A 57671-nucleotide genomic window follows, 5' to 3' on the forward strand; every position below is an offset into this window, starting at 1 on the left:
ATAATGAAGGAGCTGATCTTTTGTTATGGGCAGTATCTGATTGTCTTGCCGAGCTATTAGATCAATATAAAGAATCGTTAACAATTGAATATGTTGATCCTTTGATGCAACTAATTAAAAGGTTTGAAGAGCAAAATACTATAATACCCAAAATGCTTAATAATGCTTTAAGCAATATATTATTAATCCTTGAAGATGGATGTAAATCTGAAGAATCAGAACTAATAGAAAATATAATTAATAGTTTAATACTCTTGATATGTTAGGAGGACATGCATAGTAATCTTCCAAAAATCTCAATAGTTTTACCAGTTTATAATAGAAAGAAGCTATTACCTTTTGCTATTGAGAGTTGCCTTAATCAAAGCTTTAAAGACTTTGAGCTTATTATTATTGATGATTGCTCAAAAGATAATAGCGTTATAGTAGCTAGGACATATGCAGAGCAGGATTCACGTATTAAGGTAATAGTAAATGAGACCAATAAAAGATTACCGGCAAGTCTTAATATTGCTTTTAAAGAGGCCCAGGGGGAGTATTTTACTTGGACTTCAGATGATAATCTTTTCCATGAAAATGCTTTAGAAAAAATGGTTAAGATACTTGATAATTCACCTGAGATAGGGCTTGTATATACTGATTATACTTTGATCGATGACCACGGTAAAGTAGGAATAAGACTTTATCAAGAACCTCCTGAGTTTTTACCGATTAGAGATTGCGTTGGTGCATGTTTCTTATATAGAGCCGATTTAGCAAGGCAAGTAGGTGGATATAATGAAAATATGCAGTTAGTGGATGATTATGAATATTGGCTAAGGTTTGGGCTTGTTACGAAATTTGCTCATATACCGGAATCTTTATATTTCTACCGAGTACATGATCAAAGCTTAACAATAGAGCGTAAAGTAGAAGCAAAACAGGCAAAAAGAGTTTTAAAAGAATTATTTAAAGATCAATATATTATTCCTGCTGAGATTAAACCTATAAATGATTTATATAATTGGTTTATTGAAGATAGAAATTTAAGCTCTTATTTTAGGTTATTTAAAATAATTATTTGTAGTCCGATAATTACTATTTCGTATATTATTAAAAATCTAAGAAGAATAAGGTGATATTTTAATGCTTTAGTGTCATTCCCGCGAAGGCGGGAATCTAGAAAAAATAACTTTAATATTTATACAAAATACATATTTTTGACAAAATAAACATATAAAAACAAGTTTTTATATGTTTTACTGGATTCTCGCTTTTGTGGGAATGACATAGTAGAGCCATAGTACAACATCCTTAAAACAAATGCAAAATCAAGATTTCATACATACATTAAATTCAGAGCAGCAAAAAGCAGTTCTTCACACTGAAGGACCGCTTTTATTGCTTGCAGGTGCAGGGACAGGTAAAACAAAGGTACTTACCTCAAGAATAGCTAATATTATTCACCAAAATTTAGCCTCACCTCAAAATATTCTAGCCGTTACTTTTACTAATAAAGCTGCTAAAGAAATGGCTGAAAGAGTTAATAGTCTAATTAATTGCTATGGTCTTAATATAGGCACTTTCCACTCAATGGCAGCTAGGATATTACGTGACCAGATTGAGCATTTAAATCTTGGTTTAAATAATAGATTTACTATTATTAGTCATGATGATCAATTAAAACTAGTGAAAGATATAGTAAAGCTAAAAGATATTGATACTAAAAAATATGCTCCTAAATTAATACATATCATAATTTCTAGATGGAAAGATCAAGGATTATTACCAACTAAACTATCAGTATCAGATACTAATTTACCGCTGCAGAGGGTTGCAAAACTTGTATACGAAGAATATCAGAAAAATTTACTTATTTCTAATGTTTTAGATTTTGGAGATTTGCTACTTTATAATAATGAGCTTTTTATTAAAAACCCTGAAATACTAAGATATTACCAAGAAAAATATCGATATATTTTAATCGATGAATATCAAGACACTAACGTTGTCCAGTATTTATGGGCAAGAATACTCGCAAGTTTATATAAAAATATTTGCTGTGTAGGGGATGATGATCAATCTATTTATGGTTGGCGAGGAGCAGAAGTCGGGAATATATTACGTTTTGAAAAAGATTTTGCAGGTGCAACAATTATTAAATTAGAGCAGAATTATAGATCAACTTTGCCAATACTTGCTGCTGCTTCCAATGTTATCAATAATAATAAAAACCGTCACGGTAAAACGTTATGGACGGATAGGGAAAGCGGTGAAAAGATAAAAATTATCTCTTGTTGGAGTGATAAAGAAGAAGCAAGATATATAGCCGGTGAAATAGATAAGTTAGTGCGAGAAGATCGGTATAATGCCGGCAATATTGCAATATTAGTACGAGCCGGATTTCAAACAAGAAGTTTTGAGGAAGCGTTTATAAATAGTGCTATGCCTTATAAAATTATAGGCGGTTTGCGGTTCTATGAACGTATGGAAATAAGAGACGTGCTTGCTTATATCCGTATATCTTTGAATCAAAATGACAATCTAGCACTTGAGCGTATTATAAATGTGCCGAAAAGGGCAATAGGTGCAGCTAGCTTAAATAAAATTAGAGTCTATGCACTTGAGCGAAATATTTCTAATTTCGCAGCCATTAAAGAAATGCTAGAAATAGGTGAGATTAAAGCAAAATCATATGAAACTCTAAAAGATTTGGTTACTAAAATCGATAATTGGTACGAAAGATTTAGTATAGATGCTCCAATAAACGTAGTTAAAACAATACTTGATGATTCCGGTTATCTTGAAATGCTTCAAGAAGAAAAAACCGAAGAAGCCTTAGGTAGAATCGAAAATATTAACGAAATGCTTAGAGCTATTGCTGAATTTAACGATGTTCATGATTTTATCGAACATTCAAGTTTAGTTATGGAAAATGAAGTGCTTGAAACCAATTACGGTGGCTCTGTTACTATAATGACCCTGCACGCAGCTAAAGGGCTTGAGTTTGACGTGGTATTTTTACCGGGCTGGGAAGAGGGTGTATTTCCGTCTCAAAGATCTCTAGACGAAGACGGCGAAAAAGGCTTAGAAGAAGAACGCCGCATTGCTTATGTCGGCATTACGAGAGCCAAAAAAGACCTCTACATTACTCATGCTGAAAGCAGAAAAATATTTTATGAAATAGTCCGTTCTTACCCTTCAAGATTCATAACCGAAATCCCTGATGAAATTACGATCAGGACCTCTTCTATGAAAAAATACAATTCTTTTTATAAGTTTTAATTAATTTTCATTCATAAATTTTAAATTGGTTTGCATTCTTTAATTTAATTAATAATAATTAATAGAGGAAGTGATATGGCTAAAGATGCTAATAAACCTGAAGGAAATCGTCAGGCTTTATTAATACGAAACTCGCGTTACAGAAGAATTATATAATAAATTTTTAGACAATATAAGAAGTAGTATTGATAGTAAATTTAATACTCAAATTAAATTTTTTAAAGATACTGCTGCTCCTCTTAACTATGTTGCCGCTACTAGACAAAATATTTTTACTGCAATAGAATCGCAGTTTGCTCCTTTTAGTACTAATTATTTACCAAATGATGTAGTTCAATCTTTAACTGACACTATATATAACACTCATGATGAAGTAACTAAATTAATTTCGTCGGAAGAGGAAAAAGGAAAATATAGTGTTGCAAATGCTAAAAATGCAGCTGCTTGAAAAGGTTTTGCCATAGATTTAAGTAAGTCTCAAGTAGAGCAGATGAACGACGAAAAACGTAATGGTTTAAGCGAAGATGAAGTGATGGATATTAAAAAACCATTAAAAAAAGTTATGTTAGAATTAGCTAACCAAACAATATCTAAAGAACAATATAGAGAGAAATTAATAGATAAAACATTAGATAACCTTAAAGAAAATGTTTCAGAAACAACATTAGGTAACTACAGAAAATTTCTTACTAAAAATACTACTCCTAAACTTGATAAACAAGAGCAAATTAATGATCCAAAACAAGTAGCAACATTAACACAAGCAGCATTAAAAATAGCTGAATTTTTTAAAATTACTTTTCAAACAAATGAAAAAGAAGCAAAAGCTTTATCGTCTATTAATGAGTTAGGAGTAAATGAGCCTATAATATAATTAAAACTTTATATTACCAGCGATAAGTAAACTACCGCCTGAAAAAATGATAGAGCAAGGTAAAGAAATTATCAAGAATTTTGCCCCATTACTTGAGAGCAGCAATCCTGCACTTGTTAACGGTACTAAAAGAGTATTAGCAGAGTTAAATCCTGGATATTTACGGAACATGGATGGGGAGAAAGTATAGCATTAGAATTACAAAGAGTAACCAAACCTAAGCTATGGCAAAGAATAGTAGCAGTTTTTACCGGTACGGATTATGCTCAAAAAAGTATAGATAAAGCATTTGCTAACTTTGAAAAAAGTAATAGTCTACATATAGAAACGAAAAATTTGTCGGAAGAACTACAAAGAGAAAAACAATCACCAAATATTGTAAAGCAAAATAAAACAATATCCCAAGGCTATATAAGTCTTCTATATCACAACCCCTATATCTCATGTTGAAAACCTTAATAAAAGTAGAGAGAGTGGGCAACAGTCAGGGCGTAGTAAGTAGTGATTTATATGATAATATAGTTGCGAATTTTTAAAAAGTTTGATAATTTTAGTTCATTATATCAAATAACTTAATAATGAGTATTATATGGTAAAGATTATAACTAATATAGATAATACTATTAAAAAAAACGATGAAGTGACTGAGATATTGGCTGCAGTAAAAGCTAAAATAGTGGATATAAAAAACGTAGATAGTAGATTAGATACTTTGAATAAAAATATTGTTACTCCCGATCCTATTCAACAATATTTACAATCTGAAGAATATATCACTAGTACGCTTGAAGTACTTGCCAGTAAAATTATTAGTGAAGTTGTAGAAAATAAAGATATACAAAAATTAGTAGATAACTTGCATATCAATTTAGGACAAGATACAAAACTAATACCTAGTGCAGCAGATAAGCTAAAGTTTGATGTCGCAAGGGCTGAAGCAGCACTTAAGGGTTTTGTACTTCCTCTAAATAAAGGAGGACCTTTTGATGAATTATCATTGATGGGTATAGAAGATGAAGAAGAAATCTTTGCCAATCCTATAAGAGCAACTAAAGAAGCATTAATAGCCGTAAGCGGAAAGTCTATACCTAAAGAGCAATATGCACAGGCTGTAAAAGATCAAGCTATAGAAATCTTAAAACAAGATCCTAAAAACACTCCAGACAAACTTGAGAAATATGAAAAATTTATTATTCAAGGAGATAAAAACCAGAAATTTAATGAAGATAGTAAGCAGTTTATCCCAAGAGTAAATCAATTATCTCAAGTGGAATTTAAGGCATTACAAAAGGCAGCCACTTATACGGTGCAGCAGATTAGTAATAGATTAGAACAAAATCATAAAATTAGTAAGCAATTAGAACAAACTATTATAATTACTAACTCATCAGGCATAAAGAATCCTGAAATAATAAGGGAATTAAATAAATTAGATTCTACTTATCTAACGGAAAATAGTACTAAAATAGCCACTGAATTAAAAGATATTAATGATAGAGGTACTTCTTTATGGGAAAAATTTAAGCAGATATTTACAGGTAGAAACTATTTGGAAGAAAGATTAGGAAAAGTTGTAGATAAATATATTACTCTGAGTGATAGATATGTAGTGAAGACAATTAATGATAAAATCTTTTCAAACGCTTTAACAAATCCTGAAATTACTGCAGGTCTAACAAAATTTTTAAATGAAAATAAAGATAAATTAGCAACTAATCCTGAATTTAAAAATTTAATTCCTGTTACGGGTGAGCCTATTATAGTTCAACCGCAACAAGTTAATAATTTTAATTTAGCGGAACTCAGAAAAATCAATCCAATAGCATTTGATAAAACCATATTTGAAGATTCAATAAAACTAAGAAGTTCTAATATAAAACCTCCGCAAATCACTCCTAATACTTCTACTAAAAATCAAGAAGCAGTAAGAAGAAAGGGTTAAATTTTAATATAACTTCATCATTGTGAGGAGACTTTGTTACATTGCTTCTATTTCATTCCCGCGAAAGCGGGAATCTAGATTTTTTATTGTTACCCCGTGGCGTGACCACGGGGTCTTGTATCACCAGCTGAGTCCTAAGATACCGTGATCAAGTCGCGGTATGACATTAAAGGTTACTAGATTGCTGCTTTCGCAGAAATGACATCAGAACATAAAGATTTAGGTGAGATGCTTAAATACTCCTCTTTCCATAATTCATTATAAAGAATAGGATCGATATTACCGCCTGAGATTAGTACTAGTAATTTTTGAGGTTTGGATTGTGTTTTTAAAAAATTTACCACTGAAACCATATTTATACTACTTGACGGCTCGCATATTACTTTAAGTAAATGAGTAAGCCACGCCGTCCAGTAACATATTTCATATTCTTCTGCTAAATAAAAATCATCAAGTTTTTTCAGATATTCAAATGTACGAGCTGATACACTCAAGGTTTTAAGACCGTCCGCAATAGTATTCGGAGCATAGTTAAATTTATATGTTTTATTATCTTTAACAGATAAATAAGCATCATTGGCATTTACAGGTTCTGAACCTATTAACAAGCTTGTTGGTGATATTAATTCCTTGGCAAGATATGCGCCGGAAATTAAACCACCGCCGCCGCAAGAGGCAAAAATAGCATCAGGACTAAAACCTAGCTGCTGTAATGCTTCATAGCATAACGTGCCTGCTCCTGCTATTGTAAAATCACTATCGGAAGGATGCATATAGTAAAATCCTTGCCTTTTATCTTCTTTTGCTTTTTCTTCCGCTTCTTGTCGAGTATATGTATATATAACTTCACCGCCGTAATAAAGAGCTGCTTGCTGTTTTACTTTTGAAGTATTTAACGGTAAATAAATCCTTGTTTTAATACCGAATAATTTACTCGCATAAGCAAGACCGATTCCATGGTTACCCGTACTATAACCGACTATTTTATCAGGTAATTTTCCTTGCTCTTTTAATTCTAGTAAATGATTTAACACGCCTCTAACTTTAAATGCACCGGTTTTTTGTAATGATTCAACCTTAAAAAAAATCTCATGACCGAGCATCTCATTTAAGATTTCAGAGTGAACGATCGGAGTTAAATGTAGATATTGTTTTATTCTATTATGTGCGGCTGCTACATTTTGAGGAGGTTGTAATAATAAATTCATAAATATAATTAATAATGGTAGCTTGAAATCAGGTTGATACTATATTATATAGTTAATAATTAGAAATTTTAAAAGGTTTTAATTGATGAATAAAAAATCCCTTCCGTTAATGGCACTGAGAGATATAGTAGTATTCCCGGGAGTAATTGCTCCTATTTTTGTGGGTAGGCAAAAATCGCTGCAAGCACTCTCTCATACTACCATTTCCGAAGAAGATAATAGTAAATATATTTTAGTAACTTTACAGAAAAAATTTGATCAAGAAAACCCTAGTACACACGAACTTTATAACACAGCTATACTTGCCAAGATTATCCAAATAGTGAAGCTGCCTAATAATACGGCAAAAATCTTAATAGAAGCAGTAGCAAGAGTAAAGCTAAGCAATATCAAAGGCGAGGAAGCTTTTGAAGCAAATTACGAAATTATTCCGGATGAAGAAATATTGGACGTTAATAACATGCGTTCACTCGTTGATAATGCAGTACAACTATTTAGTAAATATGCGATTAATGATAAGAAAGTTAATGCAGAAATTATTGAAACTATCAATAAAGCAATAAGTAATAGCACTAATTTCATAAATATTATAAATATATTAGCCTCACATTTGATAACTTCACTTGAGGCAAAACAGCATTTATTAGAAGAAACTAGTCCTTTTAAGCGTATCACTACGGTTATTAGTACGCTTACTTCCAATATAATAAATTCAGAAACCGAGCAGGCATTGCAGCAAAGAGTAAGAAAGCAAATCGAAAAAACGCAGCGTGATTATTATCTGCACGAACAAATGAAAGCTATTCAAAAAGAGCTTGATGAAGATAAATCAGAACTTGCCGATATTGAGAAAAAAATTAAAAGTTTAAAATTATCAAAAGAAGCAAAAGAAAAAGCTGAGGCTGAACTTAAGAAACTCCGTACCATGAATCAAATGTCAGCGGAGTCGGGAGTAACGCGTAACTATCTTGAGACATTGCTTAGCCTGCCTTGGGGTAAGTATGATAATAGCAAAATAGATATTAACCAAGCAGAGCAAATTTTAAATCGTGACCATTTTGGACTCGAAAAAGTTAAAGAACGAATTATAGAATATTTAGCGGTATTACAGCGTTCAAGTAAAATTAGAGGACCTATATTATGTTTAATAGGTCCGCCAGGGGTCGGTAAAACTTCACTTGTAAAATCTATTGCCGAAGGAATGGGCAGAAAATATACTAAACTTGCGCTCGGTGGTGTTAGAGACGAAGCAGAAATCAGAGGGCATAGAAAAACTTACCTTGGATCAATGCCCGGTAAAATTTTAGGTCAACTTAAGAAAGTTAAGACTAGTAATCCTGTAATGCTGCTTGATGAAATCGATAAAATGAGTTCTGATTTTAGAGGTGATCCGGCATCCGCTTTGCTTGAGGTATTAGACCCTGAGCAGAATAGTCACTTTGTTGATCATTATCTAGAAGTAGAATATGATCTATCAAATGTAATATTTATTGCTACTGCTAACTCTCATGATGTACCTAGAGCTTTAAGTGATAGAATGGAAAAAATATATATTTCCGGTTATGTAGAGGAAGCAAAGCTCCAAATTGCCAGAAATTATTTAGTTCCAAAACAATTTAAAATGCATAAAATCAAAAAAGATGAAATTACTATATCCGAGACGGCAATTTTGGATTTAATTAGATATTATACCAAGGAATCAGGTGTAAGAGCTTTAGAGCGTGAAATAGGGGCATTAACTAGAAAAGCATTAAAGCAGATTTTAGCAGATAAAAGTGTTAAGCATATCGCCATAGATAGTAATAATCTTGAAGAATTTTTAGGAGTTAAGAAATATAATTTCGGGCTTGCCGAGAAAGAAGATCAAATAGGAAGTACCACGGGACTGGCTTACACTGAAGTAGGCGGAGAGCTTTTAACTATAGAGGCTTTAGCATTTCCAGGGAAAGGTGAAATAAAGACCACCGGGAAACTCGGTGATGTTATGAAAGAATCGGCAATGGCTGCCTATAGTTGTTTTAGAAGCAGAGCAACAAATTTTGGATTAAGGTACGACAATTATAAAGATTTTGATATTCACATTCACGTACCGGCCGGGGCTATCCCAAAAGATGGACCGTCTGCTGGCTGTGCTTTGTTTACGACTATTGTTTCGTTGATGACTAAAATACCCGTACATCGTACTGTAGCAATGACCGGTGAAATTACTTTAAGAGGCAATGTTTTACCTATAGGTGGTCTTAAAGAGAAGTTACTTGCTGCAAGTAGGGGAGGTATTAAAACCGTGTTGATTCCTGAAGAGAATGTCAAAGATTTGAAAGATATGCCGCCGAATATAAAAGAAAGCCTAGAAATTATATCTGTATCAAATATTGATCAAGTACTTAAGCATGCTTTGGTAGAAACACCGATAAATAAATAGAGATTTGTTAAAAAATAACATATATTATATTAAATTAATGCAAGCTATAGTAAAGTAATTCTTTTTGACTTTTCAATCAAAATGCGATTTTTCTTGCTTAATTCCTGACTATCTTGAACTCGCCTATTATTTATAGGCTTTCTTCCTTACGCTTGTCACTAAATTGGGCTGAATTGACTATATTGTTGCGTGGATCAATTTCACCTCTGTCATCACAGGATCCAGTTAAAAATACTAATAATTTTAGTATTTTTTATTGTTTTTATGGACCCCATGGGGGTGACACAGTAATGCTGCTACTACTGCGGCAGCTACTCAAAGCGGCTTATCCGAGGTAGTAAAATCCATGCCTACAATAAAAGACAAAACAGCTTAGTTTATCTTTCTGCTTTCCAACTGTCATTGAAAAATTCCTTTAACTTAATTCTACAATATTAAAAGCTACTAATATTAATTTACAAAGTAATACGCCCGTACTTAATTTAGATGACGATATAACAGCGGTTACGGTAATATTTGAAGGACCAAATTCAGAATTAGATTTAGTGAATACTATATATAATAATTTAAACAAATCTGACAATGATGAATATGGAATAGTGAGAATAGGAGCAATCACAAAATACCTAACTATAGCAAATAACGGTGGACCTTATTTATTATAGGGCATAATAATACCCATCGCCTTAAGAATTTCATAGTAGACGGAGCAGGTGATGTCGTAGTCGATAATACGGTATTTACGAAGTTACTTAGTATGAATAAGTACGGAGTAGGTAACATTTAACCAAGCTTTAGACCTAGGAGTGGGTGGTAACATATTATTTAGAGCAGATGGTGAGTTAATAGCAAATAGTGTGACTGGTTCAGTTACGACCTCTGCAAATAACCAAGGAACACTGACAATACAAAGCGGTAATGTTAACGGTACGATTGGAGCTAACGGCAGCAGCTTAAAACTCGTAAATATCGGAGCAAACCCTATTACGTTCTCAGCTAATGTATTTGCTCCCGTAGCTTTAAATAAGAATGGCTCTATCTTAGCTTTAGCAGATGGGGTTACGCTAACCGGAGCAGTGACAACTACTGCCGGAGATGGAAGCGGTAAGTTAATATTTGCAGGTGATGGAACGGTAACAGGTATCGTAGGCGCAAATGGAGCAGTACTTAGCACCGGCGGTGTAGGCGGTACATTGAATTTTATAGGTGACGGTAATGTAACTCAAAATATAGGTACGGATGCTGCAAATAGCCCTGCTAATATAAATATCCCTAACTTTACTTAATTCAGTAATATCCATTGCGGCAATTAATTTTTGTGCTTCTGCGGTATTTTCTTGCTGTATAGTTCTTATTAATTCTTGATTTGAGGGTTGAAACCATCTAAACATAATTACATTCTTATTAAATTCTATAAATTTTAATATTTTGTTCAAAATGAGCTTATAGATAGAATCATAATAAGAAGTTTTAAGAATACAATAGAAATTTAACTAAAAGTGCGAATAAATGAGTTGAGGTTGCTTTAAGGAATATACAAAGTTAGTTTTTTATAATATTTAAAATTCGGAATTTAAAATAGTTTAATATAACAATTAAAACAAAAGGCGAATAAAAGGAGCATATGGATTTTTTAGAAAACGACGGGAAATCCCGAAACCCTGAAAGGGCTTGGCGAGAGTGACGGGACTCGAACCCGCGACCTTCTGCGTGACAGGCAGATGCTCTAACCAACTGAGCTACACCCCCTTATATACTCTTCTGCTTTTAAGAATTGCTCTTTCATTTTATTAAGGATTCGCATCCTCATCTATTAAGTATAGGCTGCGGGTGCTCACCTCTCAAAATAAAATTCAATTCTTGAAATCATTTGAGTATACATAAAAGATAACAATGTATATAACAATTCTTCTATTTCTGCAAGAGTAAAATATCGTATTTTATCAAAAAATATACAGAACCTAACGTTTAGATTTTATAGCTTATTCCTAATATTATAATTACTAGATATCTCTATTAATTCAAATTAGTCACTACTAGTTGAAGCCTTGAAAATTATTATACTTTTTAAGGACTTTGTTAAAAAAGAAAAACCTATTGGTTACATTTATATTAACCAAATCTTACTTTATTAATAATTATTAGAGGTTTTATATGACTAAACCATATGTCATTAAATTAACTACTCCTTTTGAGTGTGTTAAACTTTATAATCCTATACCGATATTGCTCTTAGAAGTGCTATTATTATGCAGGCAATAATGATGCAACTAATACTTCTACCAAGAAAGAGGCAACAAAAGCAGAATATAACGCTAAAAAATGGCTTTTTGAAAATAATGAAAATTTTAATGCTACCTGCTTAGAAATCGGCATTGAGCCTAATTATGTAAGAAAGACTGCTGAAAAACTAATTGAATCGCAACAAAATAAGGATAAGCGTCCTAAACTCTACGGCTAAAGTTTAAATAAATTAATTTGTAATAAAACTTGAAATCACTCTAAATATAAATTAATTGTATAGGTGTTACTTAGTAACGCCTATATATTAATTATTTCAGATTATAAAGGTTATTTATGATTATTTCAGTTTCAGGTCAACATATTTCTATCGGTAATAATTTACAAGAATATTCAAAAGAGAGGGCTACGCAAGTCGTTAAAAAATATTTTACCGATATAATAAATATAGATATACATTTTTCAAAAGAGGGAATTAACTTTAAATGTGATATTATAGTAAAATATGGCTCAGGTAAACATAATATAGTTAAAAGTAATGATAGTTGTAGCGATATATATGTAGCTTTTGATAAAGCTATGTCAAAACTAGAAAAACAGCTTAGAAAATATAAATCAAAATTCAAAAATCATCATGCGGGTAAAGTAAAAATATCAGAAATTGCTTACGAAGGTACCAAATATATTATTAATCCGCAATCTGATAGTGAAACCTCTAACGCCGAAGATAATGATAATCCGGCAATTATAGCTGAAAAGCCTGTAGAAATATTAAAATTATCAGTAAAAGAAGCGGTAATGAAAATGGATTTAGAAGATTTACCCGCAGTAGTATTTAAAAATATAAATAATGATCGTATCAATATAGTTTATTATCGTAAAGACGGTAATATTTCTTGGGTAGATTATAATTAATGCTCATTATCCCTTACAAAGGAGTTACGCCAAGAATCGATAAAAGTGCATATATTGCCGAAAGCAGCTCTTTAATAGGAGATGTTGAAATAGGTAGTAATTCAAACATTTGGTTTAATACGGTTCTTAGAGGCGACGTTGAATCAATAAAAATAGGAAATAATACTAACGTACAAGACGGTAGTGTAATTCATACTTCAAGATTTAACGGACCGGTAGAAATAGGCGATAATATAACTATCGGTCATCTCTCTCTTATTCAGCCTGTACAATACATAATAATGCTTTTATCGGTATGAGTGCTACGATAATGGAGTATGCAGTAATAGAAGAATATGCTTTTATTGCTGCAGGAAGTCTTATCCCGCCAAAGAAGATAATTAAATCTCAAGAATTATGAATGGGATACCCTGCAAAATTTGTTAGATATTTAACCGATCAAGATTTAGAATATATGCAAGATAATGTAAGAAATTATGTAGAACTTGCAAGTGTTTCAAATTAAACTTCGTCTATCTACTTTTCACTTATCAAGAGTATATAAGGAATCCTTAAATGCTTTAACCGTATTTTTAAGTAAAAACGCAATAGTCATAGGTCCGATGCCGCCTGGGACGGGAGTAATATATTTTACTTTAGACTGAACATTTTCAAAATCAACATCACCGATAATTTTATTGCCGCTAATTCTATTAATGCCTACATCAATTACTATAGATTTAGGATTAAAATATTCTGCAGTTAATTTTAAAGGTGAGCCTATTGCAGCAACGACAATATCGGTTTTAGAAGTAATAGAGCTTAAATTGTGTGTCTTAGAATGACAAATAGTAACGCTGCAATTTTCTTTTAACAGTAAAGCACTTAAAGGTTTTCCTACTATATTTGAGCGTCCAATAATTACAACGTTTTTACCGATTAAATTAGGTTCGTATTTTTTTATAACTGCAAGACAACCAAGAGCAGTGCAGGGAATAAAGTTTTGACTAATCCCGCTATGTAAGTAACCGACATTTAAAGGGTGGAAACCATCGATATCTTTAGAAGGTGATACTGCCGATAAAATTTTATTTTTATCTATGGAGCTTGGCAAAGGAAGCTGAACTATAATTCCTGAAATCTCGTTATCAAGGTTTAACTCATTGATTTTTGATATTAAATCATTAGTATGAATAGTAGTAGATAGATTTACTAATAAAGTATAAATTCCTATTTTATGTGCATTTTTTATTTTGTTTCTTACATAAATAATGCTTGCCGGATTATCGCCTACTAGGACTATAGCAAGCTTCGGTGAAGCGTTGGTTTGGCTTGTAAGTTCTTGAATTTCTAGCTTTAAGTCTGCTAGTATCTCATTGGCTAATGCTTTACCGTCAATTATATTATTCACTCTTATTTTTGTCTCCGTTCAGTTTTAACGTCATTGCTAGGAAATTACGTAAGTAATTGACGAAGCAATCTCAGGAGTTTGTTATTGTTTCGTGAGATTGTCACGCTCTCTACGGTTGCTCGCAATGACGATCTCTTGATTTAGTAACGCTCTTACTTCTTTTCCCCGTATTTGGTAGTAGAATACTCAAAATGTAGAGCCTTGCCGTCAAATACTCTACTATAAGCATGATGAAGACTGCTTGTCGCTTCAGCAAAACCCGTAAGAATCAGCTTAAGCTTACCGCCATAATGAGCAATATCGCCAATGGCGTAAATACCTTCTATATTAGTTTGATAATAGGAAGAGTCTACTTCAATATGGTGAAGCTTAACATTTAAACCCCAATTTGCTAAGCTACCTAAATCTTGTTTTAAACCAAAAAAAGGTAGTAATATATTGGCATCCAATTTGCGAGTATTATTGTGTAAATCTTTAACTATAACCGATTGAAGTTCAGCATTATTACCATCTAAAGCATTTAATTGATAACCGGTTACTAACTCGATTTTCTCGGTTTCTGCAATATGCCTTAATTGCCTTACGCTTTCAGGAGCTGCCGTAAATTTCTCCCGCCTATGTACTAAATATATTTTATTTGCAATATCTGAAAGAAAAATAGCCCAGTCAACAGCCGAATCCCCGCCGCCTGCTATAACTATATTTTTACCCGCAAATTTGCTTTTATCATTGATGAAATAAAAAACCGACTTGCTTTCAAAATCTTCAATATTCGCAAGGGGCGGTTTGTTTGGACCGAATGAACCTGCTCCTGCTGCAATAATAATAACTTTGCTTTTAATAAGAGTGTTTTTTGAGGTTTTAATTTCAAAAAAATCATCTTGTTTATTTAGCTCTATAGCTTGCTGATTTAAATGATATATAGGGTTAAAAGGAGCTGCTTGAAGTTCTAACTGTTTTATTAGCTCTTCTGCTGCAATTTTAGGATATGCTGGTATATCGTAAATAGGCTTTTCAGGATATAGGGTAATACACTGACCGCCGATAACTTCTTGTGCATCAATAACATGACATTTCATGCCAAGCATTCCTGCTTGAAAAACTGCAAATAATCCAACCGGACCGGCGCCTATTATTACAACATCAGTATTATACATATATTATACATACTTTTTATATTTAAATTTTAAAAAGTATTTTATTGGATATTGAGGAAATAATCAATGGTTATGTGAGTATATTTACAGAAATCCAACACTTTCGGAGGGGGATTTTTAAAAATTGTCGGATATTATACTAGACGAGATGCATTTAAAGGTTGTGCTGCATTCCACTTTATCTTCTACTGGTTCTAATATATCCGCTTTTTATCTCGGCTTTGTTTTTTTAGCATACCGAATAATGAGATTTTTTTAGTATTTATAGGTAATATTTGTGCTACTTCCTTATCTCTTTTGGTAATTATAATAGATTCTTTATCTGTTTGTAATTTTTCTATTATTGCAAGGCAATGAGATTTAAATTGACTGATTGCTATTTTAATAGTCATTTAAAAAATAAAAGTATTATTATACTAATAATAGTCAAATAAAGTGGTCAATTATATTTCTATTTATAGTTAATTTGGGTTATATTCATTATATTTTAATGTAAAAAATAACCAAAACAAATTCTGTGGGAAAAATATCATTAATTCATATTTAAATATAACCATTTCTTAAACTAGCCTTGTAAAATCGTTAAACTTTGCAAAAGATTAATAATAGAAATTAATTATTTTTATTATAAATTATGAAAATTAAGATTCTACGAAATATTATCGGTTTTATTATCTTAACTATAAGTACGGGCAATAGTTTTGCTTCCTCCGCTAATGCTTTTTTCCTTGTTAGTGCGACGGTTTTACTGTCTTGTATAGCTACGGCTACTCCTTTAGCTTTCGGTACGTATGTTCCAACTGCCGATGCTCTGCAAACAAATACAATTATAATAAAGTGTACTTAAATGCCGGTACCGCGCCTGCTGCTACAACTAGTACCCGTAAAATGACTGGTCTTGTTAACACTACTAGTTATTTACCTTATAATCTTTACTCCAATGCAGGGAGAGAACGCAGAATTGGGGAAATCAATCAAGTGACTGGCGTAATTGGAACAGGACTAGATCAAACACTCACAATATACGGCAAAATACCTCAAGGAGCAAATGTTCCTTCCGATACTTATAATGATATAATTACAGTAACCGTGGCATATTGATATTATGAAAAAATATTTTTTAAGATTTCTACCTATCCTATCTATATTCTTGACTTTTAATTCTTTTGCCAGTGCCACTATCGTACTTGTCAATATAGAGATAAACAAAGGTAATAAAATAGCAACTATGACGGTGCAAAATAATGATTATGCACCTAAAAAGTTTCAATTAATTCTTGTAAAGCGTACATATAAAGATGGTATAGAAGAATATAAAGAAACTAAAGATTTAGTGGCAACTCCGGTAACATTTACCTTACATGACGGTCAAATACAATTGATACGGGTAGCTTTACAAAACACGCAGAATTATTCTACTAAAGCAAAAGACTATAGAATTTTTATAAAAGAATTACCTCGTAGAGTGAAGTTAGAGAATAGTGTTACCTCTACCGTAGATCTTGTTGTTCAGCATAGTATACCTATAACAATATCAGGTTAAAAATCTTTAAAACTAAATAAATTAAAGCAATGTGCTTTTTAAATACCATAATATCGGTTTTTATATGTATTATTTTTTTATACCGGTGAGTTTTGCAGATGGAGTTATCTCTGAATCTCTTGGCGATACTTCGCCTTGAATCGCAGCGGATACAAACGTACATGAGGATAAGGAGTTAGGGTTATTGCCCCAATGACCTCTAGTAGTAGAATTTGAGAATAGCGCTAATAAAATTGCGGGTGAGAGTGAATTGATTGTTTCGTTAAAAGTTAATTATACCGAAACCGATATATTGCCGACTATAGTGCAAAACGCTCAAGGTCATTATTTAATTCCTCTTGAAGATATAGAACATTTTGATGTTCAAGAAGATTATCTTAAGCAGGGTTTAGTGAATTATCATGATACTGCATATATTAATTTAGATTTGCTTGAGGGTACTAAATATTAAATATGATTTAAACTTTGAGAATTTAGATTTAAATATTACTTTTCCAACGGAAAAAATGCAACCTCAATCATTTGATGCTTCAGGTGGGTCCTATGAAGAAAAGAACGTCGATACTCAACTTATTAGTGGGGTATATTTAAACTATGATGTGATTCTTAGTCCAAATGATGATATTAATTATTTAGCCGGAGTAGAGGAACTCAATTATTTCAATGAAAACGGTGTATATAGATTACAATGTACAAGTTAACCGTAACGGTAAAAATAATGATATTGGAGTTTATCTGCAGAAACATGATACCGAAATAATGAAATAGTTTAGTATCAAAAGAGGAATTTTCTCTATTGATAAAAGCTATTATGCGACAAGACCGATTAACGGAGGTCTTGCTTTGATTAAAGTAAATAGTTTAAAGAATGTCGGAGTTTATAATAATAATCTATTAGCAGGTGATACCGATGATAAAGGTAAAATGCTTGTACCTTAACTTAACACCGTATGTTCCTTCCGAAATAAGACTAGACGATGCAAATCTACCTCTTAATACAGAGTTTGAAGAAATTGCTTTGCAAGTGGCTCCAAAAACAAAATCAGCGGTATTATTAGACTTTAATATTAAAATAATTAAAAGCATTGAAATGACAGTATTTGATAGTACAGTGAGTATTGAAGGTTTAGATGAAACAATATGATTAATGGGGTACGTAAGCTGAATTATAATTTGTATAAAGATGCCGGTTTTACTCAAATCCTCGGTAACGGTACTAGTAGTACTGTAACATTTACCGATAGCTATACACTAGGTCTTGAACCGGTCACAAAAAACCATACCGTATATGCACGCCTGCCGTCACAACCTCTTGTTGCTGCCGGCACGTTTCAAGACACTATTACCGTAACCCAGCCATAGCTATATAATAAAAAATCTTTAAAATCAAAATTCTTCAGCCTAGGCTCTAACTTTGTTGTTTGCATGGATTGACTCCTAGGGTGCTAGACATTACTGTCCGGTATTATGAAGCTGTATTTTTATTATAATATCGAAAACAATTTAAGTTTTATATTACTATAACTACATTTAGTATTGTGTAGTTACTTAAAATATTTTTAACTTAAATAAAGGTCGAATTTATGAAAAATGAAGAACAACACAATCAACCAACTCCAAAACATGGTCGAATAATATTCCCGCTTTACACAATGGGAAAAGTTTGTGTAGATAAGAAGCTAATAGATGAAGAGTGGAAACTGAACGAATTTGAAACAGGGAAAGGGAGTGATGAGCGTTTTGGAAATGATGTCGCAGGGGAACCGCTACCACTAGATGGGCATATTCTTAATTGTGGGCGTACAGATGATACAGATTGGGTAAATGCTACTAATGAAGAAATAAGAGCGGAATTAAAAGATCCAACGTTTTACTGGATAAACTGTGCTATACCATTAGAGGGTGAGAAAAAACTTACAATAGAATGGGATTATACTGCGTCACATAAAACTCGCGGTTATTTATATAGTGCAAATGACAAAGGCAGAGTTTACCTTTGAAAATAGACTGAAACACGATGATTTAGAAGAAATTTATAGTGAACTTTCTTATAAATTTCCTTACTGGGATCATACATTAGCTCCTTCTAAAATGATTGAAGTAACTTTTCCAGATAGAGAGCCAGGATATTATGTTGTAGAAGTTGATTGGATAGTAGCCGACACACCACGTTTGTTGCATCGTTTATTGTTGAATATAAGGATGAGGTTACACCGATAGGTCTTAATACGAATGATGGAGAATGTCTTTAACGTTATTCCCGCATAGATAAGGTCTTGTTGCATGGATCGGTTTTCTTTCTGTTACGCTGTGACTTGATCGTGAGATGACAAAGATGGAATCGATCCTTAAACTTATGTCTACGCGAAAATGCAACCGGGAACCACGCAACGTTGTCTTACTTCCGCAAGATAAGACTGCTTGTGCATTAAGAAAGCATAATTTTTGTAAAAACTATTCTATATAACGCGAGTTTCGTATTAATAAAGGCGTTGTATAGCTGATAATCACTAGGTTACGAGTGTATTAATAATACTGTTTTTGTTATAAAATTAGTGAGAAAACACACGTTTTGAATTAAGGTTTGAATTAAGGTAGTGTCTTTACAGTATTAGAAAAAAGTTTATAGGTTATTGAAAAATAATATAAAGAGCAATAACCTATGATATGAGCATAGATTTTATAGAAATATTTTGCTAAAAACAGATTCTATCAATGATCTTTTAAGCAATAATATTTTATCCAACATAGACATAAGCTTATTTTTCATATTTTTCTTTACTCTAGTTACTATAAAAACTCCTTGCTCTAAAAGTTGTTGAAATAATTTTTGTGAAATATAATCACGATCTCCAAATATTTTACCAAAAAGATTTTTTATCATCAATTCTAGCTGTTTTCTATCATCCTTATTACCAGGACTAAAAGATGCTTTAACTTATACCACCAGCTCTATTAATTATTAAATGTAGTTTGAGTCCATAGAACCAACCTTTTGTTGTTGCACCACGTGCTGCTATACCAGCAAACACTTTATGCATTGAAATACGATATTTCTTGCATACCTCTATACTACTTGAATCTACAAATAGATAGTCCGTCACACTGATCCAAAATAGAATTTAATATTAATACTAATAGTGGTAAATGTGGACCTATTATTTTTATAAATTGGCTATAAGCTTACTAACTGAAAATCTCTTTGATGATGAATCCATATCTGTTTCAGATAATAGTTTTTAAAACAATCATAAGATGACTGTCAGTAACCTATTATAATCGTTATTACCTCACTTCTATGCAGTCTACTTTTTGGACCAGATTTGTTGTTATTTTGAGTAATTGAATTTGTATGCTTATCTAATTCTTGCAAATCGACGTAGCAAAATATTTCTATAAAATCTATGCTCATATCATAGGTTATTGCTCTTTATATTATTTTTCAATAACCTATAAACTTTTTTCTAATACTGTAAAGACACTACCTTAATTCAAACCTTAATTCAAAACGTGTGTTTTCTCACTAATTTTATAACAAAAACAGTATTATTAATACACTCGTAACCTAGTGATTATCAGCTATACAACGCCTTTATTAATACGAAACTCACGTTATATAGTAATCAAGAGTGATTTGTGTCAAGTCAAAAATCTAAAAAAAAATAAATATTTATATTGAATAAATTATTATTCTCGTGTCTACTTAGGTGAAGATTCTATACACTGAATATGGTGTCATTTTTTCAAAATAAGTATTATAAATAACGCCTACAACCCCATTAGTACCTATAATGAGCACGCTTAAAAAAAATAAATTTCAAATAACTATAAACAACAACCATAACAATTTACTTACTCCTTTCGGTAAAGCTATTCTGCGAGATCGATATCTTATGAAAGGTGAGGATTTTCAAGATTTATTTGCAAGAGTTTCTAGTTATTATGCCGAAAATAAACAGCATGCTCAGAAGTTATATGAATATATGAGTAAAATGTGGTTTATGCCAGCAACACCAATCTTAAGTAACGGCGGAACGGATAGGGGGCTTCCTATTTCATGCTTTTTGAATGAGACCGATGATAGCTTAGACGATATAGTAAATTTATGGACAGAAAATGTTTGGCTTGCTGCACGCGGTGGCGGGATTGGCAGTTATTGGGGTAATGTTCGTGCTATTAATGAAGGGATTCGTGATAAAGGTCATTCATCCGGTATTATACCGTTTATTAAAGTAATGGATTCTATGACTCTTGCTATTTCGCAAGGTTCTATTAGACGAGGTTCATCGGCTGTATATTTGCCTATTAATCACCCTGAAATTGAAGAATTTATCGATATAAGACGTCCGACAGGTGGGGATGTTAACCGTAAAGCTCTTAATATTCATCACGGTATAGCTATAACCGATAAATTTATGAAAGCAGTTGAAAACAATACGGATTTTGACCTTGTTAGTCCTGCTACCAAAAAAGTCGTAAATAAAGTTAGAGCAAGAGATTTATGGGTTAAGTTACTAACTACTAGAATAGAAACAGGTGAGCCTTACTTGTTATTTATCGATAGTGTTAATAAATCTATCCCTGAGCATCATAAAAAATTAGGGCTTCAAGTTAAAATGTCTAATCTTTGTAGCGAAATTACATTGCCGACGGGAATTGACCATCTAGGACAGTCAAGAACTGCTGTTTGCTGCCTTTCCTCTTTAAATTTAGAGTATTACGAAGAGTGGAAAGATGATAAAGAATTTATCCATTCTATTATGTTGTTCCTTGATAATGTTTTAGAAGACTTTATTAATAAAGCACCGGATACTATGGCAAGAGCTAAATATTCGGCTTTACGTGAGCGAAGCGTTGGACTTGGCGTAATGGGCTTCCACTCATTTTTGCAAATGAAAAAAGTACCGATAGAATCGGTTATGGCAAAAGTTTGGAATAAAAAAATATTTGAATATATATCTGCTGAAGCTGATAAAGCCTCAATAGAAATCGGTAAAGAAAAAGGAGCATGTCCTGATGCTCTAGATGCAGGAAGTAATGAACGATTTAGCAATAAAACCGCAATAGCACCTACCGCCTCAATTTCGGTAATAGCAGGTAATGCCTCACCCGGAATAGAGCCATTTGCTGCTAATAGCTTTGTACAAAAGACTTTAACCGGTTCTTTTAACGTGCGTAACAAACATTTAGAAAAGTTATTAGAGGAAAAAGGATTTAATAATGATCAAGTTTGGTCTTCGATTGCAACACATGAAGGATCAGTACAACATTTAACATTTTTATCCGAAGAAGAAAAACAGGTTTTCAAAACCGCTTACGAAATTGATCAGAATTGGCTAATTGAACTGGCAAGCGATCGTATTCCTTACATTACGCAAGCACAATCTTTAAACATCTTTTTACCGGGGAATGTTAGTAAGAAATATTTAAATAATATTCATTTTAAAGCCTGGAAAAAAGGAGTAAAAAGTTTATATTACTGTAGATCGACATCAATACAACGAGCCGATAAGGTCTCGCATGACGTATTAAAGGCCGATTTTAAAGATTTAGAGGAACAAAACGATAAGTTAGCAGAAGTCGGTAACTACGAAGAATGCTTAGCTTGTCAGTAAGTATAATATAACTATGCAAAGATATTTAGATCCAACAAATGATGTAGCATTTAAAAAATTGTTTACGGATAAAACAAGGTTACTAAGCTTTCTCAATAATATTATGAGGTTACCTGAAGAGTTGGATTATCGACCTTGAATATATTTCAAACGAACAAGTACCGGATTTAGGGCAGAATAAAAGGAGTATAGTAGACATAAAAGTTAGAGATAACTCCGGCAATATTTATATTGTTGAGATGCAAAACGGCTATGCCGATGCTTTTTTAGCAAGAGTACAATTTTACAGTTGTATAGCATTTTCTTTGCAATTAAAAAGAGGAAAAGAATATGCTGATCTAGCTCCTGTAGTAATGGTAGTGATTACTTCTGGAATTCAGGCATTGTCCTAGGGAAAAGAATGTATTAGCTATCCATCAAACTATTAATGTCGGCAACGGTCAGCATCAACTTAAATGCTTGTCTTACGTATTTGTTGAATTAGACAAATTTACCAAAGAAGCAGATGAGTTGGAACTCTTAGAAGATGATTGATTATATATGATGGCTAAATTCGATAGAGCAAAAGAACCTCCGCAACATACAAAAGATGAAATAGTATTATCAGTCTATAAAACTATTGAATAATTTAACTGGAGCGAAGCAGAATATAATAATTATATTAAAGCGATGCTTGCTGCTCAAACGGAAGAGTTAAATCAAAAAAGTAAATATAATGAGGGGAAAGCTGAGGGTATTGAAGTTGGAGAAACTAGAAGTAAATACAGAAATAGCAAAAGAAATGTTATCGGATAATGAACCGATAGAGAAAATAATTAAATATACTAAGCTTTCAAAAGAAGAAATAGAAAAATTATGTCACTACTTGATGCAAGTCCAATTTATAAACCGTTTTCATATCCATGGGCATATGAAGCTTGGCACACTCAACAAAAAATTCATTGGCTGCCGGAAGAAGTACCACTTGCCGACGATGTTAAAGATTGGAAATATAACTTAACTCCAGGGGAAAAACATCTATTAACACAAATATTTCGTTTTTTTACACAGGCAGATATTGAAGTGAATAATTGCTATATGAAGCATTATTCACGAGTATTTAAACCGACTGAAATATTAATGATGTTATCGGCATTTTCTAATATGGAAACGGTACATATTGCAGCATATTCACATTTACTTGATACGGTAGGTATGCCGGAAGTAGAATATTCAGCATTTCTTAAATATAAGGAAATGAAAGACAAGTATGATTATATGCAGCAATTTGGAGTGGATGCTAAAGAAGATATAGCAACTACACTCGCAGTATTTGGAGCTTTTACTGAAGGATTACAGCTATTTGCTTCTTTTGCGATCATGCTTAATTTCCCTCGTTTTAATAAAATGAAAGGTATGGGACAGATTATTGCTTGGTCAGTGCGTGATGAAACACTTCATACTAACTCAATTATTACTCTGTTTAAGACTTTTGTAAGAGAAAACCCTGAAGTTTGGACGGAAACTTTACGTAAACGTATTTATGAAGCTTGTACGACTATTGTGCATTTTGAAGATGCCTTTATTGAACTTGCTTTTGAAGTTGGCGGTATTGAGGGATTAACGGCATATGAAGTAAGACAATATATTCGTTATATTGCCGATCGTCGTTTAATGCAGCTAGGACTCAAAGATGTATATTTGGTAAATCATAACCCCCTTCCTTGGCTTGATGAAATGCTAAACGGAGTCGAACATACGAACTTTTTTGAAAATAGAGCAACTGAATATTCAAAAGCAGCGACTACCGGTTCATGGGAAGAAGTATTCACTGAGATGGACACCAAACTTGAAAAATTGGTAGCCATGTCTTTGTAAGTCCTCGGATGCTGAACATGTTGTGTCGAAGTATACATATTTACAACAACAATAACAAAAAATTAAAAATACCTGATCTGTATTTTTAAAAATTTCGAGTAATTTTATGGCTGTTATAAATAATAAAAACTATCAAAAAGTTATAGAAAAAGTTTTATCTTCTTCTAAAGCTAATAAAGTACTAAAGAGTGCAATTAAGGACTTATCATCTTCAAAGAGTATAAGCTTAAGAACGATGTTACTCGGAGCAAGATTTATTTTAACTAATCCTGTAAATACTTATAATCTTGTTAAGCTTGCTAACTCTTCTAAGATATATCTTGATCCGGAATTTCAAAAATCACTTCTTAAAAAATCTCCAATATGGGAATTTTTAAAAAAACATTCGGATGATTTGCCTAAAATAGGTCAAATCTTGGCAAATGCGGGCTTTAGAGAATTTCAAGATAAGAGTGCTTTAGATAAAAAGGGACTCGCAATACTAAAAGAATGTTTTAAAAATGAACAAGTACTTAAAACACTTCAAGAAATTGCAGTTGAAGTAAAGCAAGAGCTACCAGACTGGAATAAAGTGACTTCTAGAACTTTAGATATGCTGGTTACCGATAAAAACTTCCAAAAATTCTTTAACGAAAAGAGTGAAGATATTACGAAATACATACGTACAGGAGCAACTGAAATACTTCCAAGCGATTATATAAAAACTTTTGATGATATATTACAAAAACCCGAAAAGAAAAATTTATTAAAAATATTTAATGAACATCCTGATTTTAAGCAAGAACTGGCTAAAAATATAAACAATCCTAATACTCTAAAAAGATTTAATAAGTTATCTCCTGAAAAACAAATAATTATTGAAAATTTCTTAGAAGAAGCAAAAGAACAAGCTAAACCTTTCTTAAAAGAACATTTTGAAACCTACAAAATTGATCTTAAAATTTTAGATATTATTCCTACTTTATTAAATAAAATGCCTGAGACAAAAGAGATTTTTGATACTCTTAATGCTCCAAATCAAGGTGTAATGATATCTCTTGAGAAATCCTTAGAAATGGTAGCTGGTGATGATAAATTAAAAAGTTTTTTTGCTAATAATAAAACAATCTTACCAAATATTGCTTTAGGTATTATTGAAAATACTCCTAGCGTACAAAGCATAACAAAAGAATATAATTTTGATAAACAAATGCTTAGTATTGTAGGCGAAGTTATGTCAAAACCGGAAATTGCTCATGAGATTATTGCAGACTTAAATAAAGGTGATTATATGAGTTTAACCGGTAATATAATCTCCACCCTTAGTGATCCTTCATTTAAATTAAAAGATATATTAGTAGAGCAAAGTAAAGAAGGTCTATTTGATAATTTAATTACAGGAGTTTTAGAACAAGATGCAAAAAATAGCCAAACTATAAAACAACAACTTATAAATTATGGTCTGGAAGCGAGTGATGTTACAAAGCTAACGAGCATAATGCCTATATTACTTGATAAATCTGAATCATTTAAAAAGGTTTTTCGAGATTTTATTAAAGGTGATTATACGGGAATGGTAAAAGAGTTAATAGCTTTAACTAAAGACAATCCTGAAATTAAAAAATATTTAAACAATAATAGAGAAATATTTGCAAGTATTTTAGATAAAACTTTAGTAGACATACCAGGTATAAATAACCTTGATAAGCAAGAATTATATAATGTACTTCCATCAATGTTAAACCATCCTAATGAATTAGTTAAAGTTATAGAAGAGGTTGAAAAAAGTAATTATCGTGGGGCTGCTAGTGCTATATATAATCTAGCTCAAAAAACAAATTATTTGGAAGGGCAATTGCCGAATATTATAAAAGCAGGTTTTAGCTATGCTACTGCAAAAGTAAAAGACGTATTTAGTCCATCACAAGATTTTAAAGATAAAACTATAGATGAAATTACTCTTAGAAATAATTTACATAAAATACAAAATGGAAAATTCAGCTTAGAGGGAGCTATATTAGTAGGTAATTTATCTAATATCGACTTCTCAGGCGTATCATTAAAAAATGCAGATTTAACTAAAGTAACTTCTTTCAAAGATTGTAATTTTAAAAATATTAATTTAGCAGAGGCTAAATTACCTGATAATTTAATGCTACTTACTGATACTTACAATCTTGATAAGGCTATCCCTCCTTTAGTACCTAAACTAATTAAAGAACAACAAGCAAAGTTAATTGATAAGGCAATTGATAAAGTATTTTTACAAATACAAGCTGAAGGAAAAAGAAATGTACTTAGTAAACAAAAAATTGCTCAACAAGTAAAAAGATTATATGAAGAAAATCAAACGATTAAAGACTATATTATAGAAAAACTAAATTCACTACCTATGAATATGGTTACTAACCTAGCTACTCCTAAAACAAATCAATATAAACATATTACAAATCATGTAAATTCTCCATTACAAATATTGAACCCTTTATATGAAAATATTGCAAATAAACAAAATATTAAGAGTAATTTATTGGCAAATATTTTAAGCGAAAAAATATCACAAAAACTTTTTGATAAAGGTGATAATAGAGGTGAAGATTTTTACATGATAAATCAGATGTTAAAACCTATCGTTTCTGAATATTCTAAAGAAAATCCGGATAATATAAATAATTTTTTAGAGCCACAAAATCTAGAAAAGTTAGCAAGTAATATTTCCTCTACTTTAAATTCTAAATCTAAATATACTGGGGTAGGCACTATTACCGGTGGAATTTATTTACCAAAAGAAATCTTCAATGAACAGTTAAAAGATAACTTTAAAAATGAGTTTGAAAATATTAATAAATTAAATATTTTAAAAGAAGCAAAAAATATAGTTTCAAATTTAGATAGTAAGGTGCGTATAGTAGATAATCACGATAAATCACATACTTACGCATCATTACCTACAAAAAGTAAAAAAATACACAACAGATAACCCCATAAATCTTAGATCAAATTAATTTAATTACCATATTATGTAATATAAATTAAAATATTTAAGTAGTGCTTAATTTATTTCTTTGAATCAATTTTAAGATAATTTAATGTTTATAATTAAATATATTTCATTATTTTTATGGCAGTGACAAATCCCATTAAAGATATTAAATTAAAGAATTTTAATAAAACTGTTAAAAGGACATTATCTTCTCCTGATGCAGACAAGGCATTGACAAGCTTTATTTATGACCTTGCATCTCCAAAGAAAAAAATATTACCAGTTTAGTATAGGAGCATTATTAAAAGGTGCGAAGTTTGCCTTGACTAATTCCATAAATAGTTATAATCTTGTTAAACTTGCAAGCTTCTCTGATATATATCTTGATTCAAAGTTTCAAAAAGCTGTTCTTGAAAAATCCGAAATATAGGATTTTCTAAAAAAGCATGCCGATGATTTACCAAAAATAGGACAAATCTTAGCAAAAGCAGGTTTTAGAGAATTTCAAGAAGGTAGTTTTCTAGATCACAAGGGTCTTACAACATTAAAAGAATGTTTTAAAAATGATGCTGTACTTAAAAGCCTTCAAGAAATTGCACTTGAGATAAAGCAAGAAGTACCGGACTATAATATAAAGTAACTTCTAAAAAATTAGAAATGTTATCCACGGATAAAAATTGCTTAAAATTTTTTAATGAAAAAGGTAACGATATTGCGAATTACATAACTGAAATACTTCCAAGCGACTATATAAAAGCTTTTGATGATATATTACAAAAACCTCAAAGTAATTACACATATGCAAAAGTTATAAAAATATTTAATGAACATCCTAAGTTTAAACCAAGAGCTGGCTAAAAATATAAACAATCCTAATACTCTAAAAAGATTTAATAAGTTATCTCCTGAAAAACAAATAATTATTGAAAATTTCTTAGAAGAAGCAAAAGAACAAGCTAAACCTTTCTTAAAAGAACATTTTGAAACCTACAAAATTGATCTTAAAATTTTAGATATTATTCCTACTTTATTAAATAAAATGCCTGAGACAAAAGAGATTTTTGATACTCTGAATGCAAATCAAGGAGTAATGGTGGCTCTTGAGAAATCTTTAGAAATGGTAGCGGGTGACGATAAATTAAAAAGTTTTTTTGCTGATAATAAAACAGTCTTACCAGATATTGCCTCAGCTATTATTGAAAATACTCCGAATATACAAAGCATGACGAAAGAATATAATTTCGATAAACAAATGCTTAGTATATAGTAGGTGAAATTATGTCAAAACCGGCAATTGCACATGCTATTATTACAGATATAAATAAAGGTGATGATATGGCCGTAACAAGCCGTGTAATTACTGCTTTTAATGAACCTTCATTTAAGTTAAAAATATATTAGTAGAGCAAAGTAAAGAGGGGTTATTCGATAATTTAATTAAAGGCATTTTAGAGCAAGATGAAAAAAATAGCCACACTATAAAACAGCAGCTTGAAAATTATGGACTAGAAACAAAAGATACTACAAAACTTACGAATGTAATGCCTATATTACTTGATAATCCTGAATCATTAAAAAAGGTTTTTGATGGATTTGTTAAAGGTGATTATACGGGAATAGCTAAAGACTTGGTAATGTTAACTAAAGATAATCCCGAGATCAAAAAATATTTAAACGATAATAAGGAAATATTTACAGGTATTTTAGATAAAACTTTAAAAAATGTACCAGGTATAAATAAGCTCGATAAGAAAGAATTATATAGTATACTCACACCTATGCTCAATCAACCGGATAAGCTGATTCAAAGCTTAGAAAATATTGAAAATAAAAAATATATTAATGTTGCTACTAGTATAGATAGTTTAGTTTGGAAAGAAGGGCAAGCACTGAATATTATTAAACAAATACTGTTAAAGCGGGAGTTGGTTATTTTAATCAAAAATCTGATAAGAAACCAGAATTAGAAAATAAAGTTCCAGCTGATGTATTAAAAGAAGCACAAAGTATCGTCTCAAATTTAAATAGTAAGATTAATATTGTAGTTGTAGGGTCTAAGACAAATACACTTTCCATTACTCCTATTTCCAATAATAAAAAGAAAGAAGAAATACGTAGATAAGCTATATAGTTTTAAAAGGTTTTTTTAAAGTTTGAGTAAATTCTTCTTGGTTAGCATATTCCAATGTGATTTTATCTTGTATCTGATTTTTAAACCAAGTAACTTGTCTTTTAGCATACTGACGGGTGCGTATTTGAGCTGCATTTAAAGCCTCATCTAAAGTGAGATTGCCGTTTAAATAAGCTAAAATTTCTTTTATCCCTACAGCTTTCCAATTCATATAATCTTTAGGAGCAAATTGCTTTTTTATTAAAGCTATTTCGTCAATTGCCCCTTCTTTAAATATCTTATCTAAACGCTCATCACATGTTTTATATAAAAATTTTCGCTCAGGATTTAAGAAAATAATTTTGAAATTAAAATCAGGTAAGATTGGTTCTTTTGGCAAAGTTTGAAAAGAAAAAATAGATGTACTGGTTTGCATGAATACTTCATAAGCTCTAATTAAACGCTGAGTATCATTTTGGTTTATTTTAGAAGCAGCAAGCGGGTCAAGCTTCTCTAATTTACCCCATAATTCTATATTGCCTATTTTAGCATGTAAGTTTCTTACCTGTTCTCGTAAATCTTCTGATATATCAGGAATATTATTATAGCCAAAAACTAAAGAATTGATATATAAACCTGTTCCACCTATTAATATAGGTAGCTTACCCCTGTCGGTTATTTCTTTTATTTTTTCTGTCGCAAGTTTTAGATATTTTATTACCGAGAAATCTTCTGTCATTGATAAGAAGTTATATAAGTGATACAAGATTTCAGTTTTGTAGCTTTTCGGAGGGGAGGCGGTAATAATAGGAATTTCCTTATAAACCTGCATTGAGTCGATATTAATGATTTCGCCGTTATAAGCTTTAGCCAGTTCATGACCTAAATAAGACTTCCCGCTAGCAGTCGGCCCGCATAATATAATTATACTCTTCTGCTTTGAAGAATTGTTTCTGCAAAACTTCGGATCACCTATTAAATATAGGCTGTGCGTACTCGCTCCTCGTTTTACATTCCCATTCTCCAAATCATTTGAGTATATTTCTTTCTTTGTCACTGGTTTAACTAATAAATACGAACTTGTATCGTCATTTCGAGCCAGCATTTATGCTGGCGTGGCAATCTCAGGAGTTTTTTTATATTATCTTATGAGATTGCCACGTCGTTGCTAACGCAACTCCTCGCAATGACGGAAAAACCTATCCATGTAACAATGCCTCGCAGGAATGTGACCTCATACCCTTAAACGGTTTCATCAGTATTAATAGTATTTCCTAAAGTCTCAGTATTAGCATTACTATCTGCCGGTCCACTAAATGTTATTGTACCAAGTTTGTTGTCATAACTAATAGTTGGACCACTAAATAAGCCTGCATCACTGTAGTCAATGGTCAGACTATTTAAACCGTTAGATGCGGCTATGTCACTGTTAAGTTTAAAAATGCGAGGATTATCAGTAGGCTCAAGGTCTTTATGTTTTATTACTAATGGTGCCTCAATGTTAATATTTAATGTATTTGCACCTATTGGCGTTATTGTAACTAATTTAGTATCAACAAATGAGTGATTGATATCTGAGATTTTTAACATATTATTTTTCTTTATATTAATTTAATGTAAGAAAAATATATAAAATAATATTTTAGAAAGCAATAATGTTTTAATAATTAATTAATAACCCATATTTTTCAAGATATTTATTAATTATAGTGATTATTTCCTCTAAACCATTCTTACTATCTGATTCAGCCCTTGCAACTATAATAGATTCGGTATTAGAGCTACGCAAGAGCCACCAACCATTTACAGTATTTACCCGTACACCGTCTATATCATTAAACTCTATTTTCTCTTCTAATGATTTTTCTTTAATCTCTTTAATAATTTGTGATTTTAACTCTGAAGGAACAAAAATTTTAATTTCCGGTGTACTATAGCTTTTCGGTACATCTTCTATTATCTCATCTAGAGTTTTACTTGATCTACTAAGTAAATCTAAAAATCTAAGACCTGCATAAATTGCATCGTCAAAACCAAAATATTTATCGGCAAAGAATATATGCCCGCTCATTTCGCCAGCGAGTAAAGCCTTTGTCTCAAGCATTTTGCTTTTAATAAAAGGATGACCTGTTCGCCATATTATAGGATGTCCTCCATATGATTTTATTTTAGCGACTATAAATTGGCTGACTTTTACATCAACTATTATAGTTGCGTTTGGATTTTCCTTTAAAATATCCTCAGCAAAAATGCATAAAATTTGATCACCAAATAATATTTTACCGCTTGAGCTTATAATGCCGATTCTATCACCGTCACCGTCAAAAGCTATACCAAGGTCACAATTTTGTTCTTTAACCACTTTTATTAGCTCCTGCAAATTAGCAGGATTTGTAGGATCAGGATGATGGCTTGGAAAATTCCCGTCAATCTTACTATGTATGATTATATTCTTGTTTGAGAGATGCTTTTTAAGTTCTTCAACAATATCGCCGGTTGCTCCATTGCCGCAATCCCAAGCTACTTTTAATTTTGGATTAATGTTTATTCCATCTAAAATACGTTTTAGGTATTTAGATTGTATATTATGGATTCCTGCTTTCGCAGGAATGACATAAGGGGATGGTGGTGTGGTATTGGAGTAGTTATCCAAAATCTTAGTCAATAACTCCTGTATCTGATCACCGAAAAAAGGTTTACCGTTTTGTAGTATTTTAAAGCCGTTATCGTCACGAGGATTGTGTGACCCCGTGACCATAATACTACCGGCGGGCGTAAAGTGTTTATCGGCAAAATATAAAACCGGCGTTGGAACTACGCCAATATTTATGATTTCAGCCCCTACATTAGTTAATCCTAGTTCTAAAGCTTTACAAAGGGTAGGGGAGCTAAGCCGACCGTCTAAACCGACACAGATTTTATCGTTATCTTTCGTTATAGTCATCTCGGCAAAACCAAAGCCGATTTTATAAGCTACTTCTTCCGTTAAATCTTTAAGGCTATTGCCTCTTATATCATAAGCCCTAAAAATTTCTTTGTTAATTTGCATAGAAAACTGTTTTGAATATTATTACATGGCTCTTATGTCATTCCTGCAAAAGAGCCTTGTTGCATGGCTCGGAAAACCTACTCGATGTCATTCCCACGTAGGCGGGAATGACATAAAACAATCCATGCAACAACATCTGCAAGTCGCTCGCAATGACGAATTTGCATAGTCTAGAAACTAAAGCTCTCACCTAAATACACTTCCTTAACTTTCTTGCTATTTGCTATTTCCTTAGCGCTTCCTTCTAATAATACTTTACCTTCAAAAATAACATAAGCACGGTCGACTATATCTAGAGTGTCACGTACGTTATGGTCGGTAATTAATATACCTATATTAAATTCACGTAAATAAGTAATTAGATTTTTGATATCGGAAATAGCAAGCGGGTCAATACCGGCAAGCGGTTCATCAAGCATGATAAATTTAGGCTCTATTGCAAGTGCACGTGCAATCTCAAGCCTACGCCTTTCACCACCTGATAAGCTAGCAGCGGATAAATCTTTTAAATGCACTATTGCAAACTTCTCTAACAAATTATGGGTTTTTTGTTCAATTACTTCTTTATCATTTTCAGATATCTCAACTACAGCCTTAATATTATCTTCAACCGACAATCCCCGAAATATCGAAGGTTCTTGAAGAAGATAGCCGATTCCAAGCCTTGCTCGTAAATAAATAGGCAAGTTGGTAATATTTATATCATTTAAAAGTAATTGCCCTGAGCCCGGTTTCATTAAACCGATAATAATGTTAAAGCAAGTTGTTTTACCGGCTCCATTCGGACCGAATAAACCAACTATCTCTCCTTGTTTTATATTCAGAGATATATCAGTTAATATATTCCTTTTTTTGTAGGATTTTGATATATTTTTAACGTGTAAGCTGTCCATCTTTTTTATTTGTTAAGATTTTGTTGCGTGGATTAATTTTCAACGTCATTGCGAGAAAATTACGTAAGTAATTGATGAAGCAATCCAGTTAAAAATACTAATCTTTAGCATTTTTTTTAATTATTTTCTGGATTGTCACACTTCTTGCAACCGCTTGCAATGACGTACCAACGATAAATAGCTCTATTTCTTAATAATATCTACATAGTAGATTAGTTTATTAGTTTTTAAAACATTATCGTCACGCTGTAATATTACATTACCAAGTAGAATAAGTTGTTTATTATCAAAAAAATATTTAGCACTATCTGCAAGTAATAATTCATTATTTATTTTTCTTTCTACAGTCAATTTAGTAGGGACAACTATATGATCAATAGTTTGCTTTTCATCTATTGTTTTATAAAAAATATATAATTCTTTCGTTCTAAGTATCGCATTATCGAAGTACACAATAACATTTTCAAGATATGCTGCTTTTTGTTTGGTTCTATCAATAATTAAACTATCAGATGTGATATGTAAATTTGAAATATTTTTATCATTAGCATATATTATGGTACTAATTATAAGAAGTAAAACAAGTTTAATAATAGACATCTTTCCAAACTTCGCTTCTAGAGGTAATTTAGACGTCGAATCGGTGCTCGTATCCTCACGTACTTCTTTGTACGCTGCAGTGCTGCGTTCCATGCCTCCTTTAACTTCCTCTCTATAAGCTGGTTTGGAAAGATGTCTATTCGGATAAATCGATGATTGTAGAGACATTGCCTTTAAAAATTATAATATTATTTTCATCTTTCGTATTAAAACTATCCGAAGTAATTGAAGAGTTTTTGTAAAGTAACTTAGCAGGGGAATGACCGGTTATATTCTTATTTACTAAATCAATCCTTGCATCGTTAGTGTTAAATATGATCTCATCAAAAAAAAGTTTTACATCGTTTTTTAAATCTAATATGTTTGATTCTTCATCTAAAAAGCCTTCTTTCGCATTGATAATAAGAGTTTGGTCTTGATTCACGTTATAAATAGCATTTATTATATCTAGTTTATATTTGTTATCCGACTCTTTTATAGCTCGTTCAGTTTTAATCTTATACGCATTTAATTTTTTATTTACTCCTTCAAAAATTGAATCTTTCAATATAATATTATACTTTAAATCAAAATTTTTATTATCTTTTAAACTTTTTTTTGTAACATTAATATCGTTTTCTTCATTAATATAACCGCTTTTAATTAATATATATCCTATATACAAAATTCCAACTGTTATTAAAAGATATACAGATTTCCAAATTTTTTTTCGCCGTTTATAAGAAGAGGGCATAGATTTTAGCTAACCCCTATGCATAGTAAATCATGAATATGAATAATGCCTATAATAATATTATTATCATCAACAATCGGTATATTAGTGATATTCTTGGCTTTCATTAAATTTAAAGCCTCTTTTGCAAATATTTCCGATGAGATATGAATAGGGTTTTTGGTCATAATGCTTGATGCTGTTTTTAAGTGGATTTGATCGTTAATATGACGACGTAAATCCCCATCGGTTATAATTCCCACCAAATTTTGGTTTTTATCTGTTACAAGCGTACAACCTAAACGTTTTTTATTCATAATAATTATAGTTTCGGCAAAGGAAGTATCTTCATATACTAAAGGTATTTCATCACCGCTACGCATTAGGTTTTTAATTTTTGTTAAATTAGCACCGATTGTACCTCCCGGATGATAAATTTTAAAATCATCTTTAGTAAAGCCTCGTTTTTCATGTATAACAGTTATTAAAGCATCACCGAGTGATAGCATGATTAAAGATGATATAGTAGGAGCTCCAATTACAGAAGCTTCCGGGTATTCAGGTACTATTAATAAAAAATCGCTTCTTTTAGCTAAAGTAGAATTTTTATTCATTGTCATTGCAGCAATTTTTATGGAAGAGTTCTTGCAATATTCAGTTATATTAAATAGTTCTTTAGTTTCACCGGAATTAGATAACATAATTACTAGATCATTTCTCGTCACCATACCTAAATCGCCGTGACTTGCTTCTGCCGGATGTAAATAAAAAGCAGGCATACCGGTTGAAGAAAAGCTAGCAGCTATTTTTCTTGCAATATAACCGCTTTTGCCTATGCCGGTTAGGATTATCCGTCCTTTGAAAGATAGTAAAAATTCTATAATTCTGTTAAAGTCTTCAGGGATATTTGCGGATAATTTTTCTAAAGCACTTGCTTCACTAGAAATAACCCTCTTTGCGATGATTTGGTAATTATTTGTGTCGGTCATTTATTTACTCGTTGTCATACCGTGGCTTATCCACGGTATCCAGTAAATTATTAGTATTATGAGCTATTTTTGTGGATACCCGAACCGTCATTGCAAGCAGCCGTAGGCTGCACGGCAATCTCATGAAATAATAACAAACCCCTGAGATTGCTTCGTCAATTACTTCGTAATTTCCTCGCAATGACGATTAAGCTTCATATCAATTAAAATACTTACGTTCTGTAATTACTTCAGCAGTTTCAGCATTATTATCTTCATTCCAAGCTCGTTTTTTACTAGAATCATGTCGCTGCTCAGGTTCTGAATTGTCCTTAGCATTATTAACATTAGTTTTTGGCTTTGTATTATTTGAAGATTTATCTTTATCGGCATTTTTAATAGTTAATTTTGCTTTGCCTTTATTATCAAAGCCTATTAGCTTAACTTTTACTATATCGCCTTGTTTTAAAACACTGCTAACCGTTTCTATTCTTTCTTCTGAAATTTCACTAATATGAACAAAGCCGTCTTTATTACCTAAATAATTAATAAAAGCACCGGAATCTAAGACTTTCATTACCGTACCGTTAAATATTTCACCGATTTCAGGTTCAGCGGCAATAGCTTTAATTTTCTCTAAGGCAACTTTTAGCTTATCTTTATCTGAAGCATAAACAGACACCGTACCGTCATCGCTTATATCTATTTTAGCACCGCTAATTTCACAAATTTCCTTTATTACTTTACCGCCCGGTCCTATAATATCTCTAATTTTATCCTTATCTATTTTTATAGTAGTAGTAGAAGGCGCATTTTTACTTAGTTCGTTATTTGGTTTACTGATAACTTTATTCATTTGCTCCAGTATATGCAAACGACCGAGTCGTGCTTGCTCTAAAGCTACTTTCATTATTTTAAAATCTACTCCGGATATTTTGATATCCATTTGTAATGCAGTAATCCCTTCGCTAGTTCCTGCAACCTTAAAGTCCATATCACCAAAATAATCTTCATCGCCAAGAATATCCGATAATACGGCAAATTTTTTGCCTTCCTTAACAAGTCCCATAGCAATACCCGCAACCGGTGCTTTTATCGGTACGCCGGCATACATTAAAGCAAGAGAACTACCGCAAACAGTTGCCATTGAAGAAGAACCGTTAGACTCCGTAGTTTCGGCAACTACTCTAATAGAATAAGGAAATTGTACTTTATTAGGTAATATTGGATTAATAGCACGCCATGCGAGTTTACCGTGTCCGACTTCACGACGACTAGGTACTTTCATCGGCATTGCTTCATTTACAGAGTAGGGCGGAAAGATATAATTGAGCATAAAACGCTCTTTATACTCACCCTCTAAACTGTCAACTATCTGCTCATCTAAACTAGTACCGAATGTAGTACTAACTAAGCTTTGCGTTTCACCTCTAGTAAATAAAGCTGAACCATGTGCGGAAGGTAGTAAACCTATTTCACAAGCAATTTGTCTTATATCCGTGGTACTTCTTCCATCGATACGTCTATTTTTTTCTAAAATCTCGTTACGTAATATATCTGATTCAATAGCTTTTAAAGCTGATTCGATTTGATAATTACTATATTTTTTATTTTCTATGTCGCTTACAAAATGTGTAAGAACTTTTTCAGGTATTAAATCTAAATGAGTGCTACGTTCTTGTTTAGATTTAATTGCAAAAGCTTGTTCAATTTCTTTTACAAATAACTTCTCAATTTCTTTCTTTAATGAAGCAGGATATAAATCTTGCATTTCAAGTTTTGGTTTTTTAGCTTCTTCTGCTAGTTCTTTAATTATCTTTATTACCGGCTGAAAGCTTTCAAATCCAAATTTTACGGCTTCTAACATTTGTTCTTCAGAAAGTAAATGAGCTTCCGATTCAACCATCATTACTGAATCTGATGTTCCTGCAACTACTAAATCAAGCTGACTTGTTTTTAATAATTCAAGTGTCGGATTTAAAACAAATTCACCATTGATTAAACCTACTTTACTTGCTGCAACTATTTCTAGATAAGGAGCAGGGGATAGGCTAAGTGCAGCCGATGCACCGATAATTGCAAGTATATCTACCGGAGTTTCAGGATCATATGAAAGAACACTGCAAGTTACATGCGTTTCATTCACAAAAGCTGGATGAAATAATGGTCTAATCGGTCTATCTATTAAACGAGATACTAAAACTTCTCTATCTGATGCTTTTCCCTCACGTTTAAAAAATCCCCCTGGTATCTTACCGGCAGCATATGCCATTTCTCTATAATTAATTGTTAAAGGAAAAAAACCTATACCCTCTTTTGCTTTGTTAGCTACTACTACCGTACATAACAAAACGGAATTACCCATTTTTACCGTAACTGCCCCGTCAGCTTGCCTTGCTATTTTACCTGTACTAAGCTCAAGAACTTTCCCGTTCCATGTAACACTCTTAGTTATTTCGTTAAACATCTATTTATCTCATTTCATAATTTATATTATATTGTATTCTACCACGTCATTGTGAGGAAAATTACGAAGTAATCTCAGGATATTTGACGAGATTACCACGCAGCCTACGGCTGCTCGCAATGACGATCATCCAACTACTTAATCTTTCTAATTCCTAGCTTACTTATTAAATCTAAATATTTGCTAACATTATTCTTTTTAATATAGTTAAGTAATCTGCGGCGACGCCCGACTAAAATTAATAATCCGCGTCTTGAAGTATGATCTTTATGGTTAGATTTAAAATGCTCGGTTAAATTATTGATTCTTTCAGTTAAAATAGCACATTGCACTGCACTTGAACCGGTATCATTTTCCGTTATAGCATATTCTTTAATTAATTGTTGTTTACGTTCTGTAGTAATCGACATCGATAATTTCTCCTTAAATATATAGACTTCCAGTTTTAAAAGAAGTCTTGTGTTAAATTAAATACTCGTAAAGAATTAAAGCAACTCTTGTTTAAGCTACCTATTGCAAGCAAAGTGTCTTTATAGCGAACCCATAAAAGATCAACAGACATCTTGCCAAACTCTACTTCTAGAGGTAATTTGTAAGTCAATCCGGTACTCGAATCCTCATGTACTAAAGTGTACGCTGTGGTGCTGCGTTCCGTGTTTCCTTCAAATTCCTCTCTATAAGCAAATTTGGCAAGATGTCTAAAGTCTTTTTCATAATTAAATAAACATTTCTGTCCATATTTAATTTGCTGTGCTTGGCTGTCAGTTGCATCAAGAACCAGGATGTCGTCCAGTATTGCTTCTATCTTTATACTTTTTTCCTCTAGGGAATTTTTGGTAATTTCGTCAGGCGATTTAATTCGGATAGCATTTTCTTCTTTAAATATGCCAACCTGAGTACGGCGTAATTCTATCACAAATCCTAAACTTTGCAAGGACAATGCCAAATCTTCTGCTAAAGTCCTGATATAAGTACCTTTTGAGCATTCCGTATAGTATGTAGCGGTAGCATTTTTCTCATCAAAATTTAAACATTTTAGATCATAAATAGTTATATTTCGTGGCTTTAATTCTACTGTTTTTCCCTCTCTAGCCAATTTATAAGCTCTTACACCGTTAACTTTAAGAGCTGAAAAAGCCGGCGGTATTTGTGTTACGTTACCGATAAATTTAGAACATACGGCATAAGCTTCTTCTTGAGAAGGGATACAATCTTTCGTTGCTATTACTTTACCGGCATAATCGCCACTATTGGTTTGCGTTCCGAATTTTACGGTAAAAATATAGGTTTTTCTAGCATCAATTAGCAGATGTATCAGCTTTGTAGCTTCACCTACGGCAAGCGGTAATATTCCTTCCGCTTCTACGTCTAAAGTACCGGCATGTCCTATCTTGGTTTTACCGAGTATTTTTTTTACTATGCTAACAAGTTGAGCAGAACTTATACCTCTTGGTTTATAAATATTTAACCAATAATTACTCATTTTAATTTGATTTTAACTTGACTTAAATTTAGAAAATCTTTAATATATAACTCTAGCCAATAGCAAGATAGGTTAGACCAAATAATGACGATTAACCCCAGTAATATAGAAGATTCTTTCTCTAAAATCAATAGCTGTTTTTCCAACCTTACCGATTATATCTGGCCTATAAAACGCCATGAAGTTTCTAAATTTTTATTCATCACTTTATTAATGTTCTGTATTTTATTTATCCAAAATCTAATCAGAGCTTTAAAAGATAGTATTGTTACTACTATGATCGGTGCCGAGACTATCTCGTTTTTGAAGTTTTGGGGAGTGATGCCGTCAGCTTTTTTAATGACTGCTATATATGTAAAGCTTGTTAATCAGATGAAAGCAGAAAATATATTTTATCTTATTATATCAATATTTTTAACATTCTTTGCTCTTTTTGCTTACGTTATTTTTCCAAATCATGAAATGCTGCATTTAAGCCCTGTAACCGTTCAAAATTTAACGGCAAGTTTACCTAATTTAAAATGGTTTATATTGCTTTTATCAAAATGGGGTTTTTCGTTATTTTATATAATAGCCGAATTATGGCCAAACGTAGTTTTCGCATTACTTTTTTGGCAGTTTGTTAATAATATTACTACAGTGGAAGAATCTCAAAGATTTTATCCGTTATTCGGTTTACTTAGTCAAACAGGTATTTATTTAGCAGGGCAGTTTTTAGAAAATCTAAGTAATATTAATGATTACGTAACTAATAAATTTGCATTGCAATCGTCTTTTCATATACTTTCTATACAAATTATACTAACTATAGTATTAATTTTAGGAATAATAACTATTAAAACTTTTTGGTTGCTTAATCATAAAGTACTAGACAAAGAGCATATGGCGTTACTCAGGTTTAAAGCAAAGAAAAAATCTATGACTATTGCCGAAAGTTTTCAGATGCTTCTATCGTCAAGACATATTAGATTAATTGCAACTTTGCTTATCTGCTATGGCATTGCCATTAATTTAGTAGAAGGTCCTTGGAAAGCAGCAGCTACTAAAATTTATAAAACTCCAACCGAATATGCAGCTTTTATAGGAAGTTATTTGCGCTATACCGGAGTATTTACTATTTTATTTGTCGTACTTGGTTCAAATATAGTTAGAAGACTTGGCTGGTTTACGGCTGCTGTTATCACGCCTTTAATAGTTTTTATTACCGGTATATTATTTTTTGCCGTTAATAATTTTGAAAGATTTGCCGGCTTAATAATAGCAAATTTTATTCTAACCGATCCTGCTTTAATTGCTATAACAATAGGTGCTATTCAAAATGTGCTTAGTAAATCAAGCAAATATACCTTATTTGATTCAACAAAAGAAATGGCCTATGTTCCTTTAGATCCAGAAATAAAAATAAAAGGCAAAGCTGCTGCCGACGTGATAGGTACAAAACTCGGTAAATCTGGCAGTGCATTTTTACAATCATTGATATTTATAATATTACCTTCCGCTAGTTATCAATCTATTTCCATCTGTTTAATGATTATATTTATAATTACTTGCTTAACCTGGCTTTGGGCAACTAAAGCACTCAATGAAGAATATAAAAATTCTATTAAATTTTCTCAATAATAATATTAGTTTTTTCTTGATATTACTAAAATTTCTATATACTATCTTTGACAGTATAACACAAACTGTGAAAAAGGATATGTTATGTCATTCCCGCGTAGGCGGGCATCCAATCACTAAAAAGTCTAAGCACACTAGATTTTTAAATTATTTTAAATTAAAAGCTCGATTTATTTCGCTTTTTTCTGGATTCCCGCCTACGCGGGAATGACATAGAGGGTAAAGATCAACGTAATAACATCGGCTTGACTACGTATCATTGACAGTTTATGCTAATTAATTTTTGGTTAAATGAGAGGTTTTATGAGTAAAGACGGTAACCTAGATACAAGTGAATTTGACCCTTTAGCAAATAAGGAATATACAGAAGAACAAAAGCAAAAATTAGAACAAGAGCAAAAAGAATTGTTATCTCAAACTACAACCCCAGAACTAGAAGCTGACGATGGTTTTATCGTTACTTCTGCATCTTCTGCTCAATCTACCCCTTCAATTAGTGCTTTATCGGGCAATATCTCTCCTGACAGTCAGACATCAGACCCAATAACCAAGGCTGTAAGAGAAACAATTATACAACCGCAAAAAGATAATTTAATAGAACAAATATTAAAAGACCTAGCAGCCCTTACAGACCGTGATTTAGCTGAACAAAAAAGAAAAGAAATAGAAGAAGAAAAAGAAAAAGATAAAACATTAAGTACTTTTTTCGGTAATCCGGCTAATAGAGAATTTATTGATAAGGCTTTAGAAAATCCTGAGCTTAAAAAGAAATTAGAATCAATAGAAATAGCCGGCTATAAAAATGTTCATAATACATTTAGTACCGCTAGTGGATACCCTGGTGGATTTAAACCGGTACAGTGGGAAAATCAAGTAAGTGCAAGCGATCTTAGAGCAACAGTAGTTAAAAATGATGCAGGTGATGAACTCTGTACCTTAAATGAAACAACTGTTAAAACTAAGCCTTTTACTGTAGCTAAACAAGACGGTACTCAGGTGCAGATCAGCTCATATAGGGAAATAGATTTTCCTATAAAACTTGATAAAGCCGATGGGTCAATGCATTTATCGATGGTAGCATTAAAAGCTGATGGTACAAAGCCCTCCAAAGATAAAGCCATATATTTCACTGCCCACTATGAAGAAGGACCAAACGGTAAACCTCAACTTAAAGAAATAAGCTCACCAAAACCTTTAAAATTTGCCGGAACCGGAGATGACGCAATAGCTTATATAGAGCATGGTGGAGAAATTTATACACTTGCGGTAACACGCGGTAAATATAAAGAAATGATGAAAGAGGTAGAACTAAACCAAGGGCAGAGCGTTGATTTATCGCAAGCTGAAGATATTATAATAGGACAAGGACAAAGTAAGGAACAACCGCTAATAACTCCACAGCAAACAGCAAGTTCATCGGTTGAATCACCTCAGTATAAACAACAAGTACCGCCAATTACTCCTACTAACCAACCACTGCAACCTGAAACTTCACAAATGCCACAATCGCAACAAGTGAATCCAAACCTTCTTAATGCAGCTACGGCTTTATCAGGCAGCATGCAAGATTTATTAAATTATGTAAATGCAGGTTTAACAAAAGAAATTGATAGCAATAAACAAATTGATTTAATTAAAGAAGCAGCCACGGCAATTCTTCATAATGCGAAAAGTGATATTGCTGAAAAGCAGACTAATATCATTGCTTTAGCTGAAAATACGGTCAATAATCAAAACCTCACACCGGACGCAAAAGTAGCTGGAGTCAATGCAGTATTAGAAACCATAAAAAATGATCAGAATACCCCAGACTTAGAAAAATCAAAAATGCTTGAAGCTACAGTAGCTATCACTTTAAATTCAGAGAATCTTGAGCCGAAGCAAAAAGAGCAGATGTTAGAAAAAACAGTAGATGTCGGTTTAAGTCTTAAAGATGATGCAAGTAGAGCTGCAGCAATTGACGGTATTACGGATGCTGTAATAAAAAGTAACCTTTCTACTGAAGATAAAGGAACAATGCTTATAGCAGTAGGTGATAAGGTTAATGTCTCTGAATTAAGCAATGCGGAAAAACAAAAATTATTAGGTTCTGTATTAAAGAAAGGTGTAGAAGCCCAAGTTCTCAGTCCGGCACAGCAACAATTGATGCAGCAGAATTTAGATAAGATTACGGCGGAACAAACTAAAAAAGATACAATAAAAAAAGTAAATGATATTTTGTTTGATCCTCTAAGTAGTACTGAATTAAAAACAACAAACATACAAGCCATTACGTCTAATGTTTTAGATGGTCCGGCTACAGCAGAAGTCAAAGGCGAAATAATTCAAGAAATTACTAACACAGTTGCAGGAAGCTCGCTTGAAGCTCAAGATAAAGCAGAGATTGTTAAAGGGGTAGGCGAGACTATAGCTACTCATAGTGATACCTCTTTATCCTTACCTAATAAAGCACTTATTATGGCATCAGCGGAAAAAGGTATTGTAGAAAGTAAGACCAATTTACCTGATAGAGAGCTAATGACTAAAGGATTAGTAGACGGTATTTATGAAGGCAAAGGAGGTCCTGAAATAACTAAGGCAGTTTCTAGTGGGATCGATAATAGTAATATTAATGACTCTGAAAAAGAGGCACTTAAAAAAGCTAAAGATGCAGCGAGTGAGGCAACTTTAGATATAGAAACTCAAAATTTAACTGAAGGGTTAAAAGGACAGAATATAGAAGAACACAAGCCTCGCGATGATATATATAACAAAGCTCAGGAAGTAATTAACGCTGTTAATCCTGTTATAGAAGCATTAGAAAAACCCAAAGCACCGGTAGTGTCGGCAGAAGAAAGAATTGTACAAGAAACTTCTAGTATATTAAATAATATCTCTAAGCTTGCAGTTGAGAAAGTCAATAATTTTCGTGCTATGCTTTCTTCAAATGGTAACTTTAAAACTCTTGAAAAAAAAAAAGAGGAATCAATAAAAAAAGTAGATGAGCTGGTAAAGGCATTTGGTACTAAATCTTCTACTGAAGAACAGCAAAGTTTCATTAAAGCTAATTTAATTGATGATAAAACTTTATCTAAAGAGGTACGTTTACAAACGATAGATAAGTTATTACAAGAACAAACACAAAAACAAGCAGAAGCAATTGAAAACCCTAGTGTTAAAACGGAAGATGTAAGGGTAGTATCAGGAAAATCTGAATTAAAACCTATAAGTAAAGATACGCCGGATATTGAAAAAGCTAAAATGGTAGTAGGAAGAGATAGAGTTAACATCAAAGAGAATATAAAAATTATGGGAGCATTAATGAATGCAAGAGATAGCATTCAGTCGGAAAATGTAAATAAATCAACACCTATTAAAAGAGAGCCTGCCCCTCTACAACGCTGATCAAGATTTGTATTCTGTATATTATCAAGGCAAGCAATGTTATTCCTAGCTAAAAGCAGGAATCTAGTAAAACATATAAAAAATAAGTTTTTTTATAACAGGATGGCAGCTTGCCTTTATGCATTAGTTTTTAGTTTTTCTTTTCCAGCTAAACATTTTACTAAATTATTAACGGCTTGTTGTTCTTCCGTGCTATTAATTTTCATAAAATTTCTTGAAACTTCAATACACATACGTTGATGTTGAGTATGTACGGGCCGTGGTTTATTAGCTTCTTCTAAACCTTCAAAGAAATAATCAATATTCCTATCTAAAGCTTCTGCGATTAGTACTAGCCTTCCTACAGAAATTCTATTAATTGCTTTTTCGTATTTTTGTAATTGTTGATGCGTAACATCAATTACTTCAGCAAGTTGTTGACGAGACAACCCCTTAGCGAGTCTTAAAGAATAAATTTTCTTGCCGATAAAACTATCGATTTTTTGTATAATATCGTTTTTTCTACCCATTATCCTCTCCTTGGTTACTAATTATATCTATATTTAAAAATTTTCTTTGAACAAAAATGATATTATATTATCCTATATTATTATAAAACATGTGGTTATTAATAATTTTATACCATTAAACTTATCCAAGTGTAGGTAGAAATAATACCATAAATTAATATTATAAGCAACTATAAAATAACATTTTTTAAGTTTTTGGTAATCATTTGGTAAATAATTATTAAAGAATCGTGCAAAATTATTTTTAAAATATGAATACCTTATGTTTTAAAAACTTATTTACTGAAGCATAAATTACAATTTATAAAAAAAATAAAATTTTGGCGTATTATAGCAAAATATAAAATTAATGCAAGGAGAAATTTTATTTCTATATTAATATTTCAAATCAAGGATAAAGTATAGTTTCATTTTAATTATAAATTAATTATTTACAGCGAACTTATTTAAGATTAAATATAAAATTATTAATAACAACTTAGCTTTTATAATGAGAAAAATTTTTAATTGTCTTTACGTAGCCTTATTTAGAACAATAGAAGATGATGGCATTGAACATTCGGGATATATGTCATTCATGATACTTTTATCTATTTTCCCTTTCCTAGTATTCTTATTAGCTTTAACAAGCTTTCTAGGAGCTTCAGAACTTGGTCAAAATTTTATACAAATTTTTCTAGAGAGTCTTCCGGAACAAGCAACGGAATCAATAGCAAAAAGAATACGAGAATTACTAAGTGCTCCTCCTCAAAGTTTAATGAATCTTGCCATAGTAGGCAGTATTTGGACTGCTTCTTCTTTTGTAGAATGTTTAAGGACTATTTTAAATCGTGTATATCAAATAAAATCTCCCCCCCCTTATATAAGAAGAAGATTACTTAGTATTATACAGTTTCTTATAATTAGTGCCTTGATTACCTTTACTATGTTTCTTTTAGTGGTGATTCCAATATTATTTACAAAAATTCCGATAATATTAGAAACCATTGAAAAATATAAGATCATTTTAAATTTTATAAGATATTCTTTAATTTTAATTTTATTATTTTTAGGTGCCTCGTCTTTGTATTATATATTACCTAATGTAAAACTAAATTTTATTGATGTATTTCCAGGGGCTTTATTAACTGTGATATTATGGATAATAAGCGGCTATTTGCTTTCAACTTATATAATCTACTATAATCAATTAAATCTAATGTATGGTTCCCTTGGTAGTATAATAGTTACATTAATATTCTTCTATATTATAAATATGATATTTATCTATGGTGCGGAATTTAATTATCTAATGAAAAATTATGAAAATATAGAGTGAAGTGCAGCTTAAAGCACTTCATCAGTATTTAGTGTTACAAAAATAAAATAATTAATTGAAACAATTTCGGCAGTTTTATATTTAATATTTTTATATCGATCTTTATTTTAGTTGTAAAAAACAATGATTGTTTAGTTTTTAGGTTTTTGTGAACAAAATACAAATTATTTAAAAAAATCCGGTTTAAATAACATAAGGCTCTCCTGAGATGATGTCGGTAATGGAGTTAAATTATATTGTGGATCGAAAGCATTCCCGTAAATTTTTTCTATTGTTTGGAGCGAACTTGGAGATTTTAAAGCCAACAATATTGACTTTAAAATAGTAAAAATTGCTATATATGGATCGGTTTCAGGGGAAGATAAGCGATGTTCTAAACGTTTGGGAAAAGCATTTGGAGTTCGTACGGCTACGCTTCTATTATTTCCACCGTACGATATATGCGTAGGAGCCATAAATTTTTTATTTATCCGTAAATAATCTAGAGTAGTAGGCATAAAAGCGAGTAGGGTGTCTAACATATAGTGACATAGCCCTTGTGCTGCTAAAATTATATAATAATCATTGAACTCGGAATTAAAATTAATATGAAAATGCATACTATTACCATAATCATCCAAAAACGGCTTAGGCGAAAAATCTATATAACCGTTTAACTGCTGTGCCATTTTTTTTAAAATAGTTTTAACCTCTAATATATTTTTTATATATTGTATTAAGTTTACAGAAGGGGGAAGATCTATTTCAAATTGGTTATTACCTTTTTCTTTTTTTATTTTAGCAATTTTAAATCTAGCTAAGTATTTTCTTAAAAGAATTTCAAATTTAGCTATATCAATATTGTGACTTAAATAAAACTCTATTTCTACGCCGATAATAGGGATTAGGTTATAGTCTTGATGAAATTGTGCTATTATTTTTTCTAGCTGTTTATTTTTTTGTAAACGACCGGATAAAGTATTAATAAAACTATTATAATTAATATGGGGTATTTTCATGGAAGGATTAATAAACGGATCAGTTTATTATAAAATTTTTGATAAAACATTCAATAATTCTAGTCATAGATATATAAAAAAAAATAACTCTATAAATGAAACAGAAATAGTTGAAAACAAAAAATCTATTACTACTTATTTTAAAGCACAAGATATTTTAATTTTAAACCAAACACATGGCAATCAAATTGTTAATGCTGATGAGTCCATAATTGCCGTACCTGAAGCAGATGGCAGCATTACAACTAAGAAAAATTTAGTATTAGCGGTACAATCGGCAGATTGTGTACCAGTATTACTTGCAAGCGGCGACGGTAAAATAATCGGAGCGGCACATGCAGGTTGGAAAGGAAGTATAAATAACATTATTAGTAATATAGTTACTAAAATAACAGAAAAAGGAGCAAAGAATTTAATAGCAGTGATAGGTCCTGCTATAGCTCAAAGTTCATATGAAGTTGATGATGAATATTATAAAGCTTTCTTAAGTAAGGATATTAACAATAAACAGTTTTTTATAAACTCTATAAAAGAAAATCATTATATGTTTGATTTACCGGCTTTTGTAGAGTTAAAACTTAAAGAAGCAGGCGTCAAAGATATAAAAAATATTGCTGAAGATACTTACACAAATCCGTTAAAATATCCAAGTAAAAGACGCTCATATCATTTGCAAGAACCTTATAATCAGAATATATTATCAGCTATCGTAATGAAATAATGGCATTGCTAAATAAATATTGATGGTTTGAAAAAGCTACACCATTGCACTGAGTCATCATTGTGAGCAGCCATAGGCTGCGTGGCACAATCTAGAAAATAATTACAAAAATTCTGTAAATTAGAATTTTTTACTGGATTGCTTCGTCAATTACTTTGTAATTTCCTCGCAATGACGGGAAAACCGGTCTACGCAACAATGCTTGCTCGCAATAACGATATCTATCTTTATTTAGCAATGCCAAAATAACTCTTCATTTATCGGAGTATATTAATGAATCAAGATAAACCTTACTATCAAATAGTTTATGCACCAAACGATATTTTTAAAAAACAAGCAGAATATATAGACATTGTTGATGATAATATTCGTACTATTGTCGATAAAATGCTTCAGAATTTACATATAGAAAGGGTAGTGGGCTTGGGTGCTATAATATGGGAGGAATATTAAAGCGTATAGCGGTAGTTGACCTATATGAAAATAATAAATCATCGCCTATAGTTTTTATTAATCCGGACATAACTTATTTTTCGGAAGAAAAACAAACTTTTATTAAGGGTTCTTTATCGTTTCCAGGCATTGAAGCATCTATTACACGACCAAAAACAATCAAGGTAAAATATCTTGATTATAACGGTAATAAGCAAGAACTAGCAGCAGAAGGCTTTTTAGCAACTGTAATTCAGCATGAAATAGATTATTTAAACGGCAAAATTTTCTTAGATTATTTATCAAAACTTAAGCGTGATACACTACTTAAAAAGATGCTAAAGCATATAAAACTCCATCCTCCACATATTCACGGTAGCGGTTGTAGGCATTAGACATTTTTTCAAACTTCGCTTCTAGAGGTAGTTTATACATCGAACCTAGACTCACGTACTAGTCGCTGCGGTGACAAGTGCTTCCGTGTCTCCTTTAAATTCCTCTCTATAAGCATTTGGAAAGATGTCTATGAAAGTTTTTGACATTTAAATTTAAAATATGTTATCACTGACTAGTTAATTAACAGTTAATTATATGAAAAACACAATTACAGCCTTTGATGCTAAAACCCATTTTTCTAAATTATTAGACTGAGCTAGTAAAGGTGAAGAAATTTTAATTACTAAAAGAGGAAAAGCTGCTGCAAAAATTGTTCCTATTGATTCTCATAATATAATATTGAAATAGCAAAGATTGCAGCTCTTAGACTTCGAAAACTCGCAAAAGAAATTAATTTACAACCATTGGATTTAGAAGTATGGCTAAATTACAAAAATAAGGGTAAGAAGTAAAAAATGGTCTCTTTTGTTTTAGATTCTTCAATCGCTTTATCACGGCTTATGCCTGATTAAGTAGCAAGCTTGGATATACTAGATAAAACCATAACAGAAGGAGCAATTGTCCCTGCTATTTGGGGGCTTAAGATTGGAAATGTATTATTATGTGCAGAGCGTGCAAAACGTCTTACTGCAAATCAACGTCACCAAGCAATTTATACTTTAAAGGATCTTTACATCAAAATTGATCAAATCACACTGGAACATATATGGTTTGAGACAATGGATTTAGCCGTACAATATGGATTAACACTTTATGATGCCTAGCTATTTAGAGCTAGCATTACGCTGTGGGTTACCAATAGCAACACTTGATAAATCCTTAAAACAAGTAAGTAAAGCCGCTGGGGTCGTGGTATTGTGATCACATCTTCACAAGTCGTAGCCAAGCTGCCCAGTCACGTTTGCCTAAATCTTCTTCAAACGATAATAAGTCTTTTACCGTCTGCTTACACATTTCTACGGAAGGGATTATAAGCTCTTGTTCTTTTGTAGAATTTAGTAGGCATTGCGTTTTACAAGCTTGTTCTAAATGGTAAGTATAAAACATAGCTTCATGAATAGTTTTGCCGCAAGTAATAGCACCGTGATTACGAAGTAACATCACATAATTCTGTTTAAGGTCAGTAACAAGTCTACTACTCTGTTTGTCGGCATCTAGTACTAGAGAATTATAATTATGATATGATATTCTGTCGTAAAAATGTAATGCCCATTGACTGATCGGTAAAAGCCCACATTTTAAAGCAGAAACGGCAATAACTGCAGGAGTATGATAATGAAAAATGGCAGAAATATCAGGGCGTGTTTTATAAATACTACCATGAATAAAGTAACCGGTTTTATTATATTGATATTCTTCCCCTTCTAAAATTTGTCCGTCTAAACTAACTTTTAAAAGATTCTCTGTAGTTACTTCTTCAAATCTTAGTCCAAAAGGATAAATATAGTAAAAATCGGCATTTTTAGGTCTTGCGGATAGATGCGTATAAGTATGATCATCCAGCGATAAATACGCCATTATTCGGTAAGCGGCAGCTAAATTATATTTTATATCCATAATTGTTAAAATCTATATTGGTTTTATGTTATTCTCGCGTGATGTTGTTGCATGAATCAGCTTTCCCTTCTGAACTACGGAAATTGCATAGCAATTGACGAAGCAATCTCAGAAGTCTGTTATTATTTTATGAGATTGCCACGCAAGTACTACGACTGCTCGCAATGATGGGGTAATATCTACACAACAATATCAAACAGGAATGACATAGGAGCTGTGCAACAAATCCTCAACGCTATTTAAAAGGAGCGTATACTGCTTCTTCCTTTGTTTCTATAATCGCTTCTTTAGGAGCTTTTATGCATTCTTGTAAGGATTGCTTACCTAAATACGGTGCTAGATTATAATTTAATATATAACATTGTAAATTATCTTTCTTACCGCTAAAGTTAAATTCAATTTTATTGCCTTGCTCCAATAGCTTTTTAACTTCTGTTGTTTGCTGGATAAAATTCTTTTGTTCTAAGTTTAAGTGTTTGATTCTTAGTATATTTTTTACTACGGAAAACGTAGAAACAGCAAGAAGCAGAAGGAATATAAATAACTCTTTATTACTTTGCTTGTGTAAGAAAATACTATTTTTAACATATGAAGCTGCAATTATTCCGATAGCTATAACATAACATCCAAGATATCTAAGTAACGATGCTCCTCTAATTGCCTCTTCATAACTAAAGTTAAAGAAATATAAATATAACCGCCACAAAGCAAAAATTATAAAACACGCAAACGTACTTATCAGGAAAAATTTATATTCTTTCAGCAAATCCGGTTTATATTTACGAATGCCGTACCATGCAGCTATACAAATAGTATATACAACTAAACTTCCTTCTTTTAATAAGAATAACAAGAGAAATTTACCGTAATTTAGTAATAATGATCTATGCTGTTCATTAAAATTTTCAGCAATATATACTAAATTGCTAAAACTATGTTCGCATCTGTCAAAAAAATCATGGGTATTTTTAAAATAACTCATCCAAATAAAATTACACAAAATAGGTAAAGTAAGTAAAATCAGATACGTAATATAATCACTTGATTTTTTAGGCTTTTTATAAAAAATTATATAATGAGCTATAAGAATTATCGCAGCAAAACTAGCAAGCCATGTTCCAATTTCTCGGAAAAAGGCAAGTAATATCATAATAGGTAAAATAAGCAATAATGCTTTTTTCTTGTCTTCCGCAAGGATATAAATTGCAAAAATAGCTCCGAACATTAATCCAATAGTACTATCGTTATATATTGAACGAATTCCGGTCGTATATAATACTACGCCGCAAAGTAAAAGTAAAAACAACATTCCGGTTTGCCACAATTTCTTATTTGCAGCTAAAGGAGCTAGAAATGCTAAATGTAATAAGAAATGAGCAAATAATACGTTACCGTCCGAATAACCTGAAAGTAGCAGCATAAAATAATGATAAACGGCAGCTCCTCTTGGATAATGGGCATGAGTAGTAATAATGGAAGTTAACGAAAACTGATTTTCAAAAACACCGAAATATAACAATTCTTTAGTAAATATTCCCCAATGTGAGAAATCATCATAAGCATGCAGCGATGCATCTCTGGTATAAAGAAAAAACAAAAGAATCAATAAAGTAAATACAATGATTTCAATTATATTTTTTCTAGATTCCTGCTTCCACAGAAATGACATGCAGGAGGTATTATTGCGTAGATCAAGAAATGCGTGCGGTGTCATACCGTGGCTTGACCACGGTATCCAAAAATATAACTTAAAAATACTAAACATTTTTAACTGGATCCCGCTACTTAATCGCGGGATGACAGGAGCGGAGCCACCCCCTACAACAACGCCTATGAAATGCAGGAATGATATGAAAGCTAAAAATATACCGATGAAATAACATATATATGTTGCAGCCGGTAATAGCTTTAACATAGCAAAACAATATAAAATCGGTACTAATATGCTGATTGTTACGGGAATAGCGAAAGTCAATTTTGTTTTGAAATATTTGGCAAAAAAAGACGAAAACCCAAAAATGCTTAATATCGGTATTATGATCATATTAATTTGTAAATAATTTTTTGGTCATTGCGTGGACCGGTAAAACCCACTGTGTCATCCCGTGGTCAAGCCACGGGATGACAGAGGTGAAATTGATTCACGCAACAAGGCCACGCGGGAATGACATAGAACGAAAAATGTCCGGTACTATAGGTATCAATACCCGCTCACAACAACGCCTTTATCACCCGTGTTTAATTTTAGCTTGTGCTGCGGCGATTCTTGCTATAGGGATACGGTATGGAGAACAAGAAACATAGTTTAAATTCATTCTATGAAAAAATTCTATAGAGGCAGGGTTCCCTGCATGTTCTCCGCAAGCTCCGAGTTTCAAATTAGCATTACTGCTTTTTCCGCGTTTTATAGCAATTTCAATTAATTCTCCTACTCCTTCTTCATCGAGAGTAGTAAATGGATCGGATTCAAAAATCTTTTCTTCTAAATAATATGGAAGAAAAGAGGCAATATCATCTCTAGAAATTCCATATGTAGTCTGAGTTAAATCATTAGTACCAAAACTAAAATAGTCAACTTCCTTAGCTATTTTCTTACTGCCGAGTGCTGCCCTGGGTAGTTCTATCATAGTACCGAGCGTAAAGGAAAACTTATATCTATAACGTTGCTCTAATTCCTCTATTACCGCATAAATATCCATTTTAAGCTTTTTTATTTCACCTACATTGCTAATTAAAGGAATCATTAATTCTAAGTTACATTCTATATGTTCTTTTTTATGTAGCTCAAAAATAGCTGTAAAAATTGCTTCAATTTGCATTTGGTAAATTTCCGGCGAACATATACCAAGTCTACATCCACGGTAACCGAGCATAGGATTTACTTCATGCATAGCATGAAGACGTTGATTAATCATGGATAAAGGTAGATTTAAGCTATTGGCTAAATTCTTTTTATCTTCTTCGGTGGTAGGTAAAAACTCATGTAATGGCGGATCAAGTAATCTAATATTTACCGGTTTATCTTTCATTACTCTGAATAAAGCTTTAAAATCCTCAGTTTGCAGAGGTAATAATTTCTGCACGGCAAGCTTTCTCCGTTCTATATCAGGAGCAATAATCATTTCTCTTACTAAAGGAATTTTATTTTTATCAAAAAACATATGTTCGCTACGACACAAACCTATACCTTGAGCTCCAAACTTTATAGATACTAAAGCATCGTTAACTGTTTCAGCATTTGCACGAACTTTTAAGCTACTAATCTCGTCTGCCCAATCTAAAATCAATTTTGATTCCTCACTGAAAGTAGGTTGAATTAACGGCATTTCACCTAAGAAGATTTTACCGCTACCTCCGTCAATCGTTATAATATCACCTTGTTTAATAACTATGTCGTCTGCTGTTAATATTCGCTTTTTCTCATCTATAGATAAATTACTTGTACCGCAAACACAAGGCTTCCCCATACCTCTTGCCACAACTGCGGCATGTGAAGTCATTCCCCCTCTAATAGTTAAAATACCTGAAGAAACATGCATTCCGTTAATATCCTCAGGACTAGTATCATGGCGTACTAAAATTACTTTATGATGATGAGATAATTTTTCGGCATCATAAGGTGAGAATACTGCAATACCTGTTGCAGCCCCAGGAGAAGCAGGTAGCCCCTCAGCAATAGAAGTAAGCCCCTTACTATAATCAATTCTTGTATGTAATAATTGATTTAATGATTCCGGATCGATTCGCATTAAGGCTTGTTCTTTAGAAATAAGCTTTTCTTCTACCATTTGTACGGCAATATTAATAGCAGCGATGGCTGTTCTTTTTGCAGTACGTGTTTGCAAAATATATAGCTTATTATTTTCTATAGTGAATTCTATATCCTGCATATCTAAGTAATGTTCTTCAAGCTTTTGCGCAATTTGTGATAACTCCTTAAACACTTCCGGCATCATTGCTTGCATAGAATTTGAATCATTTGCAATAATAGGCATAGGTGTTCTAGTTCCCGATACTATGTCTTCACCTTGGGCATTTATTAAAAACTCTCCAAAGAGCTTTTTTTCTCCTGTAGAAGGTGATCTAGTAAAAGCAACTCCCGTAGCTGAAGTTTTACCTAAATTACCGAAAACCATTGCTTGGATATTAATAGCCGTACCGAAATCCTCCGAAATATTATTGATTTTTCTATATATAACCGCTCTATTACTCATCCAAGAATGTAGCACCGCTTTAATTGCCGATTCTAACTGTTCATAAGGATCATTAATTAGTTGCTTAGCATACTTAATATGCAACCGTTTGAAATCATCAATAATTTTTTCTAATAATTCTACGGTAATATCGCTATCTTTATGAATATCGGCTTGTATCTTGTGCTTTTCGTAAATTTGTGCAAATAGATCACTAGGTATAGATAATACCGTTGAACCGTACATTTCTAAAAATCTTTTGTAACTATCAAGAGCAAATCGTTGATCACCGCAGGAATCCGCAAGAGCATTACACACTTCGTTATTCATTCCAAGATTAAGGATAGTATCCATCATTCCAGGCATTGAAATCATAGAGCCCGAACGCACCGATAATAACAAAGGATTGCTTGTACTGCCGAAAATTTTACCGGTAGTTATTTCAAGTTCGGTGATAGCTTTTTTTAAGTCGCTTTGAAAGTTTTTAGGAAAGTTATTATTGTGGGTATAAAAGTAGTTACATAGCTCTGTAGTTATTGTAAAACCATCAGGAATAGGTAGTTTTAGGTTGGACATTTCGGCAAGACCGGCACCTTTGTTACCAAGTATATTTTTCATGCTAGCGTTTCCATCACTACCATTACTGCCAAAATAATAAATTAATTTTTTCATATCATATATCAAAATTTACTAACAATTTATGTGTTTAGGAGCATTAAATACATATTTATACAGTATGAAAAAAATAGTAGCAACGTTAAATTAAGAATATCTTTAATAAAATAGTTGAAATTTTATAATTGTTATTATACTTACTAATTTAATTATATTCTGTGTACAAAAGTCAAATTTTCAAAAAAAATCTTATTAATTTTCGCTAAAAAATATCTCAAAATAGCAAATCAATTAGAAACCTTCACAGAACTTAATAAGTTAATTGAACTTATTCTAAATGTTATTGACTAATTTAAGAAAATTGACCATAATTCTAAATGGTCGTGCAGTTGCGTGATGATATATAGCAAAGCTATAGATCACGAGGAAAGTCCGGACTCTATAGAGGTATGGTGCCGGTTAACCTCCGGCAGAGTATTATTACTTTAGGGACAGTACCACAGAAAATACACCGCCAAGTATGAATACAAAGATCAACTTCAAAAAGAACTAGGAGTTCACAAGACGAGGAACGGAGCGTATACTTAATACGTGAGTACCGTAGGTACTTGTGGAATGACGCAGCCAATTTTTGAAGTTGATCGAGTATTTTTGGTAAGGGTGAAAAGGTACGGTAAGAGCGTACCGGTAAGTTGGTAACAAATTACGCATGGTAAACCCCACCAAGAGCAAGATCAAATAGGCGTTACAGAACTTATCAAGTTCCCGGGTTATCTCTAGCCGGCTTGTAATGCGGGTAGATCGCTTGAGGTAAACGGTAACGTTTATCCTAGATAAATAACTGCAATGAATTTATATTCATACAGAATCCGGCTTATAGACCTTATTGTCATCCCGCGACTTGATCGCGGGAGCTTAGAAAACAGCTTAATAAATATTAAATATTGATAGATCCTGCGATCAAGTCGCGGAATGACTAGGACTGTAACACAATTTAATGAAAAAGTTATATCATTATCCTATTTGTCCTCTTTCAAGACAAGCCCGTGTCTTCTTAAAAGAATTAGATATAGAATTTACTACGATTAAAGAAGATTATTGGCAATTCAATAAAGATTTCTTAAAAATAAATCCTGCCGGAACTTTACCTATTTTAGCAGAATCATACGGCTTATTTGTGGTAGGTATTTATCCTTTTGTTGAATATCTTAATAGCAAATATCCGAATTTTAATTTTTTAGATGAAGATATTGATATTTGTTGCGAAATTAGACGATTATTCTTTTGGTTTAACGATAAATTTTATCGTGAAGTTACTAAGATTATTATCGATGAAAAAGTTATAAGATCAATTGCTAAAATGAGCAGCCCACGAACCGAGTTTTTACGTGCTGCAAAAAATAATTTAAATTATCACTTAGAATATATAACTTCTTTACTAGAAAAAAGAAGTTATCTTGTATCGGATTCACTAACTATTGCCGATATTGCCGCAAGTTGTCACTTATCGGTACTCGATTATTTCGGTGAGATTTATTGGGATAAATGGGCGCTTATCAAACATTGGTATTCACTAATTAAATCAAGACCGGCTTTTAGGTTATTACTACAAGATAGAATCCCTGGCTTTACCCCTCCAAACTATTATACAGATTTAGATTTTTGAATAGACTTCTTCGGAAACTCTACTTCTAGAGGTAATTTGTGCGTCAATTCGTTGCTCGCATCCTCACATACTTCTATGTACGCTGCGGTGCTGTGCTGCGTGTTTCCTACAAATTCCTCTCTATAAGCGAGTTTCCGAAGAAGTCTAATATAGAATTTAATAATTTGATTCTTTCCGTATCATGAGCTTTTAGTATTTTACGAATATTATTAAGAGATTGATTGTTTATGAGTGCAGGCTCATATTCAAGATGAACTCCACTTAAAATAGCTGTCCCGTCGCCGTAAGTACATTTTATTATTGCAGCCTGAGAATCCTCATAACTTGCTATTATTTCAGTATCTTTGGTATTTTCTGCATCAATAAAATATCCACCGCCATTATAAAAAGCATAACAATCCTTAATATTTAAATTAAGTGTTGGATTTATTTTTAGATAAGCGGCTCTTGCTCCTTTATGTGAATTGTAATAATAAGGAGCAAGCAATGGTCCTCTAACCGTTCCATTGAAAATCTTTAATTCTCTTTTACTTATAACCTCTATATTTGTTCCTTTAGCGAATTCTACATAGTTACCGCTGTAGTAACTA

47 protein-coding genes, 1 tRNA gene, 1 other RNA gene and 12 pseudogenes (2 of these 61 only partly in view) are annotated in these 57671 nt (G+C 32.0%); 36 read left to right on the forward strand and 25 right to left on the reverse strand.

What is annotated here, in order from left to right; genetic code table 11:
* From MCC_RS03770 to MCC_RS03790, 6 genes and pseudogenes are all read left to right on the forward strand, one after another.
* A pseudogene (locus MCC_RS03770) lies at positions 1-280 on the forward strand (hypothetical protein) (it extends 67 nt beyond the left edge of the window).
* Complete coding sequence (locus MCC_RS03775) at positions 273-1118, forward strand: glycosyltransferase (RefSeq protein ID WP_014365833.1); 846 nt, start codon at positions 273-275, stop codon at positions 1116-1118. The pseudogene MCC_RS03770 and the gene MCC_RS03775 overlap by 8 nt, the downstream one beginning before the upstream one ends.
* A 184-nt stretch (positions 1119-1302) precedes the next feature.
* Complete coding sequence (gene pcrA, locus MCC_RS03780) at positions 1303-3264, forward strand: DNA helicase PcrA (RefSeq protein ID WP_014408608.1); 1962 nt, start codon at positions 1303-1305, stop codon at positions 3262-3264.
* Positions 3265-3754: 490 nt separating this feature from the next.
* Complete coding sequence (locus MCC_RS03785) at positions 3755-4138, forward strand: hypothetical protein (protein WP_231288644.1); 384 nt, start codon at positions 3755-3757, stop codon at positions 4136-4138.
* Between the two features lie 46 nt (positions 4139-4184).
* A complete protein-coding gene (locus MCC_RS09510; RefSeq protein WP_196793009.1) occupies positions 4185-4328 on the forward strand; it encodes a hypothetical protein in 144 nt (47 codons plus the stop codon).
* Positions 4329-4727: 399 nt separating this feature from the next.
* Entirely contained in the window at positions 4728-6080 is a 1353-nt protein-coding gene (locus tag MCC_RS03790) for a hypothetical protein (protein ID WP_014408609.1), read from the forward strand.
* Positions 6081-6256: 176 nt separating this feature from the next.
* On the opposite strand, the gene MCC_RS03795 is transcribed toward MCC_RS03790, so the two are convergent.
* The gene (locus tag MCC_RS03795) at positions 6257-7288 is read right to left on the reverse strand and encodes a serine/threonine dehydratase (protein WP_014408610.1); all 1032 of its coding nucleotides are present in this window, start codon (positions 7286-7288) and stop codon (positions 6257-6259) included.
* A gap of 85 nt (positions 7289-7373) precedes the next feature.
* Between MCC_RS03795 and lon the strand changes: the two genes are divergently transcribed.
* Positions 7374-9710 carry an endopeptidase La gene (gene lon / locus MCC_RS03800; protein ID WP_014408611.1) on the forward strand — a complete coding sequence of 779 codons (2337 nt, stop codon included), beginning with the start codon at positions 7374-7376 and terminating at the stop codon, positions 9708-9710.
* Positions 9711-10125: 415 nt separating this feature from the next.
* Here the strand turns inward: lon and MCC_RS03805 are convergent, their stop codons facing one another.
* Complete coding sequence (locus tag MCC_RS03805; RefSeq protein ID WP_041405412.1) at positions 10126-10329, reverse strand: hypothetical protein; 204 nt, start codon at positions 10327-10329, stop codon at positions 10126-10128.
* A 187-nt stretch (positions 10330-10516) separates the two neighbouring features.
* Here MCC_RS03805 and MCC_RS10280 point away from each other — a divergent pair, with 187 nt between their 5' ends.
* Complete coding sequence (locus MCC_RS10280; RefSeq protein ID WP_231288645.1) at positions 10517-10996, forward strand: hypothetical protein; 480 nt, start codon at positions 10517-10519, stop codon at positions 10994-10996.
* A 386-nt stretch (positions 10997-11382) separates the two neighbouring features.
* Here the strand turns inward: MCC_RS10280 and MCC_RS03820 are convergent.
* A tRNA-Asp gene (locus tag MCC_RS03820) sits at positions 11383-11459 on the reverse strand.
* A 405-nt stretch (positions 11460-11864) separates the two neighbouring features.
* Here MCC_RS03820 and MCC_RS03825 point away from each other — a divergent pair.
* From MCC_RS03825 to MCC_RS10285, 3 genes and pseudogenes are all read left to right on the forward strand, one after another.
* A pseudogene (locus tag MCC_RS03825) lies at positions 11865-12171 on the forward strand (hypothetical protein).
* A gap of 116 nt (positions 12172-12287) precedes the next feature.
* Complete coding sequence (gene hpf, locus MCC_RS03830) at positions 12288-12866, forward strand: ribosome hibernation-promoting factor, HPF/YfiA family (protein WP_014408613.1); 579 nt, start codon at positions 12288-12290, stop codon at positions 12864-12866.
* A pseudogene (locus MCC_RS10285) lies at positions 12866-13371 on the forward strand (gamma carbonic anhydrase family protein). Before hpf ends, MCC_RS10285 begins: the two are co-directional and overlap by 1 nt.
* An 18-nt stretch (positions 13372-13389) precedes the next feature.
* On the opposite strand, the gene folD reads toward MCC_RS10285, so the two are convergent.
* The 3 genes from folD to MCC_RS03855 all read right to left on the reverse strand — a co-directional run bounded on the left by folD (position 13390) and on the right by MCC_RS03855 (position 15805).
* A complete protein-coding gene (gene folD / locus MCC_RS03845; RefSeq protein WP_014408614.1) occupies positions 13390-14256 on the reverse strand; it encodes a bifunctional methylenetetrahydrofolate dehydrogenase/methenyltetrahydrofolate cyclohydrolase FolD in 867 nt (288 codons plus the stop codon).
* Positions 14257-14408: 152 nt separating this feature from the next.
* Complete coding sequence (locus MCC_RS03850; RefSeq protein WP_014408615.1) at positions 14409-15413, reverse strand: NAD(P)/FAD-dependent oxidoreductase; 1005 nt, start codon at positions 15411-15413, stop codon at positions 14409-14411.
* A gap of 194 nt (positions 15414-15607) precedes the next feature.
* On the reverse strand, positions 15608-15805 hold the full coding sequence (locus MCC_RS03855) for a type II toxin-antitoxin system Phd/YefM family antitoxin (RefSeq protein ID WP_014408616.1): 198 nt from the start codon (positions 15803-15805) through the stop codon (positions 15608-15610).
* A 242-nt stretch (positions 15806-16047) separates the two neighbouring features.
* Here MCC_RS03855 and MCC_RS10290 point away from each other — a divergent pair, with 242 nt between their 5' ends.
* From MCC_RS10290 to MCC_RS03900, 8 genes and pseudogenes are all read left to right on the forward strand, one after another.
* Positions 16048-16260, forward strand: coding sequence for a Csu type fimbrial protein (locus MCC_RS10290; protein ID WP_041405414.1), 213 nt, complete (start codon positions 16048-16050; stop codon positions 16258-16260).
* Positions 16251-16514, forward strand: coding sequence for a spore coat protein U domain-containing protein (locus MCC_RS10295; protein ID WP_231288646.1), 264 nt, complete (start codon positions 16251-16253; stop codon positions 16512-16514). The genes MCC_RS10290 and MCC_RS10295 overlap by 10 nt, the downstream gene beginning before the upstream one ends.
* 127 nt (positions 16515-16641) lie before the next feature.
* Positions 16642-16956: a fimbria/pilus periplasmic chaperone gene (locus MCC_RS03870; protein ID WP_041405509.1), complete on the forward strand. Its 315-nt coding sequence runs from the start codon at positions 16642-16644 to the stop codon at positions 16954-16956.
* Positions 16957-17048: 92 nt separating this feature from the next.
* Positions 17049-17547: pseudogene (locus tag MCC_RS11430) on the forward strand (hypothetical protein).
* A 337-nt stretch (positions 17548-17884) separates the two neighbouring features.
* Positions 17885-18100 carry a hypothetical protein gene (locus tag MCC_RS03885; RefSeq protein ID WP_014408619.1) on the forward strand — a complete coding sequence of 72 codons (216 nt, stop codon included), beginning with the start codon at positions 17885-17887 and terminating at the stop codon, positions 18098-18100.
* A pseudogene (locus MCC_RS03890) lies at positions 18094-18390 on the forward strand (Csu type fimbrial protein); the annotation flags it as partial. The gene MCC_RS03885 and the pseudogene MCC_RS03890, both read left to right, overlap by 7 nt.
* A gap of 149 nt (positions 18391-18539) precedes the next feature.
* Positions 18540-18848, forward strand: a pseudogene (locus MCC_RS03895) (chitin-binding protein); the annotation flags it as partial.
* Positions 18849-18930: 82 nt separating this feature from the next.
* Positions 18931-19176 (forward strand): chitin-binding protein, encoded by a 246-nt coding sequence (locus tag MCC_RS03900; RefSeq protein ID WP_014408622.1) that lies wholly within the window; start codon positions 18931-18933, stop codon positions 19174-19176.
* Positions 19177-19636: 460 nt separating this feature from the next.
* Here the strand turns inward: MCC_RS03900 and MCC_RS10875 are convergent.
* Positions 19637-19876 (reverse strand): annotated as a pseudogene (locus MCC_RS10875) (transposase); the annotation flags it as partial.
* A gap of 13 nt (positions 19877-19889) precedes the next feature.
* Entirely contained in the window at positions 19890-20060 is a 171-nt protein-coding gene (locus MCC_RS10880) for a transposase (protein WP_196792938.1), read from the reverse strand.
* Positions 20061-20747: 687 nt separating this feature from the next.
* Here MCC_RS10880 and MCC_RS03915 point away from each other — a divergent pair.
* From MCC_RS03915 to MCC_RS10310, 6 genes and pseudogenes are all read left to right on the forward strand, one after another.
* On the forward strand, positions 20748-22571 hold the full coding sequence (locus tag MCC_RS03915) for a ribonucleoside-diphosphate reductase subunit alpha (protein WP_014408624.1): 1824 nt from the start codon (positions 20748-20750) through the stop codon (positions 22569-22571).
* Between the two features lie 143 nt (positions 22572-22714).
* Positions 22715-22963, forward strand: a complete 249-nt coding sequence (locus MCC_RS10305) for an Rpn family recombination-promoting nuclease/putative transposase (RefSeq protein ID WP_231288769.1) — start codon at positions 22715-22717, stop codon at positions 22961-22963.
* A 277-nt stretch (positions 22964-23240) separates the two neighbouring features.
* Positions 23241-23366 carry a hypothetical protein gene (locus MCC_RS10885; RefSeq protein ID WP_014408625.1) on the forward strand — a complete coding sequence of 42 codons (126 nt, stop codon included), beginning with the start codon at positions 23241-23243 and terminating at the stop codon, positions 23364-23366.
* 60 nt (positions 23367-23426) lie between these two features.
* Positions 23427-24428, forward strand: a complete 1002-nt coding sequence (locus tag MCC_RS03925; protein ID WP_014408626.1) for a ribonucleotide-diphosphate reductase subunit beta — start codon at positions 23427-23429, stop codon at positions 24426-24428.
* Positions 24429-24534: 106 nt separating this feature from the next.
* The gene (locus MCC_RS03930; RefSeq protein WP_014408627.1) at positions 24535-27387 is read left to right on the forward strand and encodes a pentapeptide repeat-containing protein; all 2853 of its coding nucleotides are present in this window, start codon (positions 24535-24537) and stop codon (positions 27385-27387) included.
* Between the two features lie 141 nt (positions 27388-27528).
* Positions 27529-29294, forward strand: a pseudogene (locus MCC_RS10310) (pentapeptide repeat-containing protein); the annotation flags it as partial.
* A 219-nt stretch (positions 29295-29513) separates the two neighbouring features.
* Here MCC_RS10310 and miaA read toward each other — a convergent pair.
* The 10 genes from miaA to truB form a co-directional block, all read right to left on the reverse strand.
* A complete protein-coding gene (gene miaA, locus MCC_RS03955; RefSeq protein ID WP_041405418.1) occupies positions 29514-30605 on the reverse strand; it encodes a tRNA (adenosine(37)-N6)-dimethylallyltransferase MiaA in 1092 nt (363 codons plus the stop codon).
* A 137-nt stretch (positions 30606-30742) separates the two neighbouring features.
* A complete protein-coding gene (locus MCC_RS03960) occupies positions 30743-31090 on the reverse strand; it encodes a hypothetical protein (protein WP_041405419.1) in 348 nt (115 codons plus the stop codon).
* 70 nt (positions 31091-31160) lie between these two features.
* Complete coding sequence (locus MCC_RS03965; protein WP_014408632.1) at positions 31161-32549, reverse strand: phosphomannomutase/phosphoglucomutase; 1389 nt, start codon at positions 32547-32549, stop codon at positions 31161-31163.
* Positions 32550-32719: 170 nt separating this feature from the next.
* Complete coding sequence (gene lptB, locus MCC_RS03970) at positions 32720-33442, reverse strand: LPS export ABC transporter ATP-binding protein (RefSeq protein WP_014408634.1); 723 nt, start codon at positions 33440-33442, stop codon at positions 32720-32722.
* A 183-nt stretch (positions 33443-33625) separates the two neighbouring features.
* Positions 33626-34042, reverse strand: coding sequence for an LptA/OstA family protein (locus tag MCC_RS03975; RefSeq protein ID WP_410526332.1), 417 nt, complete (start codon positions 34040-34042; stop codon positions 33626-33628).
* Between the two features lie 136 nt (positions 34043-34178).
* Positions 34179-34775 carry an LPS export ABC transporter periplasmic protein LptC gene (gene lptC / locus MCC_RS03980; RefSeq protein WP_014408636.1) on the reverse strand — a complete coding sequence of 199 codons (597 nt, stop codon included), beginning with the start codon at positions 34773-34775 and terminating at the stop codon, positions 34179-34181.
* 5 nt (positions 34776-34780) lie between these two features.
* Positions 34781-35743, reverse strand: coding sequence for a KpsF/GutQ family sugar-phosphate isomerase (locus MCC_RS03985; RefSeq protein WP_014408637.1), 963 nt, complete (start codon positions 35741-35743; stop codon positions 34781-34783).
* 199 nt (positions 35744-35942) lie between these two features.
* Positions 35943-38189 (reverse strand): polyribonucleotide nucleotidyltransferase, encoded by a 2247-nt coding sequence (gene pnp, locus MCC_RS03990; protein ID WP_014408638.1) that lies wholly within the window; start codon positions 38187-38189, stop codon positions 35943-35945.
* A gap of 134 nt (positions 38190-38323) precedes the next feature.
* Positions 38324-38599 carry a 30S ribosomal protein S15 gene (gene rpsO / locus MCC_RS03995; protein WP_004995678.1) on the reverse strand — a complete coding sequence of 92 codons (276 nt, stop codon included), beginning with the start codon at positions 38597-38599 and terminating at the stop codon, positions 38324-38326.
* Between the two features lie 35 nt (positions 38600-38634).
* Complete coding sequence (gene truB / locus MCC_RS04000; protein WP_014408639.1) at positions 38635-39672, reverse strand: tRNA pseudouridine(55) synthase TruB; 1038 nt, start codon at positions 39670-39672, stop codon at positions 38635-38637.
* A gap of 84 nt (positions 39673-39756) precedes the next feature.
* On the opposite strand from truB, the gene tlc4 reads away from it, so the two are divergent.
* Complete coding sequence (gene tlc4 / locus MCC_RS04005) at positions 39757-41292, forward strand: NTP/NDP exchange transporter Tlc4 (RefSeq protein WP_014408640.1); 1536 nt, start codon at positions 39757-39759, stop codon at positions 41290-41292.
* Between the two features lie 303 nt (positions 41293-41595).
* Positions 41596-44676 (forward strand): Sca4 family spreading effector, encoded by a 3081-nt coding sequence (locus MCC_RS04015; RefSeq protein WP_014408642.1) that lies wholly within the window; start codon positions 41596-41598, stop codon positions 44674-44676.
* A 116-nt stretch (positions 44677-44792) separates the two neighbouring features.
* Here MCC_RS04015 and MCC_RS04020 read toward each other — a convergent pair whose 3' ends face one another.
* Positions 44793-45185, reverse strand: coding sequence for a helix-turn-helix domain-containing protein (locus MCC_RS04020; RefSeq protein WP_014365799.1), 393 nt, complete (start codon positions 45183-45185; stop codon positions 44793-44795).
* 490 nt (positions 45186-45675) lie between these two features.
* Here MCC_RS04020 and MCC_RS04025 point away from each other — a divergent pair, with 490 nt between their 5' ends.
* Entirely contained in the window at positions 45676-46503 is an 828-nt protein-coding gene (locus MCC_RS04025) for a YihY/virulence factor BrkB family protein (protein ID WP_014408643.1), read from the forward strand.
* A 164-nt stretch (positions 46504-46667) separates the two neighbouring features.
* On the opposite strand, the gene MCC_RS04030 is transcribed toward MCC_RS04025, so the two are convergent.
* Positions 46668-47501: a type I glutamate--ammonia ligase gene (locus MCC_RS04030; RefSeq protein ID WP_014408644.1), complete on the reverse strand. Its 834-nt coding sequence runs from the start codon at positions 47499-47501 to the stop codon at positions 46668-46670.
* Here MCC_RS04030 and pgeF point away from each other — a divergent pair.
* The 5 genes and pseudogenes from pgeF to MCC_RS11440 all read left to right on the forward strand — a co-directional run bounded on the left by pgeF (position 47500) and on the right by MCC_RS11440 (position 49814).
* Positions 47500-48222, forward strand: coding sequence for a peptidoglycan editing factor PgeF (gene pgeF, locus MCC_RS04035; protein ID WP_014408645.1), 723 nt, complete (start codon positions 47500-47502; stop codon positions 48220-48222). The genes MCC_RS04030 and pgeF overlap by 2 nt on opposite strands.
* A 102-nt stretch (positions 48223-48324) precedes the next feature.
* A pseudogene (locus MCC_RS11435) lies at positions 48325-48407 on the forward strand (lytic transglycosylase domain-containing protein); the annotation flags it as partial.
* A gap of 88 nt (positions 48408-48495) precedes the next feature.
* A pseudogene (gene def / locus MCC_RS04040) lies at positions 48496-49049 on the forward strand (peptide deformylase).
* 196 nt (positions 49050-49245) lie between these two features.
* Positions 49246-49502: pseudogene (locus tag MCC_RS11160) on the forward strand (type II toxin-antitoxin system Phd/YefM family antitoxin).
* 69 nt (positions 49503-49571) lie between these two features.
* Positions 49572-49814, forward strand: coding sequence for a type II toxin-antitoxin system VapC family toxin (locus tag MCC_RS11440; RefSeq protein ID WP_231288648.1), 243 nt, complete (start codon positions 49572-49574; stop codon positions 49812-49814).
* A 97-nt stretch (positions 49815-49911) separates the two neighbouring features.
* Here MCC_RS11440 and MCC_RS04050 read toward each other — a convergent pair whose 3' ends face one another.
* A complete protein-coding gene (locus MCC_RS04050) occupies positions 49912-50607 on the reverse strand; it encodes a class II aldolase/adducin family protein (protein WP_014408646.1) in 696 nt (231 codons plus the stop codon).
* A gap of 235 nt (positions 50608-50842) precedes the next feature.
* Positions 50843-52522 (reverse strand): hypothetical protein, encoded by a 1680-nt coding sequence (locus tag MCC_RS04055; RefSeq protein ID WP_331270627.1) that lies wholly within the window; start codon positions 52520-52522, stop codon positions 50843-50845.
* A gap of 28 nt (positions 52523-52550) precedes the next feature.
* On the opposite strand from MCC_RS04055, the gene MCC_RS11170 reads away from it, so the two are divergent.
* Positions 52551-52667 carry a hypothetical protein gene (locus tag MCC_RS11170; protein ID WP_014408648.1) on the forward strand — a complete coding sequence of 39 codons (117 nt, stop codon included), beginning with the start codon at positions 52551-52553 and terminating at the stop codon, positions 52665-52667.
* Positions 52668-52835: 168 nt separating this feature from the next.
* On the opposite strand, the gene ppdK is transcribed toward MCC_RS11170, so the two are convergent.
* Positions 52836-55472, reverse strand: a complete 2637-nt coding sequence (gene ppdK / locus MCC_RS04060) for a pyruvate, phosphate dikinase (RefSeq protein WP_014408649.1) — start codon at positions 55470-55472, stop codon at positions 52836-52838.
* A gap of 316 nt (positions 55473-55788) precedes the next feature.
* Here ppdK and rnpB point away from each other — a divergent pair.
* An RNA gene (rnpB, locus tag MCC_RS07300) (RNase P RNA component class A) lies at positions 55789-56308 on the forward strand.
* A 104-nt stretch (positions 56309-56412) separates the two neighbouring features.
* Positions 56413-57081: a glutathione S-transferase family protein gene (locus MCC_RS04065; RefSeq protein ID WP_014408650.1), complete on the forward strand. Its 669-nt coding sequence runs from the start codon at positions 56413-56415 to the stop codon at positions 57079-57081.
* On the opposite strand, the pseudogene MCC_RS11175 reads toward MCC_RS04065, so the two are convergent.
* Positions 57069-57245, reverse strand: a pseudogene (locus MCC_RS11175) (palindromic element RPE1 domain-containing protein); the annotation flags it as partial. The gene MCC_RS04065 and the pseudogene MCC_RS11175 sit on opposite strands and share 13 nt — an antisense overlap.
* Positions 57188-57671: the 3' portion of a BPL-N domain-containing protein gene (locus MCC_RS04070; RefSeq protein ID WP_014408651.1), read on the reverse strand. Its footprint extends 269 nt past the window's final position; only the last 484 of its 753 coding nucleotides appear in the window; its start codon lies off the right edge, out of view — the gene reads right to left on this strand; the stop codon is at positions 57188-57190. The gene MCC_RS04070 and the pseudogene MCC_RS11175, both read right to left, overlap by 58 nt.

The sequence above is a fragment of the Rickettsia rhipicephali str. 3-7-female6-CWPP genome (assembly GCF_000284075.1).
Lineage (GTDB): Bacteria > Pseudomonadota > Alphaproteobacteria > Rickettsiales > Rickettsiaceae > Rickettsia > Rickettsia rickettsii.

What these genes read in the sequence shown, in the direction of transcription:
- MCC_RS03795 (WP_014408610.1), bottom strand. Translation starts at nt 7,288, where the DNA reads ATGAATTTATTATTACAACCTCCTCAAAATGTAGCAGCCGCACATAAT.
- MCC_RS04050 (WP_014408646.1), bottom strand. Translation starts at nt 50,607, where the DNA reads ATGGATATAAAATATAATTTAGCTGCCGCTTACCGAATAATGGCGTAT.
- MCC_RS03785 (WP_231288644.1), top strand. Translation starts at nt 3,755, where the DNA reads ATGAACGACGAAAAACGTAATGGTTTAAGCGAAGATGAAGTGATGGAT.
- pcrA (WP_014408608.1), top strand. Translation starts at nt 1,303, where the DNA reads ATGCAAAATCAAGATTTCATACATACATTAAATTCAGAGCAGCAAAAA.
- miaA (WP_041405418.1), bottom strand. Translation starts at nt 30,605, where the DNA reads ATGCTGGCTCGAAATGACGATACAAGTTCGTATTTATTAGTTAAACCA.
- MCC_RS09510 (WP_196793009.1), top strand. Translation starts at nt 4,185, where the DNA reads ATGATAGAGCAAGGTAAAGAAATTATCAAGAATTTTGCCCCATTACTT.
- MCC_RS04030 (WP_014408644.1), bottom strand. Translation starts at nt 47,501, where the DNA reads ATGAAAATACCCCATATTAATTATAATAGTTTTATTAATACTTTATCC.
- MCC_RS03930 (WP_014408627.1), top strand. Translation starts at nt 24,535, where the DNA reads ATGGCTGTTATAAATAATAAAAACTATCAAAAAGTTATAGAAAAAGTT.
- MCC_RS04020 (WP_014365799.1), bottom strand. Translation starts at nt 45,185, where the DNA reads ATGGGTAGAAAAAACGATATTATACAAAAAATCGATAGTTTTATCGGC.
- MCC_RS04055 (WP_331270627.1), bottom strand. Translation starts at nt 52,522, where the DNA reads ATGTTAAAGCTATTACCGGCTGCAACATATATATGTTATTTCATCGGT.
- MCC_RS03975 (WP_410526332.1), bottom strand. Translation starts at nt 34,042, where the DNA reads ATGTCTATTATTAAACTTGTTTTACTTCTTATAATTAGTACCATAATA.
- lptB (WP_014408634.1), bottom strand. Translation starts at nt 33,442, where the DNA reads ATGGACAGCTTACACGTTAAAAATATATCAAAATCCTACAAAAAAAGG.
- MCC_RS11170 (WP_014408648.1), top strand. Translation starts at nt 52,551, where the DNA reads ATGCTGATTGTTACGGGAATAGCGAAAGTCAATTTTGTTTTGAAATAT.
- MCC_RS10885 (WP_014408625.1), top strand. Translation starts at nt 23,241, where the DNA reads ATGCTTGCTGCTCAAACGGAAGAGTTAAATCAAAAAAGTAAATATAAT.
- MCC_RS03960 (WP_041405419.1), bottom strand. Translation starts at nt 31,090, where the DNA reads ATGTTAAAAATCTCAGATATCAATCACTCATTTGTTGATACTAAATTA.
- truB (WP_014408639.1), bottom strand. Translation starts at nt 39,672, where the DNA reads ATGAGTAATTATTGGTTAAATATTTATAAACCAAGAGGTATAAGTTCT.
- MCC_RS03870 (WP_041405509.1), top strand. Translation starts at nt 16,642, where the DNA reads ATGACGGTGCAAAATAATGATTATGCACCTAAAAAGTTTCAATTAATT.
- MCC_RS03985 (WP_014408637.1), bottom strand. Translation starts at nt 35,743, where the DNA reads ATGACCGACACAAATAATTACCAAATCATCGCAAAGAGGGTTATTTCT.
- MCC_RS03850 (WP_014408615.1), bottom strand. Translation starts at nt 15,413, where the DNA reads ATGTATAATACTGATGTTGTAATAATAGGCGCCGGTCCGGTTGGATTA.
- pnp (WP_014408638.1), bottom strand. Translation starts at nt 38,189, where the DNA reads ATGTTTAACGAAATAACTAAGAGTGTTACATGGAACGGGAAAGTTCTT.
- MCC_RS03790 (WP_014408609.1), top strand. Translation starts at nt 4,728, where the DNA reads ATGGTAAAGATTATAACTAATATAGATAATACTATTAAAAAAAACGAT.
- MCC_RS03915 (WP_014408624.1), top strand. Translation starts at nt 20,748, where the DNA reads ATGAGCACGCTTAAAAAAAATAAATTTCAAATAACTATAAACAACAAC.
- MCC_RS10290 (WP_041405414.1), top strand. Translation starts at nt 16,048, where the DNA reads ATGAAAATTAAGATTCTACGAAATATTATCGGTTTTATTATCTTAACT.
- MCC_RS04065 (WP_014408650.1), top strand. Translation starts at nt 56,413, where the DNA reads ATGAAAAAGTTATATCATTATCCTATTTGTCCTCTTTCAAGACAAGCC.
- MCC_RS03775 (WP_014365833.1), top strand. Translation starts at nt 273, where the DNA reads ATGCATAGTAATCTTCCAAAAATCTCAATAGTTTTACCAGTTTATAAT.
- MCC_RS04015 (WP_014408642.1), top strand. Translation starts at nt 41,596, where the DNA reads ATGAGTAAAGACGGTAACCTAGATACAAGTGAATTTGACCCTTTAGCA.
- MCC_RS03925 (WP_014408626.1), top strand. Translation starts at nt 23,427, where the DNA reads ATGTCACTACTTGATGCAAGTCCAATTTATAAACCGTTTTCATATCCA.
- lon (WP_014408611.1), top strand. Translation starts at nt 7,374, where the DNA reads ATGAATAAAAAATCCCTTCCGTTAATGGCACTGAGAGATATAGTAGTA.
- hpf (WP_014408613.1), top strand. Translation starts at nt 12,288, where the DNA reads ATGATTATTTCAGTTTCAGGTCAACATATTTCTATCGGTAATAATTTA.
- tlc4 (WP_014408640.1), top strand. Translation starts at nt 39,757, where the DNA reads ATGACGATTAACCCCAGTAATATAGAAGATTCTTTCTCTAAAATCAAT.
- pgeF (WP_014408645.1), top strand. Translation starts at nt 47,500, where the DNA reads ATGGAAGGATTAATAAACGGATCAGTTTATTATAAAATTTTTGATAAA.
- rpsO (WP_004995678.1), bottom strand. Translation starts at nt 38,599, where the DNA reads ATGTCGATTACTACAGAACGTAAACAACAATTAATTAAAGAATATGCT.
- MCC_RS03900 (WP_014408622.1), top strand. Translation starts at nt 18,931, where the DNA reads ATGACAAAGGCAGAGTTTACCTTTGAAAATAGACTGAAACACGATGAT.
- MCC_RS04025 (WP_014408643.1), top strand. Translation starts at nt 45,676, where the DNA reads ATGAGAAAAATTTTTAATTGTCTTTACGTAGCCTTATTTAGAACAATA.
- MCC_RS03965 (WP_014408632.1), bottom strand. Translation starts at nt 32,549, where the DNA reads ATGCAAATTAACAAAGAAATTTTTAGGGCTTATGATATAAGAGGCAAT.
- ppdK (WP_014408649.1), bottom strand. Translation starts at nt 55,472, where the DNA reads ATGAAAAAATTAATTTATTATTTTGGCAGTAATGGTAGTGATGGAAAC.
- lptC (WP_014408636.1), bottom strand. Translation starts at nt 34,775, where the DNA reads ATGCCCTCTTCTTATAAACGGCGAAAAAAAATTTGGAAATCTGTATAT.
- MCC_RS03855 (WP_014408616.1), bottom strand. Translation starts at nt 15,805, where the DNA reads ATGACTATTAAAATAGCAATCAGTCAATTTAAATCTCATTGCCTTGCA.